The sequence below is a fragment of the uncultured Mobiluncus sp. genome, from assembly GCF_963511525.1.
Lineage (GTDB): Bacteria > Actinomycetota > Actinomycetes > Actinomycetales > Actinomycetaceae > Mobiluncus.
On record NZ_CAUPIY010000013.1, the window covers coordinates 1 to 55222 of the forward strand.

The following is a 55222-nucleotide window of genomic DNA, read 5'->3' on the forward strand; positions in this document are numbered from 1 at the left end:
AAACTATATGAGGCACCACATCACCTACGCGCTCAAAATACATAAGGTACGCCGCCGGTTTGTGGGCAAGCCGGGTCGCTGATGGCTACCGAAGTGCTCAAATTGGTGTCCGGCTGGGGTGAACCCCTCATCGGTCGCCTGGTCATTGGGGACGCCCGAATGGGCAAATGGAACGTAGTGGATTATTCAGCCCGCGCCGCCGCACCCAAAACTCATCCTGTTACGAAAACCTGCACGGCAAGACTGGTGAACGCAAAGGAGAACAATCGTGAGTGAGACAGAAAAACTGCTTGATTACCAGGAATTTTTGGCGCGTCTCTTGGCGGAAATCACTCCGCTGACCCCGCGGGAGCTCCCGGTGGGCGACACTTTGGGATTGACCCTGGCCGAACCGGTCATTTCGCGCCTGTCGGTGCCGCCCTTTACAAACTCGGCGATGGACGGTTTTGCTTTCAATAGCGCGGGACTACCGGTTGGCGGTTCCGTAACGTTGCCGGTGGCGGGCGATATTCCGGCGGGTACAGAGCCGAGCGCCGAGTGCCAGCCGAGTCAGGCGTGGCGCATTATGACCGGCGCGAAAATGCCCAAGGGGGCGGACACCGTGGTGAAAGTGGAGGACACGGATCAAAAGCCCGGTCCCGTTGAGCTACCGGAAAAGGTCACCATTCGTCGTGTTCCCAGGCCCGGAGCGAACGTGCGCCGGGCGGGTGAGGACCTGCCGGTCGGCTCCGAAGTCTTGGCTGCCGGCGAGGTCATGAGTCCGGGGGCGATTGCTTCGGCAATTTCGGGGGGCTATGCGACAGTTACGGCGTTCCCGCGAGTCCGGGTGGGAATTATCGCCACCGGTTCCGAACTGGCGGGGGCGGGGGCGCCGCTGGAAGGGTCAATGATTCCGGATTCAAACTCGTCTCTGGCGGCGGCCTTGGCACGCGTGGCCCAGGTGGAGGTCAGTTTTGCGGGCCAATGCGGGGACGACGTGGCCCAGTTCCGAGAAACCTTGCGCCGGGTGGCGGACGTGAGCGACTTGGTCGTGACTTCGGGCGGGGTTTCGGCCGGCGCTTATGAGGTGGTGAAACAGGGCGTTAGCGACTGGGGATTCCATTTCGCACGAGTCGCCTTGCAGCCGGGTAAACCCCAAGGTTACGGTTTCGTTGCTGCCAGCGGGGGGCGCCGGGTGCCGGTGCTGACTCTGCCGGGGAACCCGGTTTCGGTTTTCGTTTCGTGGTACCTGTTTGCCCTGCCGGTGCTGGCGAAACTCGCCGGGCGCAATCCCGACCAGGCGCACGTCTGCCGAGAAGCGACCGTGGTGGAGGCGTGGACCTCTCCGCGAGGCAAAGTTCAGGTCGTGCCTGTCCGTTTGACCCCGGGACAGCCGGGAGAAACTCCCACGGTGCAGCGCACCCACCCCTTGGGATCGAAGTCGCACCTGGTGGCCTCGCTGCATAAAGCGAACGCTTTGATGCTGATTGACAGAGACGTCGAGTCCGTGGCCCCCTGGTCGATTGTGAAAGTCCTCGAAATCTGAGCCCGTGAGGCGTGGCACCGCGGGGGCTACGAATTTTTTCGAGACCGGCGCCAATCGTGAAGCGCCGCGATGCCGACCGCCAGGAAGTACAGTGCCAGCAGGGCGGAAGCCTGCAAAATGACGGGCCACGGGGTTGGCAGTGGGTTGGCGATAGCCGAAAAAATAAACGCCACCATCGTCGCCCAGCGCCAGCCTTTTAGCATGGTGCGGGCGCTGAGCACCCCCAGGAAGTTCAGCATGACCAAAATTTCGGGAATCAGGAAAGAAATTCCGAACGCCAACACTAGGCGAATATAGAACCTGATGTATGCATCGGCCTGCAGCAACATCGCTGAATCCGGGGGAGTAAAAGAGGACAGAATCGACACGGCTCGCGGTGCGGTCCAGTCGCCGAAAACCGCACCGGCAGCGAACAAAACGACTCCGGCCACGCCAAAAATCAGCATCCACAAACGTTCCCGTCGACGCAGACCGGGCCAGATGAAAGCCATAATCTGAAAAATCCACCACGGCGACGCAATCAGCACCCCCAGCCAGAGGGACACGCGAATTTTCAGATCAAAGGCCGCGCCGATAGTTTGGAAGTTCAGGTTAGCCCCGGCGATGTCTTTCATGGGGGCGGTGATGTGGGCCAGCGCGATTTCATAGAGAAACCAGCCGCCAATCGCCGCCGCAGTGATGCCCACAAATGACCAGATGATACGTTTCCGCAGCTCAGCTAGGTGAGCAGTCACCGTCATGACACCTTCAGAGCGGGCATCACGATTCTGGTCAGAGGGCTTCTCAGTGGGCACGCGAGCAGTTACTTAGCGGCATCATTGCCTGGGGCCGGGTCAGTTTTCGGGTAATCGCCGGTAGCGTCGTCCTTGCCTTCGATAACTTTGCCGTCAGCCTTGGTGTCCTCGGTCAAATCGTTGAGCTCTTCCTTCAAAACTTTCGCAGATTTGCCCACGTTGCGAGCAATCTCCGGCAGTTTCGAAGCACCGAAAACCACGACCAAAATAATGATGACAGTAATCCACACTACGGGGCTTACGCTGAACAACATCACGTGTGCCGGAACCATTATGCTCTCCTTTTTTAGGGCTAAAACACCACAAGTTTATCAGTTTATGCGGGCTTTTCTTGACGGGGAGTGGTTGGAGGAGCATCCGGAGCCTCGGCCTGAGGGGTAGCGGGGGAATCGTCAGGCTTAGGGTCGGCCGACGGTTTGGGGTTGTCCGGGGTTTTTCCCGGCACAAGGCCCTGGGTGGCAGCTTTCTCGATGCTGGTGGCTTGCTCCATCCACAACTGCATTTCTTCGGCGACCGCGTCTTTAATCATTTTGCGCGGGTCGTATTCGCGCGGGTCAAAGTTTCTTAAATCAACGTTCAAGCCGGACTTGGTGAAATTCGCCTCTTCACGCAGCCGGGCGGACCACTCTCGCAGCCACTCGATGACTCCTTTGAACCACAGCAGAGCTTGGGCGGCGTGCTTTGGGCCGATGACGATGACGCCCACGACCAAAATGAGCAGCAGCTCCGAACCGCTGATTCCAAAAAATTCCACTTGACAATTCTAGTAAGGGAAACGCTTTCCTGCATATATTAAAAGGGTCAGATGAGGAAACTTGCCCCGAAACGGGGACGTCCCCGGGGAGACTTGTGATGGAAAATACCCTACCCATGAACCACCTGAACGAACGCGGCGAAGCCCGCATGGTGGATGTGTCAGCGAAAAGTGAGACGTTACGCGAAGCGCGGGCGCAAGCCACAGTCAGCGTATCACCCCAGGTAGCCGCCGCTTTACGGGATAGTCGCGTCCCGAAAGGAGATGCCCTGGCAGTGGCGCGCATCGCCGGGATTCAGGCGGTGAAACGCACCCCGGAACTGCTCCCGCTGGCCCACCCCTTGGGAATCGACTACGTAGCCCTAGACATCACCCAGGAGGGCAACGAGGTTATTTTGCGTTCCACGGTGAAATGCGTGGAACGTACCGGGGTAGAGATGGAGGCGTTGACCGCGGTGACGGTGGGGGCATTAGCGCTGGTAGACATGTTGAAAGGGGTGGACCGCCAGATTACCTTGCGCGAGGCTTTCGTGACCTATAAATCCGGAGGCCGTTCGGGGACGTGGGAGCGGGAATCATGAGCCACGCCGTACAAGCTTTGCCGCCACAGACACCGGCTTGCGTCATCACAGTTTCGGATTCCGTTTCAGCTGGCGTGAACCCGGATCGCTCCGGTCCGTTGGCGGTGGAATTGCTGGCGGAACTGGGATTTGTGGTGACTGGACCGGTGGTGGTCCCCGATGGGGTGGACTCCGTTCACCAGGCCGTGTCGGCGGCGTGTCGCAGTGGCGCACGGCTGGTTTTTACGACCGGAGGGACGGGGGTTAGTCCCCGTGACCTCACTCCCGAAGCTGTTGAGGGCCTGGTGGCAGCCCGTTTGAGCGGAGTGGAGGCCGCGTTGCTGGAGCGTAATCGGCAGGCTGGACCCCTGGGTATGTTGTCTCGTCCCGTGGTGGGGATTTCTACGCGGGCAGCGGGAGCCACCCTCGTGGTGTGTTCCCCCGGTTCTCCGGGCGCGGTACGTGATACAGTAGAAGTTCTCACTCCGGTACTGGGCCATGTCCTGGCAGTTTTAGACCGCAACACTCTCGCGTCGGCAGAGTGAAATTTTCAGTAATTCTTCAGCCAGGTCAGGGCATATTCTTGGATACTTCGGCTAGTGTTAATCCTGTTAAAAATTGGAGGGGCATCCTAAAGCGGGGAGGTAATTAGCTGAAATGAAATCCGCGATGAAGTTGGTTGCCGCAGTGTGTGCGGCCGCGGTAGCAGTGACGGTTTCGTCTTGTACATTAGCGGGAAAATCGGGAGCAATGCAGTCTTACGATTTTGATTCCATCAAGCCTGATCCGGTTATCGCCGCGATGGTGCCGCAGGCAAACCGGGATTCTTTGCGGGTTGCTATGGAACTGCACTATTCGCCGGCGGAATTCCTCGATGATGCTAATCAGCCAGTGGGCTATGAGGTCGATGTGATCAAAGCTCTCGCTAAGCTAATGGGTATCAAAGAAGTGCAATTTGTCGACGAAGATTTTGACTCCATCATTCCAAAAGTTAACGAGGGCACCGACGATTTGGGCATGGCCGCTTTGACGTTGAATAAAGAGCGGATGCGCCAAGGCAATATGGTGTCCTATGTTGAGGCAGGTTACAGCTATGCAACCCAGCGAGATAACCCGAAGAATTTTGATGCGGTTTCACCCTGCGGATTTACCGTAGCGGTGCAGTCTGACACCACACAGGCTGAAACCTTGCAGGCTGCCAGCGATGAGTGTGTGTCAATAGGTAAGTCGCCGGTCACCATCATCGCTGAGGCGGATCAAGACAAATTGATTTCTCAGGTTGCGCAGGGAAGCATTGATGCCATCATTGGTGAAACTCCCATACTGGCCTATAATCAGGAGAAATACAAAAATTTTTGCGATGGTTGGGGAAGCCTTTGAGACGGCTCCCCAGGGTCCTTTCATTGCGAAAAACAATTTGGAGTTGGCTAAAGCTGTGCGCGCTGGTCTGCAAAAAATGATGGACACGGGAATGCTTGCAGATGTGCTGTCTCCCTGGGGCGAAGAGCCTATTGCATTACATTACGCCACTCTAAACCCGCCGATTGCCTGAAATACCTTTCGATTTTCTCGCTCTGGGATACCATGGAATGGTGAAGTTGTAGGCGATTCCCCTTTTCCGAGGGGAGGAGAGCAGAGGCAATGAAGCTCGTACTGAAAAAAATCTCGGCAGCAACAGGTGCCGCTCTGTTGGCAGCAACGCTGGCCTCCTGTTCCGGCTCGAACAGTTCAGCAGGGGTGAAATCCTATAACTTCGATTCCATCAAACCGGATGCTGAAATCGTGGCGATGGTACCGCAGGCGAACCGGGATACCCTGCGGGTGGCGATGGATATTCCTTATTCTCCCGCCGAGTTCTTTGATAGTAACAATCAGCCCATCGGCTACGAAGTTGACGTCTTAAAAGCCCTGTCAAAGCTGATGGGCGTGTCGGAACTTAAAATTAGCGACGAGGATTTCGACGCGATTATTCCCAAGGTTAACGATGGAACCTATGACATAGGCATGGCGTCCATGACTCTCAACAAGACCCGGATGGACCAGACCAATATGGTTGCCTACATTCAGGCGGGTTACATCTATGGCACCCAGGCGGGCAACTCCAAAAACTTCGATCCCGCCAATCCTTGCGGACTGAAAGTCGCCGCCCAGGCAGACACCACCCAAGCAGAAACTTTGCAGGCTTCCAGTGAATCATGCGTGAAAGCCGGAAAACCGGCAATCCAGATTGTCGCCGACGCTGACCAAGATAAGTTGGTGGAACAGGTCGCAGCCGGAACCTTAGATGCCATAATCGGAGAGAGCCCGATTCTGGCTTACGCCGAGTCGAGGAATCCGAAGTTCGCCACCATCGGTGAGGCTTTCCAAGTAGCCCCCCAGGGTCCGGCTACCGCGAAAGACAATCCTGAGCTGGCCAAAGCCATCCAAGCCGGTCTGCAAAAGATGATGGATACGGGAATGCTCAAGGATGTGCTCGCACCGTGGGGCGAGGAATTCATCGCGCTAGACTACGCCACCATGAATCCGCCGATTGCCTAGGGAAGGAAACAAAAATGCGTTTTTCATCAATGATTAAAATCACCATGACCGTGGTGCTGGTGCTGGTGGTTTTCGGTCTGGCTGCCCAGGTTGGCACCATTGTCACGACGGGTCAGGTCAATCAGGCTCAAGAAGAATCCAACCAGCGCAATAACGGGATTACCTACCTCAAGAATGCCCGGACCAACCTGGCTGACAACGCGCGGGTTTTTGTGGTTTCCGGCCTGGAAGAGGCCATGCTGGATTACTTCAACCAGGTCTATGTGAATCGCGATTCTGAGTACGGAGCCAGCCTCATCGCCGACAACGGCGGTACGCAAGACCAAGATAAGCTGGTGCAGCAGTCTTTGGAAGCCGCGAAAGTTACTCAAAAAACCGAAATGCACGCCATGGCTTTGGCGGCTTTGGGCCGGGGAAGTGACTTCAGCGCTCTGCCAGCAGATTTGGAACACTTCCAGTTCTCGCCAGAGGAACTGGCTATGGATTCCGCGACCCAGCTGCAGACAGCCTCGGATTTGGTGTTTGGAGAAACTTACTCCAATTCTTACAAGTCCGTGATGTCGCCTTTAAATATGTTGAATCAGCTGGAAACTGGGTTCGCCAACGCTGCCGATACCCAAATGGGCCGGGCCGCCTCCCTGCAAAAGATCACCATCTATATTTTGATTGGGATATTTATCGTTTTGGCGGTAGCGGTGCTGCTGTTCCTGATTGCAGCGCTGCGTACCGTACGCCTGCCCCTCTCTCGGCATACTGTGGCTTTGCAGAATCATGATCAGTATGATTTGGGTTTTCGGTTGCGTGATGATACTGGGGTGCCGGAGATTCGGGATTTGGCTAAGGCTTTTAATGGGCAGAATGATCAGGTTAATGAGTTGATTGGGGAAGTCAGTGGGACTTCTCAGGGTTTGCATGAGCATGCTGGTAATTTGGCGGATACGGCTGCTGAGTTGGATCAGTCTGCTCAGGATACTCGGTCTCGGGCGGCGGGGGCGGCTGAGCAGGCGCAGTTGTTGGCTACGAATATGGATACTTTGAGTGCGGCGATGGAAGAAATGCAGGCGGCAATTCGCCAGATTTCTGAGTCGGCAACCTCCGCTTCGCGGATTTCTGAGGAGGCGGTGGAGTCTGTGGGTTCGGCGACGGAGGTTATTGATACGTTGGGTGAGTCTTCGCAGTCTATTGGGGAGATTACGAATTCGATTACTTCGATTGCAGAACAGACGAATCTTTTGGCGCTCAATGCGACGATTGAGGCAGCTCGTGCGGGCGACGCTGGTAAGGGTTTTGCGGTTGTGGCTGGTGAGGTCAAGGATTTGGCTGCGCAGACGGCTGCGGCTACGGCGGATATTTCTGAGCGGGTGAGTTCTATTCAGGAGGACTCTTCTAAGGCGGCTGAGGCTATTTCTCAGATTAGTGAGATTATTGCGCGGATTAATGATTCTCAGCAGACGATTGCTTCGGCGGTTGAGGAGCAGACGGCGACGACGAATGAGATGTTTGGGGTGGTTCGTGGGGCTGCGCAGACGACTCAGGATATTGTGGGTTCGATTGAGACGGTTTCGGCTACGGCCGAGAAGTCTGCGGACGGTGCGCGTACGACTCTGGAGGCTGGCCAGGCGGTTGCTGATTCCTCCAGCCAGCTGAGCAAACTCGTCTCCCGCTACCACTAGCGGAACCCGAATACTCTCCCGGAGTAGCTCCTGAATATTTAAGTGGAATTAACTTTCAATTCCACTATATTCAGGTTGGATAGTTGTTATTGTTTGTTTATTCAGACAATTTGGTGTCCGAGATCAAGGGAGATGCGTATGCCAGCCCGCTGGAAGATTATGTCCGTTTGTGCTCTTGCTTGTTTGAGTCTTTTAGTTACGGGTTGCGGTAGTGGTCCGGAACCGGATTCTGCCGGGGTCAAATCCTACGACATCTCCAAGATTAAAGCTGATTCTAAACTTCACGAGATGTTGCCGCCGGATAAGCGCGATTCGTGGACAGCCGGCGCGTTCATGCCGTATTCGCCCGCTGAGTTTTTTGATGACAACAATGAACCCATCGGCTACGAGGTCGATACCTTGAAAGCTTTGGGCAAGCTGATGGGCGTGAAGGACGTCCAGTTCAAAAAAGAGGAGTTTAACTCGCTGCTGGATCGGGTCAATGATGGTACCTACGACCTGATTATGTCCACTCTCACCCTTAGGAAATCACGGATGCGTCAAGTCAACATGGTTTCTTTTGTAAACGTGGGAGTTATTTACGCCGTAGGACCAAACTCAAAATTCGACTACACGAACCCTTGTGGATTCAAAGTGGGTGCGCGTACTGACACCACCATGATGGAAGCCTTGAAAGCAGCCTCGGATACTTGCGTTGCCGAAGGCAAGGAACCCATCAAGATCGCTGAGGACCAGGACCAAGAGGTGCTTAATTCGCAAGCGGCCGAGGGGACTTTGGATGCGGTGTTGGGTGAAGAGCCCAGTATGCTCTACGGCCAGATTAAGTTCAAGGGTTTCAACACGGTGGGGCAAAACTCGGATGTAGCGCCGCAAGGCCCAGTGTTCGCCAAGAATGACGAAGCCTTTGCGAAGGCCGTGCAGGCGGGTCTGCAAGAGATGATGGACACGGGTCTTTTGGTTGATGTGTTAAAACCCTGGGGTGTGGAGTCGCTGGCTTTGAACTACGCCACCCTGAATCCCCCGCTGATGTAAGGAATTTATGATGAATTTTCGGTTTTCGTCAATGGTAAAAGTTGCTTCCATTCTGGTGGTTCTATTCTGCGTCCTGGGTTTGGTGGGCGACATCATGGCTGTAATCTCTACCCAGCAAGTGCAAACTGCTCAACGGCAAGCTTCGTCTCGCTCCGCGGGGGTTAACCTGCTGACCGCGGCGAACAGCGACTTGACTAACTTGTCGCGGGCCTACGTGGTGGGCGGGCTTACAGCGGATCTGGCTGATTACACCAATCAGCTCTATATCAAGCGCGACCGTGAGTATGGGGTGCGGCTGTTGAAAGAGAACGGCGGCACCAAGGAGCAGCTTGACCTGCTGGAAGAAGCCTTGGCAGCCAGCAAGATCCGAGATGACATTGAGCTACACGCCATCGCTCTGTCAACGCTGGCTCGCGGCGAGGATATGGAGGCCATGCCCGCCACGGTGGAGAGCTATTCCATTCCGGCTGAGGAGAAGGCTCTACCTGCCGAACAGCAGCTCGCTCTAGCTTCGGAGCTAGTTTTTGGCCGTGACTATTCGTTGGCGTCGGCTTCCGTAATCGAACCGGTACGAAAGATTGGACATCTGGAAGCCGGTTCTCTGCAAGCGGCAGGTTCCGCGATGCAGCGTGCTAACGTGGGTCAGACTATCTCTCTGTCCGCGCTGATGGTGGTGTTTTTCCTGCTCGGCGCGGTCGTGTTGACCTTCCTGATTCTCCTGGTTCGCCGGGTGCGTCGGCCTTTGTCTCGGCATACTGTGGCTTTGCAGAATCATGATCAGTATGATTTGGGTTTTCGGTTGCGTGATGATACTGGGGTGCCGGAGATTCGGGATTTGGCTAAGGCTTTTAATGGGCAGAATGATCAGGTTAATGAGTTGATTGGGGAAGTCAGTGGGACTTCTCAGGGTTTGCATGAGCATGCTGGTAATTTGGCGGATACGGCTGCTGAGTTGGATCAGTCTGCTCAGGATACTCGGTCTCGGGCGGCGGGGGCGGCTGAGCAGGCGCAGTTGTTGGCTACGAATATGGATACTTTGAGTGCGGCGATGGAAGAAATGCAGGCGGCAATTCGCCAGATTTCTGAGTCGGCAACCTCCGCTTCGCGGATTTCTGAGGAGGCGGTGGAGTCTGTGGGTTCGGCGACGGAGGTTATTGATACGTTGGGTGAGTCTTCGCAGTCTATTGGGGAGATTACGAATTCGATTACTTCGATTGCAGAACAGACGAATCTTTTGGCGCTCAATGCGACGATTGAGGCAGCTCGTGCGGGCGACGCTGGTAAGGGTTTTGCGGTTGTGGCTGGTGAGGTCAAGGATTTGGCTGCGCAGACGGCTGCGGCTACGGCGGATATTTCTGAGCGGGTGAGTTCTATTCAGGAGGACTCTTCTAAGGCGGCTGAGGCTATTTCTCAGATTAGTGAGATTATTGCGCGGATTAATGATTCTCAGCAGACGATTGCTTCGGCGGTTGAGGAGCAGACGGCGACGACGAATGAGATGTTTGGGGTGGTTCGTGGGGCTGCGCAGACGACTCAGGATATTGTGGGTTCGATTGAGACGGTTTCGGCTACGGCCGAGAAGTCTGCGGACGGTGCGCGTACGACTCTGGAGGCTGGCCAGGCGGTTGCTGATTCCTCCAGCCAACTAAGCAAACTCGTCTCCCGCTACCACCAGTAAGGGCGGGTCTGCAGCGGTCTAAAGCATCCCGACAAACGTTCCGCACAGAATCTTGGTAATCATTGCTACGGGATAAGCCATGGCGTAGCCCAGGGAAACCCGAGGGTCGGTGTTGGTTTGGTCGTTAGCGAATCCCAACACCGCCGGCTGGGTTTGGGCGCCGCCCATGAAGCCGGAGAGCTTCGTGCCTCCCATTTTGGCTACCAGACGCATCAGGATGAACAAGGTGAGTCCAAACACATTGGTGACAATGAAGCCGAGAAGCAAAATTCTCCACCAATCCCCGCCGGTGAAAGCGGTTTGAATGGAGCCTCCGGCATTCGTTCCGGCCTGGGCCAGGAACAGCAGCAGACCGATTTCACCCAAGACCTGACCCGTGGTGTAGGGCAGAGTCGTGACAAATGGGCCGATGCGCCCCACGCGGCCCATAATCAATCCCATAATGATGATTCCGGCGGCATACCCGATGTTGAAGTATCCGCCTCCGGGGTTGGGGATGGGAATCTCACCAATGAGGAACCCTAGGGTCATCCCAATGCCCAGCGCTACCGGGTTGAGTGAGGTGAGTCCGCGGGTGGAATCGCCCAGGTATTTGGTGATGACCGAGATGCTTGATTTCGGCGCCACCACGCGCAGTCGGTCGCCCAGCTGCAACGTAAAGTCCGGGTAAGCCACCATGTCTACGTCTCCGCGTCGAACTCGTGACACCGTGGCACCAAAGCGGTCACCCATGTTTAGCTCTGCGATAGTCTTGCCGGCTTTGGTGGCGTCGGAAAGGGTAATGCGCCGATAGTCCAGGTAGCTGCGGTCGGTCTGTAGTGAATGGGAGGACGAATGACCCAATTCTTCGATAATGGTGTGAACGGCAGAGGCCTCGCCCACAATCGTAATCAAATCGCCGGGGTTGAGCGTATCAGACATATTGGGGCGGGTGATTGGCCCCTGTTCGCCACGGCGCAGACGTGAAAAAGCTAATTTTTCGTTGAATCTCTCATAAATTTCGCCTAAGCGGGGCTGGGTGTCGATCTCCACCCGAATCGTTTTGGACACGACAGGACTGGGGGCGTCCCGGTCATTTTTGCCCTTTTTCAGTGCCAGGGAGGCGAAAAATAGCATTCCAAGGACACCGTAGAGGTAAGCAATAGAATAGCCGACCGTGGCGGTGGCGATATCCCCGGATGTTTCCCCTCCCGCCTCGAGCATCGGAGTGTTCGTCAGTGCCCCGGAGAGGGTCCCCACAATTTGGCTGATTGGCATTCCCAGCAAGGTGCCGATTCCCACCGCGACAGCACTGACTCCCACATAGGCTCCGACCAACAGGAGGATTGATTTCCAGGCAGTTTGTAGGGTCGCAAAAAAGTTCGGACCAGAGTTTGAACCAATACAAAATGCGAACAAAGAGAGTCCCAGTACGGCGATTTCTTTCGGAATCATGAGCTTTATGCCCGAAGCACTGGCCCAGGCGGAGACGCCGATAGCGAGGAACAACACCGCGGCTGCGCCCAGAGAAACACCTTTGACTTTGATGTGCCCAAAGGCCATGCCTATTCCCAATAAAGCAGCTAAAAGGACAATTGGGTGGGTTGCGAAAAATTCGAACAAAATGTCCTCCAGAGACGTAGTGATAAATCAACCTTGTGGTCGGGAAAACCAACAAAGTCAGTCTATCAGCGCATACTGAAAGAATCGTCAGCGTCGGCATTAAGAACGGGGTGGGTGTCGACAATTTCCTTGTCTTGCAGCCAATTTCGATCCGTGAGCATCCGGGCTGTGGAAAGGCCGATGCCAATGGCCAAAATGACCACGGACACTTCGCTAAGGGAGGCGATAGCTCCTATCGTATTTCCTTCGTTGAGGTGTACTAAGGCTGAATAGAGAGGAACGCCGGGAACCATCAGCACTGCTGCCGGAACGGACAACGAGACTCGTGAATAGTTAAAGTTCGACAGACGGGAAATAACGTCAGCAAGCAGACCGATTGCCAGCGCCTCCAGCCCTACCGAAAATTGCCAATTGAATCCCGATTCCACAACAAAAAAACGCAACGGATTAACCAGAGCGCATATCAACCCGGCATAGACGCACAGTCGCCGGGTCGAATTGAACAGCATGGCAAACCCGGCAGAGGCCACAAATGAACAGAATGTTCGGGCGAAGTACAGCCAATGCCCCTCCAGAGGCGGGTTCACCGCGGGGTCTACCGCCCAGTGGAAGGTTAGGGACACAATCCACACGCTCGCTCCGGCTGAAATAATCAACATCAAGGTATAAACCAGGCGCGGTATCCCAGCGGAAAGATCCAGGCGTACCAAATCGAGCATCGAGGTAATGAGCGGGAAACCGGGAACCAAAAACAGTACCGCGGAGACAATTCCCACCCGGAATCCGAGAGGATCAGCTGTTATCCAAGGCGGTATAGTCGCCAGAACCGCTGGTGAATAGGCGCGCTGCAGCATCGTTTCCAGTAGCACGGCGCAACCGATGTAGACCAGTGAGGCAGCAAAACCGGCGGTCATCCAGACCGCAAAATGATTAGTTTTCTTTGCCATCATTATCCGGCGCACGCTTTGCCCGAATCCCGCCGCTACACCAGCCAGAACGCACTCGATGAGCCCGCCGCGGTTCAGGAAACAGAAACAGGCACAGGCAAATCCTGCTGCCAAAGTGTTAGCAATCTTATTGAATTCAGGTTTGTAGGACTCAATGCGATCCATGAGCCGGTTTGCCTCGCTGACGGGCGTATCCGGTTTAATGTTTTGGATAAACAGGCGCAGTCGATCAAGTTTGGCCGCGTTGGTGCCAAAGTCCCTCTGTTCCGAGATCTCGGTCCGGGAAAAAGGGCGCAGATAGACGGTAGAACTGATTTCGCCAAAGGTGACTTGGACGTGGTGTTCATCGGCTCCCAACGCGGTAGCCAGGCGTGCCATAGAAATCTTAATCCGGTACGCAGAAGCCCCGCAGGACTGCAGCATATGGCCTAAACGCATAGTTGTGCGGGAGACTTCCGTGAGCTGGATACGAATTTTTTCGTACTCAACCATGCTCTGGGTATTGACTTCAATAGGCTCGTCAGCAGCTTTTTTCTTGGGGGTAAAGGCGTGGTCGCGCTCGCCACGCAGTCGTTCCAAGTGCTTTGACAGAAACATTGCGGTCTGCTCTTTCACGCGTCGGGGAAAATTTAGATTCAATGACACAAACAGATTTAACCATCTGGTGGACGCCATTAATCAGGACTAAGGGCACAGCCAGCGGAAATGATGAGGCTACCCTAAGTTTGAGAGCGCCAGCTACCACTGCTTCCGGCTTTCTGGCGGGGGTATAGCCCTGTAAGGAAGTGTCTCATTATTCGGTTCGAAATCCACATAGTGAGATTTTCCCCTTGCGGGTTTCCATCCTTTTAGCCCCAGAGTTACAGTTGGGTGCATGAGCGAACCAGAAACGAAATCCATGGGAGCCTATGGCCCCGAGGAGACCCCCAATGAAATTGATCCCGCCGCTCGCGGGGAAGTCATGACCGGTGCGAAAGCTGTCATTCGTACTCTGGAGGAACTGGGCGTAACCGATATTTTCGGGATTCCCGGCGGGGCCATTCTTTCCACGTTCGATCCGCTGTACGACTCAAAGAAACTGAACTTCGTGCTGGCTCGCCATGAACAGGGCGCCGCCCACGCTGCCGAGGGCTACGCGAAATCCACCGGGAAAACCGGGGTAGCGCTGGTGACCTCAGGACCGGCCGCCACGAACCTTCTGACCGGCCTGGCCGACGCCATGATGGATTCGGTCCCGATGGTCGCGATAACCGGCCAGGTCGGAGCGGAATCAATCGGCACCGATGCCTTCCAAGAATCCGACATCGTGGGCGCGTCTATGCCCCTGACAAAACACAGTTTCCTGGTGACGCGCCCCCAGGACATTCCCTCGCGCCTGGCGGAGGCCTTCTTCATCGCTTCTTCCGGGCGTCCCGGACCGGTTTTGGTGGACATCACGAAAACCGCCCAGAACAAAAAGATGGCTTTCACCTGGCCACCACCGATGGAACTACCCGGATACAAACTGCCCGGCAAGCCTTCCAAACAGCAAGTCGCGGCGGCGGCCACCGAAATCGCGGCGGCGCATCGTCCGGTACTCTACATCGGCGGCGGGATTATCGCTGCTGATGCGACCGCAGAGCTGAAAGAATTGGCTGATGCTACCGGGGCTCCCGTAGTCACCACCCTGACCGCGCGCGGAGCCTTCCCGGATGATTCCCCGCAACATATGGGAATGCCGGGGATGCACGGCTGCGTGTCCGCGGTGCTGGCGATGCAGCAAGCGGACCTGCTGATTGCGCTAGGTACGCGTTTTGATGATCGGGTCACCGGGGACCTGAAATCCTTTGCACCGCACGCCAAGGTCATCCACGTTGATATCGACGCTGCTGAAATCTCAAAGATTCGTCAAGCCGATGTTCCTATCGTGGGGGATTTGAAAGAGGTTGTCGCGGCGCTGCTGCGGGCACTGCCCCAAGCCTACAAACAGTATGGCCGGCCGGACTTGACCCCGTGGATGAAGTCCTTGACCAAACTCAAAGACAAGTACCCCGCGTACTTCGACGACACATTGGACGGCCTGGTCAGCCCGCAAAAGGCTATCAAGGTGCTGGACGAGGTCAGCGATGACGACGCGATTGTGGTCACCGGGGTCGGCCAGCATCAGATGTGGGCGTCCCAGTTCATGACCTACCGTTACCCGCGCACCTACATTTCGTCGTGCGGCTTGGGAACAATGGGATTCGGTGTCCCCGCCGCGATGGGCGCAAAAGTCGCCAATCCGGATCGGGAAGTTTGGCTCATTGACGGTGACGGCTCGTTCCAGATGACGAACCAGGAACTGGCCACCTGCACCCAAATGCATATCCCGATAAAGGTGCTGCTCATCAACAACTCCTCGCTGGGGATGGTGCGCCAATGGCAGACCCTGTTCTATAACGAACGCTATTCTCAGACCGACCTGCATGACGGAGCTCGTAACCTCGACGAGGCTAACCGGGTGGGAATCCCCGATTTCATGCTCTTGGCGAAAGCCTATGGAGCTGAGGGAATCCGGGTAACTGACCCGAAAGACTTGCGAAAAGCCTTAGAGAAAGCTCACCAGATTGACGACCGTCCGGTCGTGGTCGAGGTGCTGGTCAGCCCCGATGCCATGGTGTTCCCGATGGTTCCCGCCGGGCAGACCAACGACAAAGTCATTTACGCCCCTGACAAGACTGTGACCTGGGAGGACTAAACATGAATATGACGCATACCCTGTCGGTGCTTGTCGAAAACAAGCCTGGCGTTTTGACCCGCGTGGCGGCGCTGTTTGCCCGCCGTGCCTTTAACATTCAATCCCTCGCGGTGGGAGAAACTGAGAAACCGGAGATTTCGCGCATCACCATCGTGGTCGATGTTTCCGAGGTGTCCCTGGAACAGGTCACGAAACAGCTGAACAAGCTGGTGAACGTGCTGAAAATCGTGGAGTTAGAGCCCGAACGAGCCGTCGAGAGAGAACTCATGCTCATCAAAGTTTCGGCTGACGACACGAATCGAACCGCGGTACTCCAGATTGTGGACCTGTTCCGGGCTCACGTCGTGGACGTGTCGCGAGGCACCCTGGTCATCGAATCCATTGGTTCCCCAGCGAAACACGCGGCTTTGTTGCGCGAGTTGGAGCCGTACGGAGTTCGGGAAATCGTCCAATCGGGCAACGTCGCGATTGGACGCGGCTCGAAGTCCATCACCGATCAAATTTAGGGGCTAATTAACCGGATTTTGCCTACTCTTTGCACGGAAAAACACCCCATATCTTTTTCAATGAAACACCTCTACAATTACTAAGGAGAAAAAATCATGGCAGAAATTTATTACGAAGACGATGCTGACCTGTCGCTCATTCAGTCTCAGAAGGTGGCCGTAATTGGTTACGGCTCTCAGGGTCATGCCCACGCGCTGAACCTGCGCGATTCTGGGGTCGACGTGGTCGTGGGCTTGCGCGAAAGCTCTTCCTCCCGGGCGAAAGCCGAGGAACAGGGCTTGACGGTGAAAACCGTGGCAGATGCCGTGAAAGAAGCCGACGTAGTCATGATTCTGTTGCCCGACCAGGTGCAGAGCAAGGTCTATGCCGCCGAAATCGAGCCGAACCTGAAGCTGAACGCCGCTCTGTTCTTTGCCCACGGGTTCAACATCCGTTTCGGATACATCAAGCCCGGTCCCGGCCACGACGTGTGCATGGTGGCTCCCAAGGGTCCGGGGCACGTGGTGCGCCGTACTTTCGTTGCCGGTCAGGGCGTTCCCGACGTTATCGCGGTGGAATGTGACGCATCCGGACGCGCTTGGGAACTGACAAAGTCCTACGCGAAAGGCATCGGCGGGACCCGCGCCGGCGTCATCAAGACGACCTTCACCGAAGAAACGGAAACCGACCTCTTCGGCGAACAGAACGTGCTGTGTGGCGGTCTGTCCAAACTGATTCAGTACGGTTTCGAAACCCTGGTTGAGGCCGGATATCAGCCCGAAATCGCCTATTTCGAGGTGTGCCACGAGATGAAGTTGATTGTGGACCTCATCAATGAAGGCGGTCTGTCCAAGATGCGCTGGTCGATTTCCGACACCGCTGAATACGGCGACTACGTCTCCGGGCCGCGCGTCATCACCCCCGACGTGAAGGAACACATGAAGGGCGTCCTGGCGGACATTCAAAACGGCAGCTTCGCCAAGCGCTTCATGGACGACCAGAACTCCGGTGCCGTCGAGTTCAAGCGCCTGCGCGCCGAGGGCGAAGGCCACCAAATCGAGAAGGTCGGCCTGGAGCTGCGCAAGATGTTTACCTGGAACACCAACAACGACACCGATTATGTGGAGGGCCACGCCGCTCGCTAATCACCTAGTACAGATAAGGACATCATGATGAAAAAGTTAATCCCCATTTTAGCGTTGGCTTCAGTTTGCGCTGCGTGGGGGTCAACTTTTTTCATGATAAAGGATCATGTTCTGGATGAAGTTCCGGCTTCTGACTTCCTGACCGTGCGCTTTTTTCTCGCGGCTCTGATTGCTTGCGCGTTGTGGTTTCGGGAACTGCGCACGGCGGGATGGAAGACGCTAGCTCTCGGCTTCGGGGCTGGAATCCTCTACGGTTTGGGTCAACTGGCGCAAACGTGGGGATTAAACCTGACCTCTCCGGCTACCTCGGGATTCATCACCGCCATGTCCATAGTCTTTGTGCCTTTCGTGGCGTTGATTCTGTTCCGGGAACGTTTCAAGCCAATTACCTGGCTGTGGATGCTACTGGCCGCTCTCGGCTTGGCAGCACTGTCCCTGCAAGGGTGGTCCTTTGGTTTTGGTGAGTTGATAACCCTGTTGGGGGCGTTATTCTTTGCCATCCAGGTGGCCTCTCTCGGCGTAATCGCGCCGGGACGTCCCGCGGGAGCGCTAGCTGCGATGCAGATGGTGGGGACCGCGTCGGTGAACGTTGTTCCGGCGCTTTCGGATGGGGAACTCACCCTGCCGCCCAACGGTGCTGTCTGGGCCAGCCTCCTCTATATGGTTGTGGTTTGTGCCGTGGGCGCTCTGTTCATCCAGACTTGGGCACAAGCGCGGATGTCCTCCACCGAGGCGGCCTTGATTATGGCCTGTGAACCGCTCTTTGCCACCCTTTTCTCGGTGGTGTTCAGCGGGGAAGCCCTGACGTGGCGGCTCCTGGTGGGCGGTGCCCTCATCATGGTGGCGATTGTGGCGGCGCAACTGGTCGGGGTTCATCCCGACGATGAGAAGCCAGTCCCGGTCGAAAGGCGCGAAACTGTCCCTTTAGCTGAGAACCAGACCCGGAAAACTGCCGATTTTAGACATAAAAAGAAAGTAGGAGTTACGTTATGACGAGCATTGATTTGGCCTTGATTCCCGGGGATGGCATCGGTCACGAGGTCGTTCCCGAGGCCGTGAAGGTCCTCAAAAAGGTCTTGGAGGGGGCGGGCGTTGGCTTGAAAACCACCCTCTACGATTTGGGGGCGGCTCGTTACCATCGCGATGGGGTGATTTTGGATGAAGCCACGGAACAAGCCTTGCGTGGCCACGACGCGATTTTGCTGGGGGCTGTAGGCGATCCCTCGGTGCAGTCTGGGGTGTTGGAACGCGGGCTACTGTTGAAACTGCGATTTGACTTTGACCACTACGTGAATCTGCGTCCTTCCAAGTACTATCCGGGTGTGCCGACCCCGCTGGCGAATCCGGGCAACATCGATTTTGTGGTGGTGCGCGAAGGCACGGAAGGCCTGTACTGCGGTAACGGCGGGGTGTTGCGTCAGGGCACACCGCACGAGATTGCCACCGAAGTGTCCGTGAACACGCGTCTCGGGGTGGAGCGGGTCGTGCGTTACGCTTTTGCGCAGGCTCAGGCGCGCCGTCGGCATCTGACTTACGTGCACAAGCACAATGTGCTGGTCAACGCCGGGCACCTGTGGCGCCGCTGCGTGGAGGAAGTCGGGGCGGAATTCCCGGAAGTGGAAGTCGACTACCTACACGTCGATGCGGCCACGATTTTCCTGGTTACGAACCCGGCCCGGTTTGACGTAATCGTGACCGACAACCTGTTTGGCGACATCTTGACCGATGAAGCTGGGGCAATCACCGGCGGTATCGGCTTGGCGGCGTCGGGAAACATCAATCCGGAAAAAACCTTCCCGTCCATGTTTGAACCCGTCCACGGTTCCGCCCCGGACATCGCTGGCCAGGGCAAAGCCGACCCGACTGCCACTATTGCGAGTCTGGTGCTGATGCTCAACCACTTGGACTATCCCCAGTTGGCGGCGAACATCCAACGCGCTATTGATGCGGATATGGCTAACCGCGCCGCCGCGTCTGCGGCCGGGACACCCCTGGTGCGTACCACCAGCGAAATCGGCGACGCGATAGCCGCCTCTCTCTAGGGCTGGTGACCACGAATCCCCAAAAAACCCGTAAATCCTCGGCACCGCGTGCCTTGAACCACTTTTACCTATGAAAAACCCAATGAAAGAAGAAGAACAACATGAGTAATCTCGAAGAACTCGCGAAACAGCCGCTGCCGAACGCCAATGAACTGGCGGGGCGATTCCCGCTCCAGCCTCATGACCACAGGGCCGACGAAGCCACCTACCGTGAGGTGATGGAAAAACTCGCTTTCGGTCAGGACTTTAGCGATTATATGGCACACGCCCTGTGGACCAAAGAGGGCGGCTGGCAGGAAAAGGATTTGCGTCCTTACGGGCAGCTGCCAGTATATCCGGGAACCTCGGTGCTGCATTACGGTCAGGAGGTTTTTGAAGGGTTAAAGGCGTACCGCCGGGCCGACAACACGATTTGGCTGTTCCGTCCCGCTTTCAACGCAAACCGGTTCAATCAGTCTGCGCGCCGCATGGCTTTACCGGAAATCCCGGTAGAGGACTTTGTGGGGTCTTGCGTGGATTTGGTGCGTGCCGATGCCCGCTGGGTGCCCGTCAAAGATGGCGCCACCCTGTATCTGCGCCCCTTCATGTATGCCTCGGAGTCTTTCCTGGGGGTGCATCCGGCTCACGAGGTGACCTACCTCAATATCGGTTCGCCGTCTGGGCCCTACTTCGACAACGGTTTTTCGCCCGTTTCGATTTATGTGTCTGAGGATTACCACCGCGCCGGACCGGGCGGTACCGGTGAAGCCAAGACTTCCGGTAACTACGCGGCGTCTTTGCAGCCCCAAGAGATTGCGGCGGAAAAGGGCTACGCGCAGGTGTGCTTCCTGGATGGGGAAACGAATACCTATATCGACGAGCTGGGTGGCATGAACGTCTTTGTGGTGTACCGCGACGGTAAAGTGGCGACCCCGCAGCTAACCGGGTGCATCTTGGAGGGCGGCACCCGCGGTGCGATTATTCAGGTTCTGGCTGATGAAGGTATTACCGTCAGCGAGGAACGTATCGCCCTGCACCAGCTGTTGGACGACATTCGCTCCGGCAAGGTCGCCGAGTTCCTGGCTTGTGGGACGGCCGCGGTCGTGACCCCGATTGGCAAACTCGGCGGGAAAGACTTTGAGCTGGAGGTTCCCACCGGCCCGATGACCAAGCACATCCACGACGTCATCACCGGCATTCAGTGGGGACGCCGCGAGGATCCCCACGGCTGGTGCTACCGGGTGCTGTAGCTTGGACAGTTAAACGCTTTATTGACTGGCTTATGGGATTGTCACTAAGACAATCCCATAAGTTGTCGCGGCCACTAGAAAAATGCTTTCTAAATCCGAGAAATAGTGCCTAATAATTCAGCATCTTAGGCATGGTCGTTTGGTATTTCCTAATGGAACGACTGCTATCGAAACCGCAAAGTTAGCAATCAACTCAGAATGGGCAGCTGGAAGGGGTAGACGTAGACCTGCTGGTTGGCGGCGGCCATGGCACCGCGGATGCTGTGCCACAAGGTCAGAGCGAACACCGCCAGCCACAGAACCAGAGCCAGCGGAATTAACAGGATGGTAAAGAAAGCAATCCACCCGGCGATACCAGCGATCCACATGGCGACGTTAAAGTTAAACGCTCCAGCCGCAGCGACGCGTACTGCCGGGGAACTGTCCTTTTTCACCAACCAGACGATGAGCGGTCCCAGGAATGACAGCCAGCCGGCGGAAACAGCCATAGCGATGAGTACAGAAAGATGAGCGAACATCGCCCACAAACGTTCATTTTCATTCACTCGGATATTTTTTCATGTCGTGGACACAGCCGCAACTGGAAACACGATTCCCCAATTTGGAACCTTTCCCTTTCCCTACCTACACCTTAAAAATAATTCAGAGGTGGGGCCTAAGCTCCAGGAAAAATCCGCTAGTGGTGAGACCTGAGCCTATTGGGGAGGCATCCCCGTCACGACACGCTGTTTCGGGGCGAGCCGTTTCTTGGGTAGCAGCGGAGCTTTGTCCCCTTCCAAGGTCAGCGGCCAGGCGTTGACCACGGCTTGGGCGAAACGACGGGAACGTTCCGAGTTTCCAATCGTGTTGCAGTGTACCCCGTCGCCGGTGATGAACCATTCCGGACGCATATCCTTGTCCCACGGATAGACCCACATGTTCGGGTAGCGTTTCTGCTGGTGGTAGAGCTCCGCGTTCCAAGCGTCCATGACCTCTTTGGTGTACCACCTGGGTGATCCGTTCGGGTTCACCACGGTCGTAATCCACAGCACCGGGTACTTCGGGCCAATAATGTCCATAGTGGCGCGAATGTGGGTGTCATAGTCGGTGCCGCCATAGACATTCATGTTCGCGGCATCGTTCGTTCCCAGGGCAATCACAAAGCACGAGTCCTTATCAATTCCACCGGAGAGGATTTCGCGGATGGAGTCGTTTCCGGAGGGGAAATCTTTATAGCCTTGATTGGTGGCGCGAGCCCCGAAACTTGAGTTGGTAACTTTCTTGGCGCCGGTGGCCGTGTAGGTCTTGGTGGCATTGTCTGCCGGATTGAGCACCCCGGCATCGGTAAACATCGCTAGGGAGGTGGAATCTCCCACATGGATGATTTGGTGGCATCGGGTGTGGCTCGCCGCGAGGGCGCGTGCCTGAGCCGCTTTGCGCTCCCGTTCCGCTTGAGCCTTCGCCAGGGCGGCCTTTTTTGCTTCGAGTTGGTCGTGATAGCTCGTGGCAGCTTCAGTTGGCACTCCGACCAGGGCAAAGATGAGAAAGAAAGCGAGGGGGAAAGACAACAGGGCGTGAGGTAGGGAGCCTCTGCGAGTCAACCACCGCCACAGCGGGACGAAGAATCCATTGCGGCGAATGGGATCTTCGACCAGGATCCAAGATAATGCGGCCAAACCAATGGTAGTCCCAATGATGATCAGGGCCCTGACAATAACCGGCACCACCTGCAGAGGAGTGTAAAGGAAAGCGATGAGCGGCATATGCCACAAATACATGGCATAAGACCTCTCGCCTATCCACGCGAAGGGGCGTAGAGCAAAAAGCTTATATATCCGCGTGTAGCGGTTCGAGATGGCAAAGAGCAGCGCCGCGGTCGCCAGCGAGAGAACCACCAGTAAGCCGTTAAATAAAGCTGGTGAAGAATCAGGAATAAAGATATAAATGGCCAGCACAGCGCCCAGACCAAGCCATCCCAATACTTCAGCCAGGTAGCGATCCTGTCGAAAGATTACCCTGCCGACGAGGGGGCGTGTCGTGTTCGGGTCGGTGGGCCTGATCATGATGATGGCGAGAATGGCACCCACGAGCAGGCCGCCCGCGCGAGTATCGGTGCCCTCGTAGAGGCGGGTGGCGTCCATGCCGAGTGAATATCCGTAGGCTAGCCACACGAAAGAAGCCGCGGCGAGTATTGAGGTGAGGATCACCAGCGGCAGGCGGCGACCGCGGCTGATGACCAGTAGTAATAGCAACACTAGCGGCCAGAACAGATAGAACTGCTCCTCAACAGACAGCGACCACATGTGTTCAAAGGGGCTCTGGGAGAACTGGTCAAAATAGGAATCACCCCAAAAAATGGTGGCCCAGTTATTGACGTAGAAAATGGCGGTGAGCCCGCCGAGACGATAGTCCGGCCAGTTTTCGGCTTTAAAGAAAGGCGTGAGTGCCCAGATGACCAGCACCGTGAGGATGACTGCGGGCATCAAGCGGCGCAGACGGCGTAGCCAGAAGGTTTTTAGCCCCAGATTGCCTTGGCGGTACCAGGAACGCATGAGGTTACCGGTGATCAGGAAACCCGAGATGGTAAAGAATACGCCAACACCAGCCAAACCGCCCGGCATCCATCTGAAGCCAAGGTGGTAGCAAATGACGCCGAGTACAGCGAGGGTTCTCAAACCGTCGATGCCCGGATTGTAGCGTGACTCGTTACCTATAGGCTTTGGCATAGTGGTTGCTATGATACCCTTCCCCAGCAGCACAATTTAAACCAGGCGGTTAGCCTGTGAATTTGGGGCTCATTTAATCTCTGGCGGGGGACTTTTGTAACATGGGGGCATGGAACAGACGACTGAGCCGATAGAGATATACGACACCACTTTGCGTGACGGCGCCCAGATGGAGGGCATTTCACTGTCCGTAGCGGACAAGCTCAATATTGCTCAAGCTCTTGATGACCTGGGGGTTAGCTTTATCGAAGGCGGTTGGCCCGGCGCGATTCCGAAAGACACCGAGTTCTTTGCGCTGGCGTTGTCGAAACTGGAGCTGCGCCACGCGACCCTGGCCGCTTTTGGCGCCACCCGCAAGGTGGGGACCAAAGCCAGCGAGGATCCGCAGGTGCTGGCCTTGTTGGATTCTGGGGCGCCGGTCATTACCCTGGTGGCGAAGTCGGATTTGCGCCACGTCACGGATGCCTTGAAAACCACCGGCCAAGAGAATTTGGCGATGGTGCGCGACACCGTGCAGTTCCTGGTCAAGGCAGGTCGGCGGGTGTTTCTGGATGCCGAACATTACTTTGACGGCTTGACTCACGATGCCCAATACGGGCTGAAAGTGCTGAAAGCGGCCGGAGAAGCAGGGGCAGAAACGGTCGTACTGTGCGACACCAACGGAGGCAACCTGCCTTCGACCATCGGCACTAAAGTCGCTGAAGCCCGCGACTACCTGGACAAACACGGCCTAGAGCAGGTAAAAATCGGGATTCACACCCACAATGACACGGGGTGTGCCGTCGCGAACGCCATGGCCGCCATCGAGGCTGGGGCAGTGCAGGTCCAGGGCTGCGTGAACGGCTACGGGGAGCGCACCGGCAACGCCGACATCCTTACCCTTATCGGCAACATTGAAATCAAAATGGGCCGATCCGCCCTTCTGAATGAAAACGGCCTGGCCGAGCTGACCCGCACCTCACACCGAGTGGCAGAAATCACGAATCTGCGGCCTTCCAAACGTCTGCCTTACGTGGGGGATTCCTCGTTTGCGCACAAGGCGGGTCTGCACGCTTCGGCTATTCGCGTCAATCCCGATTTGTATCAGCACATTGACCCCGCTACGGTCGGCAACGATATGCGGATGCTGGTTTCTGAGATGGCCGGGCGGGCTTCGGTTCAGTTGAAGGCCAAAGAGATGGGCATTGACCTGTCTGGGACGCCTTACCTGACCGGCCGGGTGGTGGAAGCGGTGAAAGAAAAGGAGTCCCACGGTTACGTTTTCGATGCGGCTGACGCGTCCTTTGAGCTGCTGGTGCGGGCACAAGGCGGGGACTTGCCGACCTATTTCGAGGTTGAGACCTGGCGGACTTTGGTTCAAGCCGGTCGGGCGTCCCTCAGCGAGAACGGTGAAGCGGAGGCCGAAGCCACTGTCAAGCTGCGGACTCGTGACGGCCGCAAAGTCGTCACCGGGGAAGGCAACGGTCCGGTGAACGCGCTGGACCATGCGCTGCGCCAGGCGCTGTCCGAAACGTATCCGGCTATCACCGATTTTGAACTCATCGATTACAAAGTGCGGATTTTAGATACGACCTTTGGCACGGACGCGACCGTGCGCGTGCTGATTACCACCACGAACGGAGAGGCGCAGTGGACTACAGTCGGGGTGGGCGAGGACGTGATTGAAGCATCCTGGGAAGCCCTGGTTGAGTCTGTGACCTGGGGGTTGATGCACCTCGGGGTGCGTCCCAAAGTCTAGTTTGGTAGGTTCATGCCGTATTTTTCACAAGTTTCCTCGACTGAGTTTGCCAGTCGGGGAAACGTCATTTTTGGCGAATTATGTTGTGACAGCACCAAAAAAGGCCGGAAAAAGCCTAAAATGTTAGCGGTGAACAGCGATGATGTTCCATGTCATAGGAAAATTCGATTTACCTGACACGGAAAAATTTTCAAGGAAGGCGGCGTTCTTAGATGTCTAAGAAAAAGGCGGCACCAGTACAAACCGGCGCTACCGTGCAAGTTGGCGAGAGCCTGAAGACTGATGGTAAAAAATTCCCCTTAGGGAAAAAGATGTTCTTGGTCAATATGACTGCAGCTCTAGCAGCGATTTTGCTGTTGGCAGTGGAGTGGGTGGGGATTGGCATAGAGAACGTAGACGTTTCCCATAAGGCCTCCAGCTCTGCGACTTCGCAGGAAATTACCAAATTGGCTGAGGAATGGCGTTCCGCGGAATTTCTGTGGTCGCAGGGTATCTATACCGCTCTGCGCAACGATCCGAACGCGCTACAGATTTTTGGGGAATATCTTAAGGATTTGGATGCCTTTAGCCAGCACGTGTCGAGTTTCCCTACGAAACAGCTCAGAGCTAGTAATCAGGCCACGTTTGAGGCTATCAAATCCGACAGCGCGTCTTTGAGCTCCATGTTGGCGCAGGTCAGCGGGTCTGTGACTTCTTTGGATAGTCTGCGTGGCGCAGTGGTAGCCGAAGCGGAAAATATCCGGAACGTCTCGAGCTCAATCAGCGATAACATCGGAAAGCTGAGTGAGGATTTGAACGTCCAGAACCAGGCCACCAGCGCCAGGATAAAATTTATTCAGCCCCTGACCATTGCGGCAGTCATCGTGACCGGTGTGGTGATGCTGCTCATCATGCTGTTATTGAACCTCAAGATGTCGCGCGGCTTCGTGAAATCAGCTCAGGAAAGTTCCGCTGCCTTGAATCAACTTTCCCGCAAAGACCTGACCATTCATCCGGTCAAGCACACCAATGACGAAATTGGGCGTCTGGCCGATAAGCTCGATATCGCCGCTGAAAAGCTGCGTAACATTTTTGGTCAGACCGTGACTACTGCCGAGGAAGTGCAGGTCACTACGCAAAAGATGGTCGATGACGGTCACGATCTCATCGGCACGATTGAGCAGGCCAGCAGTGTGGTTACTTCCGTTGCGGCAGCAGCCGAGCAAGTCTCGACGAGCATTGCGACGGTGGCGGCAGCAGCGGAAGAAATGAGCGCTTCTATTCGCGAGATTTCTTCGAACGCCAACGAGGCAGCCAAGGTTGCGATGGAAGCTACCGAAGTCGCAGCTAAGACGAATGAAACCGTAACCAAGCTGGGTGAATCCAGTCAAGAGATCGGTGAGGTAATTGAGACGATTACGGCGGTGGCGGAACAGACTAACCTGCTGGCGCTCAACGCCACTATTGAGGCCGCTCGGGCTGGAGATGCGGGACGCGGGTTCGCGGTCGTGGCCAGCGAGGTGAAGGATTTGGCGGCGGAGACCACGACGGCCACTGCCGACGTGGCTTCACGTATCGAACAGATTCAGGTCGACACCGGTCATGCGGTAGATGCCATCAGCCAAATCAGCGACATTATCGCCCAAATCAATGATTTCCAGGCCACGATTGCGGCGGCGGTCGAGGAACAAACTGCCACCACCAATGAGATGACCAAATCTATTACAGAAGCGTCCTCCGGTTCGACTGAGATTGCGGCAATTATTAACGAGATAGCTGAGGCGACTAACAACAGTGCCGATAACCTGCGTGATTCTGTTGGCAGAGCGGAAGGCGTGGTGAACCAGACCCAGGGATTGAACCAGCAGCTAGGCGAATTCACCTACCGGGAAGGACAGTGAGAAACATGACTCAGACGAATCCGGTCAACCAGCTAGGGGAGCAGGACATGAAGAACCAACCGAATAACACGACAAAACCGGAAAAGGCCTACAGGCGGACTTCCTTGATGAAGCGCCTGTTTAGAGGGGCTTTGCCGGGGTTTGTGGGGGTAATCATTTTGGGGATGGCTGTCCTAATAACCATGGTTCAGACCAACCACAGCACTACAGAGTACTTGGATGCCTCGACCAACGCGGAGACTCTATCTCTGATGGAGGCCGAGATTTTTGAGATTGGCCAGCACCAAAACGCTTATGCGCGTTCCGTCTTGGAGGGCCAGCCCGACGATGCGCAAGCTCAGCAGCTGGAAGCGGCCCAGGGCGCTTTGGAACAAAATATCCAAACAATTATCGACACCACGAACTCCGACAAGGTTCTGGCTGCGGCCCAAGGATTACAGAAATCTGCCGCCAACTTGCGTGAGGTCATCGCGCGATCAACTTCCGAATTGCAAGCCAGTCAGGGACAGAATTCCGAAACTTTGAACACGGTCCTCGCTCAGACCATTAGCGATATGGTCGCCCAGCAAGACCAGCTCACACCATTGCTGAAACAAGAAGTCGCCCAGTCGCAAAAGGATATGAGTGACGTGCGTCTCCGGGGACTGATTTTCCAGATAATAACCGTGGTTGCCTTGGTGATCGTGGCCGTGATTATTATGGGCAAAGTGCGCCGCGCTGTTACTCATTCTGTGGAATCCGTGGAAACTGTGGTGAAAGGTTTGGCTCAAGGCGATTTGACGCGCAGAGCGGTCATCAATTCCAACGATGAGCTGGCGGATATGTCGCGGGCAGTGAACCTTTCCAATTCGGCCCTGCAAGAGGCGTTTGGGTCGGCGGCTCGCACTTCCGAGGCGGTTCGTTCCGAGTCAGAGACCGTGGCTGATCTGACCACTCAGACCGCGCAGGCTGCCGCCGATTCGGCGGCGCAGGCTGACGCGGTGGCGGGCGCAGCGGAACAGGTTTCCATTAACGTGCAGACCGTCGCTGCGGGCGCAGAAGAGATGGGTTCGGCTATCCGGGAGATTTCGTCTAACGCCAACGAGGCGGCGCGAGTCGCCCAGGAGGCTACCGAAGCGGCCGCGGCGACCACCGAGACTGTGGAGAAACTGGGCAAATCATCGAAAGAGATTGACGATGTAATCCACACCATTACCGCTATTGCGGAGCAGACCAACCTGCTGGCGCTCAACGCCACCATTGAGGCGGCGAGAGCTGGCGAAGCGGGCAAGGGCTTCGCGGTAGTTGCTGGTGAGGTGAAGGATTTGGCGGCGGAAACGGCTAAAGCCACCGATGACATCACCGGACGGATTGCCAAGATTCAGGATGACACGGATTCCGCGGTGACGGCTATCCGGCGTATCTCCGAGATTATTTCCCAAATCAACGACTTCCAAACCACGATTGCCGCCGCGGTCGAGGAACAGACTGCCACCACGAATGAGATGGCGCGTTCTGTGACGGAGGCAGCCTCCGGTTCTTCCACGATTGCGACGAATATCGGCCAGTTTGCCGGGGCTGCTAGCCAAGCGGTGGAACCGTTGAACTCCCTGGCTGCGACCGCTTCGGATTTGCAGTCCAAAGCCGCGGATTTGCGTGCGGAGCTGGGCAAATTCAAGTATGAATGAGCACGGTCGGACTGTCTGACCGACTCGCGAAACAACTCAATAGTGAGGTGAAACCTCACGCTGGTGCCCTCCTATGGCTTAAACTTTAGTTATAATCACCCTTGCAGCCAAAGGAGGGCATCAACGTGATTGGTTCGGTCCAGGAGTTCGCTCGCCTGTGCACTTCGGAAAACGAAGAGGACTTCATGCGGGCGATGACGGACGTGGCGCCGACTTTTATTTGGGAGGAAGTCATTCGTACCCGCCCGGAGCTGGCTGAATACGTGGCGCAAGCACAGAATTTGCCCGATACTGTCTTTGAAACCATCGCGCTGTTTGCCCCGTGGCGGGCGCGCTACCTAGTCGCGATGCAGGAGCGCACCCCCGCCTATGTGCTCGCTAAACTCGCCAAAGACGGCGATAGTCGGGTGCAAAAGGCGGCGGTGGCTAATGAACTGACTCCGTTGAAAGTTATCGCCGAGCTGCGTGAGGATGCCAATGAGGAAATCGCCCAGTTGGCGCGCCTGACGTGGACTGAGCGGGCGGAGAAACGTGCGGGTAAGCATTCCGGGCGGCCCGAAGCCACGTGGGATGTGCCCCAGCCGCCGGGCAATGCCGAGTCTGAGGGCGGCGAGGCCTCCCGTTACAAGTCGTATTTTGACGAGCTTTGTGCTCAGCGCGGCCTGACGGAGGCTGAGGTAGTGCGAGGGTTTGACCCTCGTGATCCCCAACTTCCGCTGGCTCCCGAAGGGCCGTGGGTGGTTGCTCCCTGGGGCGACGAGGGGTATGTGGTAGGCTCACAGCGCGGTGCCGAGTTCGCTGCCTACGAAGTGTTGCCTGACCTGGAATCGGCGGTTTCCCTGGTCGCCCGATTGGTACGGGAAAAGCCCGAAACCGGCGAGTTGCCAGCCAACGCTGTCGAGCGCGGTCACCGCACCGCCATCGGGATTGACGCCCGCACGATTTCCCGTGGCGGGAAACCCGGATCCAACGAGCTGCGTCCCGGCGACCTGCTGGATTGCTTTGACGATGATAAAGCCCAATTCTTGTTTGCGCTGGGCACACCTCTGGCACAGCGGGGAATCAGCTTGAAAAATGAAAAGCCCTACCGGGTTTTTGAGGTCATGGCGCCCCTGCCACTGGCAGTTTTGGAGGGTCTTACCGCAAAAACTTCGCGTAATCCAGGGGGTGGAGCGATTGTGGTTTTGGACAAGCCCCTGCGGTGGTATCTGGACCACAACTTCCTGCGTGAACTGCGTTAATTTCTCATACTGAGACAACAATTTCGTAAAGTGAAACCCGTGGTACCATGGGACTGTGTCGCAAACATTGCTGCTGTTGCCTAACCGCGTAGGGCTCTGAATCAGCCAGGCCCCCTGCGCGGAGTTATCCGCTTTGCCTGGCAACTAAGATAAAAGCAACATCAGCAAAGGATTTTTAATATGCGTACCTCTGGATTCACCAATCGTCAGCAAACGTCCGGAATGCCTTACGGCAAATATCGCCCGTTCCTCGAGACGAACCCCATCTCGCTTCCCGAACGAACCTGGCCTAACAATCGGATTACGAAAGCGCCGCGCTGGTTGTCCACCGACCTGCGTGACGGCAACCAAGCCCTCATTGAGCCGATGGACTCCGAGCGGAAACGCGAAATGTTTGACCTCCTGGTGCGCCTGGGGTTCAAAGAAATCGAAATCGGTTTTCCCGCCGCTTCCCAAACAGACTTTGACTTCGTGCGTTCCCTGGTCGAGGACGATGCCATTCCCGAGGACGTGACCTGCTCAGTCCTGTCGCAATCCCGCCCGGAGCTCCTGGAACGCACCCTGCAAGCGATTAAGGGATACCATCGCGCCACCGTACACCTTTACAACGCGACCGCCCCGGTTTTTCGCCAAGTCGTGTTTCACAACGACAAGGCGCAGACCATCGAGATGGCGGTGTCCGGCACTCGTGAGGTCATCGCCGGAGCCGAAAAAATCCTCGGGGACGACACGATTTTCGGTTACGAATACTCCCCGGAGATTTTCGTAGACACCGAAATCGACTTTGCCCTGGAAGTTTGCGAAGCGGTCATGGAAGTGTGGCAGCCCGACAGCGAGCGGGAAATCATCCTGAACCTGCCTACCACGGTGGAACGCTGCACGCCCAATGTTTACGCTGACCAAATCGAGTACTTCTGCCGCCACATCTCGCACCGTGAACACGTCTGTATTTCCGCCCACAACCACAATGACCGCGGCACTGGCATCGCGACCGCCGAACTGGCTCAGATGGCCGGCGCTGACCGGGTCGAAGGATGCTTGCTGGGCCAAGGCGAACGAACCGGCAACGTTGACTTGGTCACCTTGGCGATGAACCTCTTTAGTCAAGGCATCGACCCGCAGCTGGACCTGTCCAACCTCGATGAAGTCCGCCGAATTGTCGAGGGCTGCACCCGTATGTCCACCCCGCCGCGGCTGCCCTACGTGGGGGACCTGGTCTATACGTCCTTCTCCGGTTCCCACCAGGACGCCATTAAGAAAGGCTTTGCCGCGCGCGAACAGAAGGTCCGGGACGCCGGCGGAGATGAAAACCAAGTCATCTGGGAACTGCCCTACCTGCCTATTGACCCTCACGATGTGGGGCGCAACTACGAAGCTATCGTCCGGGTAAACTCGCAATCCGGCAAGGGCGGTATCGCTTACATAATGAAGGAAAAGCATCACCTCGACCTGCCGCGCCGCCTGCAAATCGAGTTCTCGAAAATCGTGCAGCGCACGACCGATCGTTTCGGCGGTGAACTCGGGGCGAACGACCTGTGGCAGATTTTTGCCGATGAATACTTGCCGGCGTCAGAAGCGGGGATTGACTCGCGTCACTGGGGACGTTTCTTCCTCGACGGGGCGCACGTTTCTTCCGTTCCCTCGGCTTCTGGCGGGGACACGGAAGTCTCCATTACGCTGAACGACCGCGGCGCGAAGCTCCAGCTGGAATCGTTCGGCAACGGTCCGATTGACGCTTTCGTCCATGCCTTTGAACAGATGGGCATGGAAGTGCGGATTCTGGATTACGTGGAGCACGCGTTGAGCGCCGGGCGTGACGCCACCGCCGCGGCCTATGTCGAGGCCGTAGTGGATGGCGAGGTGCTGTGGGGGGTCGGCATTGATTCCTCGACTATCCGTGCCGCCTACAAGGCCGTAATCTCAGCGATTAACCGGGCGCAGCGCCAATCCCAAGTCACGGATAGCTCCGTTCCGTTTCCCTGAAAGTCGAACCGCCAGAGTTTATCGGGAAAGCTCTGACCTGGAAGGCTCGCGTTCAGGAAACCAACCTGCAAGTTCAGGGTATCGGGTGGCTCTTGATAAGGTAGGCCGGGACTAAGGAGTAAATCATGTTCGTGCCCAATGTCACCGCGGTCGGAGGGCTGCTGTGGCTCAGTGCCATCGTGGCTCTGCTCCCGGTAGGGGTGTTCTTTGTGCTGGTCGGAGCCGTGCGGATGCGTTCTCACTGGGCGGGTGCTATCGCCCTGGGGGTTGGGTTGCTCGTGGCGATAGCGGGGTTTCGGATGCCGGTCGACATGGCTGTGGCGGCGGCTCTACTTGGGGCGGAAAATGGCTTGATACCCATCGTGATTATCGTGATTGCGGCCGTGTGGCTGCACCGTCTGATGGAGGCGACCGGTCGGGAAGCTGATTTGCGCAAGGTTTTTTCGGCTGTCGGTCAAGGGGATTTACGTATCCAAGCCATGCTGATTGCGCTGTGTTTCGGGGGCCTGCTAGAGGGGCTCTCCGGTTTCGGGGTCCCCGTGGCGGTGGTGACCGCGCTGCTGCTGGGTCTGGGATTCAAACCGATGAAAGCGGCCGTGATTGCCTTGGTGGCGAATACTTCCCCAGTGGCCTACGCGGCGTTCGGTGTACCGATAACGACCGCGGCGGCCCTTCTGAGCGGGCATGACCCCATTCAAAACGCTGCTGACATCACGTTTTATGTGTCCTGCACCGAACCGGCAATTGCTTTCGTCATGCCGTTCGCGCTGAGCCTGTTGATTGATAAGGATCACTTCCGCCATATGTTCCCCCTGGCTTTCGTGATGGGCCTGGTGGAAGGTATCGGGCAGTTCCTGACCTTGCGTTTCGTGTCCTTTGAGTTGGGCGGGGTACTGCCGCCCATCGTGACATTCCTGGTAGTGGCGTTGATGGTGTTGGTTTATCGTCCCCCGGTTCCTCCCGAGTTTGTCACGGAAAAGCCCACTGACCTGCGCGTGGGGAGGGTGGCGTTGGCTGTGATGCCCTATGGCTTGGTCATCGTGATTCTTTCTGTGGGGCGAATGGTGCCCCAGGTATCTAAAGTTTTGACCGCAACGGATCTGCACGTCGCCTGGCCCGCTTTGGCGGGTCGGGTGGCCAGTCCGGACAAACCGAACGTAGCGGGAAACATCGGCAACATCACTATCCCGATACTGTCCCAACCGGGAGTATTGATTGCGATGGCGGCACTGGTAACCGGGTTGGTGTTTACCCTGGTTAGCGAAGGCGGGAAGTATCCGCTTGGCTTCAAACAGGTCGGTGCCAAACTGTGGTCAGCGATTTATTCCATGCGGTATTCCGCGGCCACCATCCTAGAAGTGATGGCGTTGGCTTACTTGATGAACATTTCCGGCATGGTTTTGACCATCGGGACCCTGCTGGCGGGAACCGGAACATTCTTCCTGTTGCTTTCCCCCATGATTGGCTACCTCGGTACGGCGATTTCCGGCTCCACGACCTCGGCAAACGCCCTGTTTGCCTCCCTGCAAGAGACGACGGCCCTCCAGATTGGCCTGCCCGGTGCTTTCGCCGTGGCGGCCAACACTGCAGGCGGGGTCATCGGCAAGCTCATTGCCCCCCAGTCCCTAGCGATTGCTGCCGCCGCAATGGGCGAACCCGAAAAAGAGACCGATTTGCTCCACGAAGTACTCGGCTGGTCTTTCTACCTGCTGCTGTTTGCGGTGTTCATCTGTTTCGTCTGGGGCCTGGTGCTCCTGCAATAGACCCCGCTGGTTCCATCTCGGGGTTAGTGTATAACTGGGGCACCACCAGCAAGCCGCGGTAAATGAGCTAAAATGCCAAAAACCGATAAAATCTGGGCCAAAGTTTGTGTGTTGGCCTCGAATAGGGTTTCCCAATTCGAGGCCAACATTTAACTCATTCGCAGGATTCTATTGTTCGGTTTCATGAGTGACTGAGACATAATTCAGTCTAATAAACTATTCAGATGAAGAATTCGATAATACGAGAGCCACCATCACTGAAAGTATGGCTACCAGAGCTGACATAGACGCCAGTTTCGGGACCGCTCCACCACCGACTTCCGGCACAAAGATTGACGATGCTCCGAGTATCAGGCCTAACGCTCCGAAAACTATTGTTACGCAAAGCAATATTTTAACCTGGGTATCAAGGTTCTTCTTAGGCATTTATCTAATCTTTCTACTGTGGAAAACACAAAGGAATCGCGTTTATCGGATTTACCATGAATTTTATACCGCGATGATTCCAGTTACAGAGACTCAGTCCAGTACCGTACAATCCCAATGCTGCAGCAATAACTCCAGCTACCGCTCCGCCAGCTCCAGTGGCAGCCATGATTGCTGCTGCAAGTGTTGTTGCGCTTGCTCCGGCCGATACCAATAAAGCTATTCTGTCAGCAACGCAACTGTCTAAATAAACAGTTGGCCAAAAAGTGCGGAATCCATTTTTTCCAGGGCAAGCTGCTCTTAAAGAGACAATCTGATGAGTTGCGTCTATGATAGTTGATTCGTGCTCTATCATTTCTTTGGTAGTTTCAGGCATTTTTACTTCTCCACCGATTGCCAACACACCTTCAGCTGCTTGATTAAGGAATTCCTCGTCCAGCTGGGGGTTCTGCAAAGCTGAGTTATAATCTAGAACATCTTCCTGCAAGTATTGACCTAATTCTGTGTAGCGTGAATCAACATTCAAGTCTTTTACTTGATTAACATTGATTTCTACTTCTGCGTCTCGGGGCGTAGCGTTAGCTAAACTTCCTCCTGCTATTGCTAAGGATAGCCCAGCTATGGTTGCTGTGAGTACACGTAATATGCGCATATTTATCCTCCTTAGGAAAGGGTTTGAGAGACCTTCTCAATGAAATCCTCCCAAGCGAAGGAATGTATAAACACCATCAAAAGTTGGTATTTTTCTACCGTAATTAGTCAGCATTTCAGTCAAGAATGCCGGATTTGATAGCACTGAGTGAAAGTTCGCCTCTGGTGGCACAGTTTGTGTGCGTCAGGATGTCAGATACGTAAGATTTTACGGTTGATTCAGAAAGAGAAAGGGTCTTAGCGATCTCCTTATTTGGTAGGGCTTGTGCGACCAGCCTTAGCACGGGTTTCAAGTGTTCCGGGAGTGTTTCTGTTCGCTCGATGAAGTCTCGATATTGCAGCTGGCTTTGGTGGTTACGTAGGTAGGTTTGCGTCAGAATCTCGGTAGGCTTGCCACTGACCACCTGCTTGCCCTGATGGGCCTGCTGAATGAGCATGACTAGCTGCTCTACCGGGGTGTCTTTAGTGAGAAATCCTGAAACGTTTTTTTCCAAGGAACGTGCTAGATATTCTTCATGCTCAAAAGCCGTGAGAACGAGCACTGTTACACTCGGATTGGTTTTCTCTATGGCTCCCGCGGTTGCTATACCATCCAGAACAGGCATATCGACATCCAACAGTGCCACATCGACTAGATGTTTTGCTAGTTCACTGATAGCCTGCGCACCGTTGGCAGCAGTAGCTACCACTCTGATACCATCCGCATCGTTGAGCAACAGCGCCAGATTTTCCCTATAAATATCGTCATCGTCTGCGAGTAACACTCGTATCTCTTCTTTTTCTTCTTCTTTAATCATGGCCTCTCCTTAGCCGCCGGTATTACCGCCGTAATAATCCAGCCCTGGGAATTTCTGCCGAAAAGCAGTTCGCCGCCCTCGTCGTTGAGTCTCGACTCTAAATTGCGCAAACCGAATCCGCCTGTCATTCCATGATATTCTGAAAGTTCAGAAACCGGATTACTCATCATAATGGTAAGTATGCGTTCTTCATCAAGGCTCATCTCTAATTCGATATACGCCCCTGCAGGAGCATATTTCAAAGCATTAGTAGCGGCTTCACGAACCACCAGGGAGGCCAGCAGTCGCTGTTGCCTCGTCAAAAGGGAATCCAGCTCAGCATTAGCATCTCTTTCCAGAACCATTTCCCGAGCACGTAACATACTGCGAACATCATCTAGTATGTCGGTCAGGCTCGCCGAGACTCGAGTAGTATCGAGATTTAAAATGACGGGACGAATTCTGCTGGAGGCTGTCTTGGCTATATCGGATACCAGCTTTAAATCTTGAGGCTTGGCTTCATCTGGGTGTTTAGCAATCCGATCCGCTAGAATTGCCAGACGAACCAAATCTTTCGCGATAGTATCGTGCAATTCAGCAGCAAGCTCACGACGAATCCTTTCCCCGGAACGCTCAGCTTCCTCTTTTGCTTGTTGCGATTCCATGGTCATCCGCTCCATGCGCTGATGCTGCCAACGCAAGAAAAAGCCTAATGAAAGTGTTGCCAAAGTATCTAAAATAAAGCTCAGGACTTGAGCTGTGAGAGGATTCGCAACCAACAGGCTAAAAATTTCCGCAGAGAAAAAAATTGCTAATCCTGGAATAATCCAAGAACGCGCAATCCAGCTAATTGAAATAGCGCAAATTCCCCAAATGGCAAAGGAAAAATCGTCGCTAAGAGGTGACAGCAGCAAGCAATCAAAGAAAACTGTATATGCAATGTCGCTCCAGGGAGAAAACCATGCACAGGATGCCAAAAGTATAACTAGGATGGCAAGAGCCCACATACTTGGGTAATTTGCCACTCTCACGAGTAATCCTGTAACTTCTAAGAGGCCAAGTACCAAAGCTAAAGACACGAAAATAATCCGCTGGGACAGTCCAGGCTCGGAATAGCGAGGAAAAAGCTTAGGAACTAGGCTCTTGAGAGGCATAGTGATTACTTTTTTCTTTCGCAAATCGGCAGGTGTGGCATCAAGGAGCATAGCCAAGGCGCGTATAGCTGTTTGTCATGTCCTGATCCAAAATTTGAAACATAGTCTTTCCCGGGTGCAACTCCCTCAGCAGGAACCATACCTAAAAGCGCCAACGAAAGACTAAGGCTCATAGCTGCAATTTTACTCGAATTCATCGCTTATGTTCTCCATTGAAAAAGTCAGAACGTGTGGTCAGCTCTCGCAAGCGGGCTAGAACCAACCGTAAAACCCAAATGTGATCTGTGTAACCTCCAAATGAAGGTACTTTCTTACCTTCAAAAGTTGGTACTCGGGAGTTCCTGAAATCGTACACACAAATCTTTTGGGTGGCAGTCCCTCTGGCTCTACGCCCGCGAGTTACCAGGTACTCCCCGAAGGCTGGCGTAGAGCCTCACCTAGAAAGCCAGACATGGCATATTGGTTCTTGATGAGAACTTTTCGAGATGCGGCCGTTGTTCTGCGTACCCAGAACCTGGGGGGAAGCTGACCGTATCGTCCCCCGGTTCCTCCCGAGTTTGTCACGGAAAAGCCCGCTGACCTGCGCGTGGGACGGGTGGCGCTGGCTGTGATGCCCTATGGCTTGGTCATTGTGATTCTTTCTGTGGGGCGAATGGTGCCCCAGGTCGCCAAAGTTTTGACCGCGACGGATCTGCAGGTCGCCTGGCCCGCTTTGGCAGGACGGGTGGCCAGTCCGGACAAACCGAACGTAGCGGGAAACATCGGCAACATCACCATTCCGATACTGTCCCAACCGGGAGTATTGATTGCGATGGCGGCGCTGGTAACCGGATTGGTGTTTACCCTAGTTAGCAGCGCCGCCGCGATGGGCGAACCCGAGAAAGAGACTGATCTGCTTCACGAAGTGCTCGGCTGGTCTTTCTACCTGCTGCTTTTCGCGGTGTTCATCTGTTTTGTCTGGGGCCTGATTTTCCTGGGCTAGCCGCTAGCTTTCGCATTCTTGCCAATTCTAGAATCCAGTACTGCTAGTATTTACCGCAAAGGATTCGCAAAACCGGGGGTGTACAGATGCATGAATGGCAAATCGTCTTCTATCTGGTGTTGTCTGTTTATGCTTTCTATGTCCTGTTTTTTCGAGGAGGGACTTTAGTCGTTGCTTTCGCAATCCTGTTGATTTATTCACTGGTTCGGGACCTTCCGAAAAAAGACCCTCGGAACGATTCACGACCCCCGTTCTTCCGCAAGGACAACAATGACAGGCTCTAATCTGTCCTCGATGATGGAATGGTGGAGCGGAACCAGACTCGGAGGACGGAATGAGTCAGGGGAATCGGGTTACGAAAGAGTGGGAACGGGATTCTTCCGCTTGCTCATGGAATAATGGTCCGTGATGAGAACGTTTCGAGATGCGGCCGTTATTCTGCGCACCCAGGACCTGGGGGAAGCTGACCGTATCGTAACCCTGCTGACCGAAAACCACGGGCTTTTGCGCTGCGTGGGGCGGGGAGTACGAAAGACCATGTCGCGCCTGGGAGCGCGACTGGAACCTTTTGGAGCAGTCGACATTCAGATTCGCTGGGGCAAGTCCGGCCTGCACCATATCGAACAAGTGGAAATCCTGGCTCCTTATGGCCGCAGCCTCGCTAACGATTATTCCCGCTACACCGCCGCCAACCTGATGGTAGAAACCTTGGAACGTCTCACCGAGGATTCTTGGACTAATGAGAGGTACTATCACCTGACCGTCGGGGCTTTACACGCTTTGGCGATGGGGCGCCACGAGCCGTCTTTGATTCTGGATTCCTACCTTCTGCGTCTCATGTCGTTGGCGGGCTGGGCGGCAAGCTGCTGGGATTGTGCGTCTTGTGGGGCCAGGGGTCCACACGTGTACTTTAATCCCAGCGGCGGCGGCGCGATGTGTGTAAACTGCAAGCCTACCGGGGCGCGACCGGTTGATTCTGAGACGATGCGTCTGTTGGCGGCTTTGGCTGTCGGGGATTGGCAAACTGCCCAAGACAGCGAATGGATGGCTCGGGCTGATGCCCACGCCTTAGTCTCGGCTTTCGTGCAGTGGCACGTGGAGCGCCGTCTAAAATCCTTGTCCTTGCTGGAACTCGCCTAGGTTATTGCGTGGAAAAATCCTGGGTTCGTCGTATCACCCCGCCGCGGGAGAATCCTGAGTTACCGGCGGGATTGGCGCGCGCGGCTGCTGCGCACGTGGCAATCATCATGGATGGGAATGGGCGCTGGGCGAACGCGCGGGGTTTGAATCGTACCGCCGGTCACGAGGCGGGGGAGTACACCCTGATGGACACCATTGCGGGAGCTGTCGAGGCCGGGGTGAAATTCTTGAGTGTGTATGCGTTTTCCACCGAAAACTGGAAACGCAGCCCGGCAGAGGTGAAGTTCCTGATGGGGTATTCACGCCGGGTGCTGCGGAATCGACGCGATGAACTGAACGCCTGGGGAGTCCGCGTACGGTGGAGTGGGCGGGAAGGCCGCTTGTGGAAATCGGTCCTCACCGAACTGCGGGCGGCAGAGGCCTTGACCAGGGACAACACCGGCACCCAGCTAATTATGTGCCTCAATTATGGGGGGCGAGCGGAACTCGCTGACGCGGCTCGGAAACTTGCCCAGCGAGTCGCGGCCGGAACGCTAACACCCGAGCGCATCACCGAGGCTGCTTTCGCTCGGGAACTGTATCTGCCGGATGTGCCGGATGTTGACCTGCTCATTCGCACTTCCGGGGAGCAGCGCACTTCCAATTTTTTGCCGTGGCAGGCGGCTTATGCGGAGCTCATTTTCGCCCCCGAGCCGTGGCCTGAGTACGGGCGGGCGGCTCTGTGGCGGGATTTATTGGCCTACCAGCACCGCGACCGCCGTTTCGGCGGCGCGATTGACAGGCCGCAGTGACGATTAATCCAAGCGCAGCGGGTGGCCTTTGCACGAACGACCGTTTTCAACGCGAAATTTAAGCGCGAACCATTCTCAAAATCCCTCAACCTGCGGTAATAAATTCCAGCCGAACCCCGAATCCGGGAAACCGCACTCGAAATCGGTCGTTCGTGCACAGCCTGACCCAGGCTGAACCCGGTTTTCCCTAACCTCAACACGAGCACCCATAGAAACAACTCCATCATTCATACCAACAATCTATTTTCGCTTTCAAAATACATTAAGGTACGCCGAAGCCTTGAACAATCCGGAATATTTCTGTATCATAGAAGCAGTGTTGGTGTCAAATTTAAAGGAGGGTGTTATGAAACGGGTGTTTTTAGTGCCGGTAGTGGTGGCAACTGCATTGGCTCTTGGTGTCTTGGGAGTAAGCTCGCAGGCTTTTTCAAAAGAACTGGAACCTGGTATCGACGATTCCCTTCCAGGATCATCTTTCACGCAGAGCGTATTGGGGTTCAAAGTTGACGGGGACTTGAGGATTTCTGTAGCTGACGGGGAAATCTATAGCGATTCCGCTTCTGCATCTGACCCCAAGCCCGGAATATTTCAAGTCGTATATGACGTGGAACTGGGGCACACAATTGCTTCCATAACTAGGGATTCTCCACTGCTGTCAGCGCGGAATGCCTCGGAAAATTTTGAGAGAACGGGGATTCATCCGCGCAACGTTCCACTTCGGGAAGTTCAGACGGAGTTGCGGGTATCGCGTTACACTTCAGCCCAGATTGAGCAATCCTTAGCGTCTGTTGAATCATGGTTAATGCATTTTCCCACTGATTCCGCATGGGAATATGCTCCTCTAACTGACAGAATCAAGGTTTATGCTGATTTGCGAGCCTTGGATAAGGAATTAGTTGAAACTTCAGTTCCAATCACTTTGGTAGATTGCGAAGTGGGACCAGCTGGGACTTTGAGGGATTCAGATGCCTCTGATTCATCCTCACTGCCACAGAATCGATGGAGTGCTCCTGCGTCACAGGTATACAACTATTACAAGGATGTACCTACCGATGAAATATATGCAGTGCAATATGACGTTAATTCAGGGCGAACTATGGCGGTTATTCCTGCTGATTCTAAGTTGTTGGAGGCAAAACAGAGTATTGAAGCATTGAGCGAATCTGGATTTCATATTCAAAAGGGTTCTGTACCACCTGAATCTATTGAGATGCGAATTTCTAAGTATTCTTTTGACCAAATAAGCCACACAAACAAAATAATTTGGGAATATGTCGAGGAGAATAATATCTCTGCTGCTTTTGAGTATGATGTTTGGAATGATGCGTTCCTTATTACAACAGATGTCTCAAAAATTAATCTGGGGCAGCTGCCACGAACCCCTCTACCGTTAATTTTAGAGGACGGTGAGGTCTCTCCGGCTTATTTTAAGGAAGGTGCTACAGCTCCTTTCAATGGAGGCACAACAATTTATAATCCCTCAAACTCGCGTTGCACTAGCGGTATCCCCGCGCGTAATTCTGCTGGAACACCTGGTCTTTTTACTGCGGGGCATTGCTTTTCTGGTGGCGAATCGGTATGGACTTCAAAGCGCCATGACAGTACACGCAGACTCGGCCGGGTTTCCCACACATTTGGGTATCCCACTGTCGATGCGCAATTTATCAGTACGGGCGCAAGCTACTCGTCGAGTATCACTTCGTGGAGTGGAAGAAATTATCCTGTAGTGGGTGTTTATGATCCTCCTGTTGGACAACGGATTTGTTATACGGGATCCTCCAGTGGCGTGCAATGTGGCAACTATGTGGTGAGTAAAAACGCGACGTACTATTTCAGTAATCCGTACGTATCATTCTCAGGTGCCATAAGAATTGAAGGAGGAAAAACTGTACAACACGGTGATTCGGGTGGTCCTACCTACGGAACTTTTGGGCAGGATGCAAAAGTGACGGGTTTGGTTTCTGGATTTGCCGGTTCTTCAAGCTACATTCAGCCCTGGACACGGGTCGCCAGCATCTATAACGCCAGCTTGTTTTGAATAAAGAGGTGTTTTGTTTTCTTTCTTATCCCAGTTTATGTAGGCAAATGGTATCGTACTGATGCTAGGCGGTAGCTTTGTATCAGACTAAACTGATTGCATTACACATCTATACTGTGTGCTGTTCTAATAATTATTTTTAGCTATTAATGGATGAGTTTTCGGTCAGTGAGGTTGACTTTAGAACAATGCAATAGGTGGATGGGGATGAATCGGATTTTTCTCTTTTGGGTTCTCGCTAGAACTATGTTCCCAAGTTAATCTTGGTTGGATTTCGCTTTCTTGTGCTTCTTTTCCCCTAGATAAACAGCGAGGGATCGATGTTCATATCGGGACTGACCGGTTTCTTGGGATTGCGCAGTTTTGCCGGCACTCCCAGGGCGATACGTCCAGGCGGAACATCCTTAACGACCACGGCATTGGCACCGATTTTGGCGCCGTCTCCGATGTTGATGGCGCCCAGGACTTTTGCGCCGGCCCCCACCATGACCTCATTGCCCAAGGTCGGGTGGCGTTTGCCCTTGTTCATGGACTGCCCGCCCAGGGTCACCCCGTGAAAAATCAAGCAGTCCTCGCCAACCACCGCGGTTTCCCCAATGACCACCCCGGTGGCGTGGTCGATAAAGAGTCGGCGTCCAATGGTCGCGGCCGGGTGGATGTCCACACCCGTGATGAGGCGCGCGAATTCCTGAATCAGGCGCGCAATCATTTTAAAACCATTGACCCAGAACCGATTGGACAGCCGGTGTGCCCACAGGGCGTGAACCCCCGGGTAAGTCAGCGCGACTTCCAAGCGTCCGCGCGCGGCAGGGTCGCGTTTCAAGGCCGTGTCCAAGTCCTCCAACAGCAAATCCCGCACACCGAGTTTATATGCGGGCAGGTGCCGTGGTGGGGTGGTGCGTTTCACGAAAGTCATCAGGACGGGTACTTCCTCTGGTTGTTTGAGCGACCGGACGCTAACTATTCTAGGCTATCGTTCCCGAGGTTCGTTTCGGGCGTGTCGTTTTGAGCCAGTTCTAGCGGCTCTGTTTGAGCCAGTCCGGGCCAGCCTGGGCGAGTTTTGGTGGGTCGGGTCGTTCCGTTTATCTCGTCAAAACTGCACAAGGCCGGTGGGTTCGATTTGCCTGACTGCCGCGGTTCCTCAGTCGCCCAAGTGCGCAAACAGTACGGTGGACAGGTAGCGTTCGCCGGTGTCGGGAAGCAGTGTTACCACGGTTTTACCAGCAAACTCAGGTCGCGCGGCCAGTTCAGCAGCGGCCGCCAAATTCGCCCCGGAGGAGATTCCGACCAATAAACCTTCCTGTGTAGCAGCTTTCCGCGCCATCTCAATAGCATCGTCCGAGTTCACCGTCATGACTTCGTCAACTGTTGCACTATCGTAGTTATCCGGCACAAAGTTGGCGCCAATCCCCTGAATCTTGTGGGCGCCTGCCTGGCCGGTGGACAGCAATGCCGATTCTGCCGGCTCTACTGCCACTACCCACACTTCTGGGTTCTGTTCCTTGAGAAACTTCCCAACCCCGGAAACCGTGCCGCCGGAACCCACCCCAGCCACAAACGCGTCAACGTGTCCCTCGGTCTGTTCCCAAATTTCGGGACCGGTGGTGCGATAGTGAATCTCAGGATTGGCCGGATTATCGAACTGACCGGCGAACACCGCTTCGGGGTGGTTCGCCAAGTAGTCCTTGGCAGCTTCAACCGCGGCGGCCATGCCCCCCGCCGGGTCGGTCAGCAGCAGCTCCGCCCCGTAAGCCTTCATGAGTTGCCGACGCTCCACACTCATGGAGGACGGCATCGAGATGACGACTCGATACCCCAGCGCAGCCCCCACCATGCACAGGGCCACCCCGGTGTTACCGCTGGTAGCCTCCACGATAGTGCCGCCTGGCTGCAACTCTCCCGAGGCTTCGGCAGCGCGAATGATCGCCAAGCCGGGTCGGTCTTTTACCGAACCACCGGGGTTCATGAACTCCATTTTTGCCAGCACGTTTGCGCCGATCCCCGCGGGCAGCATCCGATTAATTTTCACCAGAGGAGTGTGGCCGATTGCTGCCGTGACATCGTTCGCATAAGTCATAGTTAATCCCTTAGATTCCTTTTCTCAGTATTCTGTTCGTTTCCCTGACGGGAGCCGTCTATTACAACCGTGAGCGCACCACTTTTATTCCCGAGTCGCCAAAAGTTACCGGCGCGCCGAGCTGGGCGGCGAGAGCGGCGGCGAGTTCGTCCTGGGTGCCGCCTTCCACCGCCAGTTCAAATGTGACCCGGTTTGACCAGGTCACGCTTAGGGGCTTGCAGTTTCGCGAGTGCAGCCAAGACTCCAGGGCAGCAGCTCGGTTCGCGGCGACATCGAAGGACACCACGGGAACGGACTTGACTTCCACCCTTCCCGCAGCCGCGATCGCCCCCTGCGCCGCCTCGCTGTAGGCTCGCACCAAACCGCCCGTTCCCAGCTTTATCCCGCCAAAATACCGCGTCACCACCACACAAGCGTTTTGCAATCCGCTGCCCAGCAGCACATCGAGCATGGGACGCCCGGCAGTACCGCTGGGCTCGCCGTCGTCGCTGGAATGTTGGACCGGCTGGACTCCGTTTTCCCAGCCCTCGGGCAAATAGGTAAAAGCGGAGCAATGATGGCGCGCGTCGGGATACTGTTTCCGCTCAGCTTCTATCACTTCACGGGCTGCGACTTCATCTGCAGCGCTTCGTGCCACTCCCAGGAAACGCGACCGTTTGATTTCCAGCTCGAAATATCCCGGTGCGTCCTCAGCTATGGTCACGTAGCGTTGCGTCATACTTTTACCTCACGATGGTTCAGTTTGATAAAATCATCGAATTGTTGCTAACATTGTATGTCTTGTGAACAATCACTAATTGAAAGGAGCGCAGGGCAATGGCAGTACCCAAGCGCAAAATGTCCCGCGCCAACACTCGTACACGTCGTTCTGCTTGGACGGCTAAGTTGACGCAGCTTGATAACGTTAAAGTTCAGGGTCAGGAAGTCGCGGTTCCGCGTCGCCTGGTGAAGGCTTACCAGACTGGCCGTTTGACCGTCGAAGACTAACGAGGTCGATATTCGCGACGCCCGGCCCTGGTGCTGGGCGTTACGTATTTAATTATTTCATAAGTCTTTTCGGGCAGTTTTCCGGGTATGCTCGAGGATGGAGGCAGCATCGTGGTGGACTTGAGCAGGGTCGAAGTCGTTTTGCTGGATATGGACGGCACCCTGACAGATTCTGTGTCACGTATTACCGAGTATTTTGCGGCTTTGGATCTGGAGCTGCACGGCCGGATGCTTCCGCCTGACGCTTACAAGAAATATGTCGGTCCGCCTCTCGCTGATGCCATGCGGGATATGGAACCGGATGCTGATGAGCAGCGGGTGGCTTTCATGGTTGCGCGATACCGCGAAATGTATTGGCCCAACGCCATTGACGTGCCGCTTTATCCCGGTATTCGGGAAATGTTGGAAAAGCTGCGGGCGAGGGGATACCGTCTGGGAGTGGCGACTACTAAGAACCAACAGATGTCATTGGAGATTCTCGAGCATCTGGGGATTGAAGATTTCTTTGAAGTCGTTTCGGGGGTGATACCTGGTACTTCCCGGGTGGACAAACCCGCGGTCATTGCTGCATCTTTGGAGCAGTTCGGGTTGAGTGAGCCGCAGGATAAGCGGCGTGTCGTGATGGTGGGGGATCGGTTCTATGACATCGAGGGCGCCCAGATTAATGGGATTCCGGCAATCCTGACTACCTGGGGTGATACGGCTCAGCCCGGCGAGGAGCGCGGGGCCGTACAGGTCGTCTCGACGCCTGCCGAACTGCTGAGCGCTTTGGGTGTCCATCCGGGAAAGAAATAGGCAGCCTTGAAAGCTACGCAGATGTCTACAATCTCCTGGAATACCGAGGGACCAAACCTGGTGGTGGCGGGTGATAACCTGCCGGTGTTGCGGGGGCTGCCGGACCAGTCATTTCAACTTATTTATATAGATCCTCCGTTCAACACGGGGAAAGTGCAGTCGCGTCAGTCCCTGAAAACGGTGCGTACCGATGCGCCGGTTACCGGTTCTCGAGTGGGGTTTCAAGGCCAGACCTATGAAACCGTGTGTGGGAAAGTCACCGCCTATAACGATAGTTTTACCGATTATTGGGGTTTCTTAGAGCCTCGCTTAGAGGAGGCGTGGCGTTTGCTGGCCCCCACCGGGACGTTATACCTGCATCTGGACTATCGTGAGGTTCACTATGCAAAAGTGTTGTTGGATGCGCTGTTTGGGCGGGATTGTTTCCTGAATGAAATCATTTGGGCGTATGACTACGGCGGGCGTTCCAAACGGAAATGGCCAGCCAAGCATGACAATATCCTCGTCTACGTTAAAGACCAAAAAAGGTATTATTTTGATTCTGAGTCTGTGGACCGCGAGCCGTATATGGCTCCTGGCTTGGTGACTCCGGAGAAAGCCGCGCGGGGTAAGCTCCCGACTGACGTGTGGTGGCACACTATTGTTTCTCCCACAGGCAAGGAAAAGACGGGATACGCTACGCAAAAGCCCGAAGGGATTTTGCGGCGTATCGTCCAGGCTTCGAGCCGTCCGGGGGATTGGGTCTTGGATTTTTTCGCAGGTTCCGGCACGACCGGGGCGGTCGCGGGCCAGCTGGAGCGTCGCTTCGTGCTGATAGATGAAAACCCGGAAGCGATTGCGGTTATGCGCCACCGGTTCAACCGGGCGAACATTTCAGTGGAGTTTCTATCGGAGTAAAGGCTCGGCTCGTGAACTTGGAATTACCGAAAATTACCCGACGGCGCAGTCCCGAAGTGCTGGCGCCGGCGGGAAACTTGCGGGTGCTGAAAACTGCGGTGGATTTCGGAACTGACGCGGTGTACTGCGGCGGGGCAGAGTTTGGGATGCGAGCCGCTCCGAAAAACTTTACGTTAGAGGATTTTGAACAGGGCGTTCGCTATGCTCATGCCCGCGATGTCCGGGTGTATGCCACCGTGAATATCATTCCCGGTAACTCTGAGGTGGCAGGAATGAATGCTTACCTGGGGGCGCTGGCGGAAATCGGGGTGGATGCGCTCATTGTCACGGACATCGGGATCCTCATGGCAGCGCGCCAAATTGCCCCGCACACGGAGATACATATTTCTACTCAAGCAGGGGTGATGAATTATCAGGCTGCCGCCGCTTTGTATGAACTGGGAGCAAAACGCGTCGTTTTGGCCCGCGAGATGAGCCTGCCGGAAATTCGAGAAATGCGCGCCAAGATTCCCGCTGACCTTGAGATTGAGGCTTTCGTGCACGGTTCCATGTGCATGGCATTTTCGGGGCGCTGTCTCATTTCCAAATACACCACGGGACGGGATGCCAATCACGGGGACTGCGCCCAAAGCTGTCGATGGAAATACCATGTGGTTGAGGAAAAACGCCCCGGCGAGTTTTTCCCCGTTGAAGTGACCGAGGGCGGCACCTACCTGTTTAATTCTCAGGATTTGAACATGCTGGCACACGTTGATGAGGTCATTGCCGCCGGGGTTACCAGTCTTAAAATCGAAGGTCGTGCTAAGGGCGAGTATTACGTCGCGGCTCTCACCAATGCTTATAAAACTGCGGTCACTACCTACCTGAACGGAAGGGAAAACGTGACCGAACCGGCTTGTGACGGCGCTTTTGCCCTGCCCGAATGGGTCTTGCAGGAACCGTATAAAGTAACCCACCGAGAATACGGCACCGGCTTTTTCTACCCCGAAACACCTGCGACAGAAAGTGTTACCCGAGGAGGGTATATTAGTGATTGGCTTTGGTTAGGAACCGCAGTTGATTACGATGCCGCCGCGCAGCGCCTGACTGTGCTGTCTCGCAACAAGATTGTGCCCGGACAGCAGGTAGAGTTCTTGATTCCGGGAACCGAGCCGATTCTATTCGAGATTCCCCCCGCGGGGATACGCGACGAAGCGGGAGAAACGGTGAGTGAAATCAATCACCCGGCCCACGAGTTTTCCTTCCCCTGCGAGCGGGCGATTCCTCCCGGTGCCATGCTGCGCGGAAAAGCTCGCTAATGCGGCTGCGCCGAGTGCTTGGGGGATAAGGCCGCGTGTAGTTTTGGAAATAGAGTTCAATCTGGGCTTGGGCTAGGGTGTAAGGGTGCACATTGAGTATCAAAATGATTTGAAACCCGGTCAAGCCGAAATCTTGGTTCGCGAGCTGCTGGAAGTCTCTTTCGGACCCGAAGAACTGGGGAATCCCGGTGATTTGATTCAGCAGCTAACAGGTGGGGAACTTCAGGTATTCTCCGCGTGGGACGGTTCGCGGCCTTTGGGCGCGGCTATCGGTTGGTTCGCCACCGCAGAAATCACGATGCTCAGTTGGTTGGCAGTCAGTCCCTTGACTCGTGGACGCGGCGTAGGCTCTGAGCTGTTTCAACAGGCTATTTCGCAGTGGGAATCGCGCCACAACCCTCTCTTGATTCTGGGAGAAGTGGAAAATCCTCACCAGCATGTAGCCTCTGAACAGTACGGCGACCCGCGTCGGCGGTGGGCGTTTTATCAACGATTGGGCGCTAAACACCTGGACTTTCCTTTTGAGATGCCCCGACTCAGCCCGGACGTACCGGTGGGCGAAGACATGTGGCTGGTGAGTTTTGCCGGCCGGGCGCACAGCGCTATTGACCCGAAAACTGGCGAGCTTTCCGGTCTGGGGGTGGGCAGTGCCCTGCGGGAATTCCTGGATACCTACCTGAAAGACAGCGCCGAGACATGCGACGCGAACAGCAACTACCGTCCGCCGGTGGAGCGGATGTTGGACGCAGCCGCGCAACTCGACTAGTTTTAGGCCCGCGGTAGCATCGACAACTACGATAGTTGCCAGGATTTTCGTATGTAACGCGGCCTAAAGCGTGGGATCGGCGGTGAGAATTTCCGCGACCTCGGCACGTGTGGGGGAGTAGGCTCCGACCTTGCTGACCGTGAGTCCCGAAGTGATGGTGGCGCGGTGCAAAGCCGCCTGTACGTCACTCAGCCGGGCTTGCCGCAGGCGCTGTTTGGCTGGCGCCGAGCCGAGCAGTCCATCGTCCAGTAACCCCGAAATCAGCCCCGCCATGAAAGAATCCCCGGCACCCACGGTGTCAGCGACCTCGATATTGAGCGGATCAACCACCAACATATCCCGGTCATTGGCGCAAAGTGCATAGGAACCCCACGGTCCGCGGGTAGCGACAATCAGACCCGGCCCCATCTCTTTCCATTTGTGCAGTACGGACTCGAGGGTAACGTCATCACCGTAGAGCCAGGCAACGTCCTCATCGCTGGCTTTCACCACATCGGCCAGGCTGATGATTTCCTCGATTTGAGGACGCACTTGCTCGGGGCTGCCCATCAGCGAAGGTCTAATATTCGGGTCATAGCTGACGGTTCCCCGGATTGCCATGGACTTAACCGCGCTCATTACGGCAGAAGCGCCGGGCGCGAGCGTAGCTGCGAAACTGCCGGTATGCAGGTGGCTAAGCTGAGTTGCGTCCGGCAGCGGCGGCACTTGCCAATCCAGCTCGAAGTCGTAGGTCGCCCGACCGGCGGAGTCAATATGGGCGTTAGCAATCGGCGTTTTCTCGGCGTTAGCGCTGCCCGCGACAATGTCTACCCCGGCGGAGTGCAGATGCTTTTCGAGGCTGTGACCGCGGGCGTCATTTCCCCACCAGGAAGCGAGTGTGGTGGGGTGTCCCAAACTGGCCAAACCGCACGCCACATTGAAGGGGCTACCGCCGACTTTTTCTTCAACCTCGCCGGCGCGCTCAATGACGTCAATGAGTGCTTCGCCCAAGCACAGTATCGGCAAACACGTTGAGTTCGTTTCTGTCATGATTATTACTCCACACTTAGTAGATTGGACATTTCTGCCAGCAGAATGTCCTTCGTTTCCGGCATAACTTTCAGCACCCACAGCAATTGAGCGCACATACCAATCAAGAATACTAGGAATGACCAGCCGCCGCCGAGGAACGCAATATTCCTGGGCGGCACGTGGGTAAGTGTTCCCTAGGTTATTTCGATTTTTAGATTCGGTCTGGGTTGATATTTGTTCCAAAATAGCGGCCAGTGGCGCACCAGTCCTTCGCTGAGCTTTTCGGGTCGTTCTCGCTATGTGTCTTAGATGATTGGCTCCTTTTCAATCCTTAGTGGTGTAGGCCTCCCGGTGGGCGTAATGGAAGACCGCCCACCGGGAGATACCGATTCAGAAAGGAAAAAAGGAATCGGTGGCCTACAAACTTGTGAATAGTTGGTCCGGGGCGGATTGGTGTGCGTATTCTCGGGCGATCATTGCTTTCGGGATTAGGCGGAGTAGTAGTCCGGTGTCGTTGTAGTCGTTGTCTGTCCCATCTATGTCTTCGATGTATTCGGGAACCAGGTCTAGGCCGTATACTGGTAGGGGGTCGTCGTTGGTCATGAGTGATAGTCCCATGCAGGCTCCGGTGAGGAAACCGAGTTCCATGGGTGCGCCGTGGCACAGAATGGCTCGGTTTAGGGCTTCCGCGTAGGAGATTTCGTCGCGTAGTGCGCATAGGGCGTACCAGGAGGCGACTTGGGCGGCCTGGGCGGCGGAGGTGACCTGTAAATCATCGAGTTCGGAGGGATTCAGTTCGGTTGAGGCTTCGTCTAGGGCGCTGTCTGATTCGGATTCGCCATAGATTACGCTGTGTACCCGGTAGGCCCATTCCAGTGCGGCCTCAAGGTCTTGGGGTGCTGAGGAAAAACTCTCGATGACTTGTTCCACTTCCGTGCGCAGCTCGCTCCATTCAGAGAAAATCGGAGCCAAAGCTCCCGCTATCACTAAGGCGCCCGCCCCTTTCCCGGGGGGTTCCATGGTGGCGGGGAGAAACCGAAACACCATATTGGCGGGATTGTCGGGAACATGGATATAGCAGCGGTAGAGTCCTTCCAGTTCCTGTACCAGGTCTCCCCAGTAAGGACTGTAGTAGTCTGGGTCGGTTTCGTATGGTAGCCAGGTCCATTCTTCAGGGGTAAGGGGTCGGGGTGTCATGTCGGGGGGAAAGTATTTGTCCGCGACCAGTTCACCGAATGCCCCGTGCATCAGATAGCCCTGGGCACGATCTAGAGTCAAGATGTCCATGATGATTACTCCTGTTCTGTCGAATCCGCTTCTACATCTGGGATTTGGTCAATCGAAATGTCTGCATCGCAATATTCCAGGGGGCACGATGTCCATGAATCATGAAAAAATCGGATTATCTGGACACCTTCGGGTAGCAAGTAACGGGCTTTGACCGTCCCCGCGACGTAGCGGGCGCACAGCGCTAGATGGTTCATGAAAATGTCACAAACCAGTTCGTAGCCCAGATTTTTCATCAAGATTTTGGCGATCTGTTTATGAGTGATGTAGTCCGCATCGCCGATTTCATATTTCACCTGGTTGAAAGCGTAATCCGAACTCATCGGTCCGCATATATGTTCACCAGGACTGGCGGTTATCGGAATCAAGGGAAGAGCCGAACCTTCATCGGGAACAGTCGGTTCCACGGCCGGTGGTAATTCAACCGGTGCTGGAGCCGTTTTCGTATCCAAAGTCGCTAACATCACGATCTACCTCCTCACACTGCCGCCGGGATTTCCGGCGACGATTCAATAGTACGAGTGACCCCGAACGCGAAAAATCAAGAGTTTCATTTGCTGAAATACCAACAAAAAAGTCAATCTACAAACATTTGCCGCGAACCTCACAAAAGCAACAAACACCTCGGGTGGGCACGCTGAAGCGTGCCGGGTTTTGTTTCTGCTTGTTTTTGAGAAAATTTGGAACATGTCATAGAGGCATTCATAGGTTTTAAGGGTTGCGTGGTTCAGATGGCTGTTGACCGTTTGTGCCAGGATGGCTCGTATTCACGCCGAGAAGTATTCCGCATATGGGGTGCGTAAAATTTGGCACGCGATGCGTCGGGTTGGTGTTTTGGCCGTTGCAAACCGTCAGACTAATGCGCCTAACCGGTGTGAAAAGTGTGATTAGGGAGCGCAAACTCCTAACTATAAGGCTCGCTAAAATAATTGATAACCGCCCTGATTTAGTCAATCGTAATTTTCAGCGCGGCAGAACCTAACCAGCTATGGGTAGCCGACATCACAGCAAAGACAGCCAAACATGCGGCCGTGACTACAGCCCTCGACGATCTCACGGGCGAACCTGTGAGCGAGTTCCGCCCCTCACAGTGGAGCGCACTCATCGACACGCCATCGTAGGCGAGGATACGATCCGGTTCGTATTCCACACCGGTGAACAGGTGAGCATAGTCCTGCAAGGGTGATGCTCGTATCGGTTTACGTGCACGGCTAGGCACACCTCCCAGAAATTTGATAAGGTTAGCCTTGCCTAAGAAGGATGGTGTTTACGTGAACGATAGTGTAACGGATCAGGTTGTTGAAGGTGAGTATGGGTCCGCGAAGGAAAAATCTGTCGCTGGCCAGAACGCGATTCGTCAGCTATCGCAGCCGGTGAAAGGCAAGCTGTTCGTCGCGCAGGTTTTGGCTTTTCTCTCTGGTGTGTTGGCTATTGCCCCGTATGTGGCTCTGGTGGAGCTTGGCAGAGAACTTATGCAAGACCAGGTGGACCCGGCGCGGGTGAACTGGATCGTGATGCTCCTCGTCAGCGCATACATGACCCGGTTGACCTTATATTTTGTTGCATTGGGCGTGACGCATTTTATTGACCTGTCGTTGCGTAATCAGATGCGTCGGCAAATTGCCGCCCGAATGTCGACTGCTCCGCTGTCGTGGTTTACCCGCGAGGGTGAGGGGAAGATTCGCAAGACCATTCAGGATGATACGGCCACGGTGCACACAGTAATCGCGCACGGGCCGATAGAGAAACTGAACGCGATCGTATCCCCGCTCGCCTTGTTGATGTATGCGTTTGTGGTGGATTGGCGACTCGCGTTGCTGTCGATTGCGACGATCCCGCTTTATGTGGGCATGTATGGTACGTCGATGCGTGGGATGAATGAGAAGACCGCGCAAATGGACACCAAGCTCGCTCAGGTTTCGGCAACGATGGCCGAGTTCGTTGCCGGTATCTCAGTGGTGAAAGCGTTCGGCAAGGTCGGCCAAGCACATAAAGCCTATTTAGATGCAGCTAACGAGTTTTCTAAGTTCTACCGGGCTTGGTGTATGCCGCTGGTGTCGATGTCGGTCGCCTCATTTTCGTGGGTGTCAATCCCGGTGTTGTTGATCGTGAACCTTGGCGGTGGCGCGTTGATGATGAACGCCGGTTGGGTGAGCATCTACGAGGTGATAACGACCACGTTGATCGCCTTGGTGCTGCCGGGAGCGTTGATGGCAGTCGCAACCATCGCCTGGTCGTACCAGCTCGCAGGGTCTGCGGCAGTGAGGCTGGTGAACGTCATGGAGCTACCGGCATTGCCTCAGCCCAATGCGCCGCAGACACCACACGGTCATGATATCGAGATTCGGGGTGTGTCGTATGCCTATGACGACACCCAGGCATTAGACGAGGTAAGCCTGAGCATTCCGGCAGGCACAGTGACCGCGCTGGTTGGCCCGTCGGGTGCGGGCAAATCGACGTTGGCAAGTCTAATGGCCCGCTTCGATGACCCGGACGCTGGCATGATCACTATCGGCGGGGTTGATCTAAAGAACATTTCCCAGGATGTGTTGTATTCGACGGTTGCATTCGTTCTGCAAGATGCACAGCTTATTCGTGACACCATCCACAACAACATTTCCCTGGGCGCGCCAGACGCAACCTTGGATCAGGTGCGGCAGGCGGCGCGGGCAGCGCAGATCGACGAGTTCATCATGAGCCTGCCAGATGGTTACGACACCGTGTTGGGGGAGGACACCCACGTTTCGGGCGGGCAGGCAGCCCGTATCGCGATCGCCCGGGCGCTCATGGTTGATGCCCCAGTGTTGGTGCTGGACGAGGCGACGGCGATGGCGGACCCGGAATCGGAATCGAAAATCCAACAAGCTCTCTCGACTCTTGCCAAAGGCAGAACCGTGATTGTGATCGCCCACCGACTGGCCTCGATCAGAGGGGCAGACCAAATCGTCGTCATGGAACGCGGGCGCATTGCTGTGGTCGGTAAACACGACGAGCTGTTGGGTAATGCGCACTATCAGGCACTTCTTGCCCAAGGTGCATGCGAGGAGATGACACGATGAATCAACTATTGCTACCACGCTTTAAGCGTTTGATGGAACCCCCCTCGTGGCGAGACCTCTCGGTCGGTCAAGCGTGGGGTGCGGTCTCAGGACTGTGTCACGGCTTTGCCCTGCTGACTCTGCTTCCCGCAGCAAGTGCCCTAGCAACCGGAATGCCGGTGTGGGGGCTGTCGTTTTCGGGCTGGCTCATCGCCTTGGTGGTAATCGCGATGCTGGGCGTGGGCACGGAGTTTTATGGCATGCGCACCGGCTATATCGGCGCGCTCGGATTCATTCACGACGTCCACCAAGCGGTCGGCAACAAGGTAGCCCGCCTACCGTTGGGAGTGTTCGATTCGGGTAGCTCTGGACGGCTGTCGCGCATGGTCACCCAGGAAATGATGAACCTGGGCGAGTCGGCGGCACATTTCATTTTCTCCCTCGTCCAAAAACTCTCAGCCGTGCTCGTAGTCACTGTGGGAACCTGGTTCTGGGATTGGCGGCTGGGACTGACCTTGACGATCGCCTTCCCAATCATGCTCGCCTTCCTCCATATCTCCCGCGTGCTTCTTGATAAAGGTAAGAAGGTTTCCGAACCAGCCGAGTCAGAGTTGGCGGCTCGCATGGTCGAATTCGCCACCTGCCAAGGCGCGCTGCGCTCCTGCCATGTCGCCGACGACTACCCGGCCCTTGATCGGGCATTCAAACAGGCTGACCGCAAAAGCCGCAAAGCATTGTGGATCGAAACATTAGCGAACCTGATAAACGGAATGTTCGTCCAAGCCCTTGTCGTGGTAATGATTTGGCTGACCGCCCAACTCGCCCTCGGCGGGCAGATGAATGCGTTGAACGCTGTGGTCACCATCGGCATGTGCCTGCGGTTCACCACCATGCTCCAAGACATCGGTGGCTGCATGACCGGGCTGGAAGAACGCCGTCAGCAGATGAATCACGTCGACAAGGTCATGGACGCTCCCGAACTGTCCGAACCCGATGTCTCCACACCGGTGAGCGCTCCTGGTGATGTTCGTTTCGAGGACGTCACCTTCGGCTACGATCCGGACACCCCGGTTCTCCGTGATATTTCCTTCCATGTCCCGCAAGGCGGCATGTGTGCCCTGGTTGGTCCATCTGGGTGCGGGAAGACGACGATCGCCCGGTTGGTTGCACGTTTCTGGGATGTGCAGTCCGGCAGCGTGCGCGTTGGCGGGGTTGATGTGCGCGAGCAAACCATCGAAGACCTGATGCGCCAGGTGTCTCTCGTCTTCCAAGACGTCTACTTATTCAATGACACGCTCGAGGCCAATATTCGCCTTGGTAACCCAGAAGCTACCGATGAAGAGATTCGATGGGCGGCTGACCTGTCGGGCGTGACGGAAATCGTCAACCGCCTCCCAGACGGCTGGAATT

Annotated in this window: 51 protein-coding genes; 34 read left to right on the top strand and 17 right to left on the bottom strand. The window is 55.4% G+C overall.

The window, feature by feature from the left end; translation table 11 throughout:
• Nucleotides 1-81: 81 nt before the first annotated feature.
• A complete protein-coding gene (locus tag RQ935_RS08690) occupies nt 82-276 on the top strand; it encodes a hypothetical protein (RefSeq protein WP_311498028.1) in 195 nt (64 codons plus the stop codon).
• Nucleotides 269-1525: a gephyrin-like molybdotransferase Glp gene (gene glp, locus RQ935_RS08695; RefSeq protein WP_311498029.1), complete on the top strand. Its 1257-nt coding sequence runs from the start codon at nt 269-271 to the stop codon at nt 1523-1525. The genes RQ935_RS08690 and glp overlap by 8 nt, the downstream gene beginning before the upstream one ends.
• Before the next feature lie 26 nt (nt 1526-1551).
• Here glp and tatC read toward each other — a convergent pair whose 3' ends face one another.
• From tatC to RQ935_RS08710, 3 genes are read right to left on the bottom strand one after another with little or no spacing between them, the layout of a single operon-like run.
• Nucleotides 1552-2319 (bottom strand): twin-arginine translocase subunit TatC, encoded by a 768-nt coding sequence (gene tatC / locus RQ935_RS08700; protein ID WP_311498030.1) that lies wholly within the window; start codon nt 2317-2319, stop codon nt 1552-1554.
• Between the two features lie 8 nt (nt 2320-2327).
• Complete coding sequence (locus RQ935_RS08705) at nt 2328-2591, bottom strand: twin-arginine translocase TatA/TatE family subunit (RefSeq protein ID WP_311498031.1); 264 nt, start codon at nt 2589-2591, stop codon at nt 2328-2330.
• A gap of 44 nt (nt 2592-2635) precedes the next feature.
• Nucleotides 2636-3073: a translocase gene (locus RQ935_RS08710; RefSeq protein ID WP_311498032.1), complete on the bottom strand. Its 438-nt coding sequence runs from the start codon at nt 3071-3073 to the stop codon at nt 2636-2638.
• 98 nt (nt 3074-3171) lie between these two features.
• Here RQ935_RS08710 and moaC point away from each other — a divergent pair, with 98 nt between their 5' ends.
• The 8 genes from moaC to RQ935_RS08750 all read left to right on the top strand — a co-directional run bounded on the left by moaC (nt 3172) and on the right by RQ935_RS08750 (nt 10554).
• Entirely contained in the window at nt 3172-3654 is a 483-nt protein-coding gene (gene moaC / locus RQ935_RS08715) for a cyclic pyranopterin monophosphate synthase MoaC (protein ID WP_311498033.1), read from the top strand.
• Nucleotides 3651-4178, top strand: a complete 528-nt coding sequence (locus RQ935_RS08720; protein ID WP_311498034.1) for a MogA/MoaB family molybdenum cofactor biosynthesis protein — start codon at nt 3651-3653, stop codon at nt 4176-4178. Before moaC ends, RQ935_RS08720 begins: the two co-directional genes overlap by 4 nt.
• Nucleotides 4179-4302: 124 nt before the next feature.
• Complete coding sequence (locus tag RQ935_RS08725; RefSeq protein WP_311498035.1) at nt 4303-5013, top strand: transporter substrate-binding domain-containing protein; 711 nt, start codon at nt 4303-4305, stop codon at nt 5011-5013.
• A complete protein-coding gene (locus RQ935_RS08730; RefSeq protein ID WP_311498036.1) occupies nt 4994-5185 on the top strand; it encodes a hypothetical protein in 192 nt (63 codons plus the stop codon). Before RQ935_RS08725 ends, RQ935_RS08730 begins: the two co-directional genes overlap by 20 nt.
• Before the next feature lie 89 nt (nt 5186-5274).
• On the top strand, nt 5275-6171 hold the full coding sequence (locus tag RQ935_RS08735) for a transporter substrate-binding domain-containing protein (protein WP_311498037.1): 897 nt from the start codon (nt 5275-5277) through the stop codon (nt 6169-6171).
• A 14-nt stretch (nt 6172-6185) separates the two neighbouring features.
• Nucleotides 6186-7844, top strand: a complete 1659-nt coding sequence (locus RQ935_RS08740) for a methyl-accepting chemotaxis protein (protein ID WP_399532346.1) — start codon at nt 6186-6188, stop codon at nt 7842-7844.
• A gap of 138 nt (nt 7845-7982) precedes the next feature.
• The gene (locus tag RQ935_RS08745) at nt 7983-8876 is read left to right on the top strand and encodes a transporter substrate-binding domain-containing protein (protein ID WP_311498038.1); all 894 of its coding nucleotides are present in this window, start codon (nt 7983-7985) and stop codon (nt 8874-8876) included.
• 10 nt (nt 8877-8886) lie between these two features.
• On the top strand, nt 8887-10554 hold the full coding sequence (locus RQ935_RS08750) for a methyl-accepting chemotaxis protein (RefSeq protein ID WP_311498039.1): 1668 nt from the start codon (nt 8887-8889) through the stop codon (nt 10552-10554).
• An 18-nt stretch (nt 10555-10572) separates the two neighbouring features.
• On the opposite strand, the gene RQ935_RS08755 is transcribed toward RQ935_RS08750, so the two are convergent.
• Together RQ935_RS08755 and RQ935_RS08760 are read right to left on the bottom strand one after the other, a co-directional pair.
• Nucleotides 10573-12156 (bottom strand): TrkA C-terminal domain-containing protein, encoded by a 1584-nt coding sequence (locus tag RQ935_RS08755; RefSeq protein ID WP_311498040.1) that lies wholly within the window; start codon nt 12154-12156, stop codon nt 10573-10575.
• Nucleotides 12157-12221: 65 nt separating this feature from the next.
• Entirely contained in the window at nt 12222-13700 is a 1479-nt protein-coding gene (locus tag RQ935_RS08760) for a threonine/serine exporter family protein (protein WP_311498041.1), read from the bottom strand.
• 277 nt (nt 13701-13977) lie between these two features.
• Between RQ935_RS08760 and RQ935_RS08765 the strand changes: the two genes are divergently transcribed.
• From RQ935_RS08765 to RQ935_RS08790, 6 genes are all read left to right on the top strand, one after another.
• Nucleotides 13978-15819: an acetolactate synthase large subunit gene (locus RQ935_RS08765; protein WP_311498042.1), complete on the top strand. Its 1842-nt coding sequence runs from the start codon at nt 13978-13980 to the stop codon at nt 15817-15819.
• 2 nt (nt 15820-15821) lie between these two features.
• Nucleotides 15822-16325 (top strand): acetolactate synthase small subunit, encoded by a 504-nt coding sequence (ilvN, locus tag RQ935_RS08770; RefSeq protein WP_298635632.1) that lies wholly within the window; start codon nt 15822-15824, stop codon nt 16323-16325.
• A gap of 96 nt (nt 16326-16421) precedes the next feature.
• Entirely contained in the window at nt 16422-17450 is a 1029-nt protein-coding gene (gene ilvC, locus RQ935_RS08775) for a ketol-acid reductoisomerase (RefSeq protein ID WP_311498043.1), read from the top strand.
• Nucleotides 17451-17477: 27 nt separating this feature from the next.
• Nucleotides 17478-18443, top strand: a complete 966-nt coding sequence (locus RQ935_RS08780) for a DMT family transporter (protein ID WP_311498044.1) — start codon at nt 17478-17480, stop codon at nt 18441-18443.
• Complete coding sequence (locus tag RQ935_RS08785) at nt 18440-19492, top strand: 3-isopropylmalate dehydrogenase (RefSeq protein WP_311498045.1); 1053 nt, start codon at nt 18440-18442, stop codon at nt 19490-19492. The genes RQ935_RS08780 and RQ935_RS08785 overlap by 4 nt, the downstream gene beginning before the upstream one ends.
• Before the next feature lie 101 nt (nt 19493-19593).
• On the top strand, nt 19594-20721 hold the full coding sequence (locus RQ935_RS08790; protein WP_311498046.1) for a branched-chain amino acid aminotransferase: 1128 nt from the start codon (nt 19594-19596) through the stop codon (nt 20719-20721).
• A 188-nt stretch (nt 20722-20909) separates the two neighbouring features.
• Here RQ935_RS08790 and RQ935_RS08795 read toward each other — a convergent pair whose 3' ends face one another.
• On the bottom strand, nt 20910-21266 hold the full coding sequence (locus RQ935_RS08795; RefSeq protein WP_311498047.1) for a DUF4870 domain-containing protein: 357 nt from the start codon (nt 21264-21266) through the stop codon (nt 20910-20912).
• Nucleotides 21267-21416: 150 nt separating this feature from the next.
• Complete coding sequence (locus RQ935_RS08800; protein ID WP_311498048.1) at nt 21417-23426, bottom strand: acyltransferase family protein; 2010 nt, start codon at nt 23424-23426, stop codon at nt 21417-21419.
• Nucleotides 23427-23535: 109 nt separating this feature from the next.
• Between RQ935_RS08800 and cimA the strand changes: the two genes are divergently transcribed.
• From cimA to RQ935_RS08830, 6 genes are all read left to right on the top strand, one after another.
• The gene (cimA, locus tag RQ935_RS08805; protein WP_311498049.1) at nt 23536-25164 is read left to right on the top strand and encodes a citramalate synthase; all 1629 of its coding nucleotides are present in this window, start codon (nt 23536-23538) and stop codon (nt 25162-25164) included.
• A 212-nt stretch (nt 25165-25376) separates the two neighbouring features.
• Entirely contained in the window at nt 25377-27044 is a 1668-nt protein-coding gene (locus tag RQ935_RS08810) for a methyl-accepting chemotaxis protein (protein WP_311498050.1), read from the top strand.
• A 5-nt stretch (nt 27045-27049) separates the two neighbouring features.
• Nucleotides 27050-28711 (top strand): methyl-accepting chemotaxis protein, encoded by a 1662-nt coding sequence (locus RQ935_RS08815; RefSeq protein ID WP_311498051.1) that lies wholly within the window; start codon nt 27050-27052, stop codon nt 28709-28711.
• 101 nt (nt 28712-28812) lie between these two features.
• A complete protein-coding gene (locus tag RQ935_RS08820; RefSeq protein WP_311498052.1) occupies nt 28813-29952 on the top strand; it encodes a TNT domain-containing protein in 1140 nt (379 codons plus the stop codon).
• A 180-nt stretch (nt 29953-30132) separates the two neighbouring features.
• Nucleotides 30133-31935 carry a 2-isopropylmalate synthase gene (gene leuA, locus RQ935_RS08825; RefSeq protein ID WP_311498053.1) on the top strand — a complete coding sequence of 601 codons (1803 nt, stop codon included), beginning with the start codon at nt 30133-30135 and terminating at the stop codon, nt 31933-31935.
• 125 nt (nt 31936-32060) lie between these two features.
• The gene (locus tag RQ935_RS08830) at nt 32061-33698 is read left to right on the top strand and encodes an L-lactate permease (RefSeq protein ID WP_311498054.1); all 1638 of its coding nucleotides are present in this window, start codon (nt 32061-32063) and stop codon (nt 33696-33698) included.
• 439 nt (nt 33699-34137) lie between these two features.
• Here RQ935_RS08830 and RQ935_RS08835 read toward each other — a convergent pair whose 3' ends face one another.
• The 3 genes from RQ935_RS08835 to RQ935_RS08845 form a co-directional block, all read right to left on the bottom strand.
• Complete coding sequence (locus tag RQ935_RS08835) at nt 34138-34776, bottom strand: hypothetical protein (protein WP_311498055.1); 639 nt, start codon at nt 34774-34776, stop codon at nt 34138-34140.
• 115 nt (nt 34777-34891) lie between these two features.
• Nucleotides 34892-35572, bottom strand: coding sequence for a response regulator transcription factor (locus RQ935_RS08840; protein ID WP_311498056.1), 681 nt, complete (start codon nt 35570-35572; stop codon nt 34892-34894).
• Nucleotides 35569-36762: a sensor histidine kinase gene (locus RQ935_RS08845; protein WP_399532356.1), complete on the bottom strand. Its 1194-nt coding sequence runs from the start codon at nt 36760-36762 to the stop codon at nt 35569-35571. The genes RQ935_RS08840 and RQ935_RS08845 overlap by 4 nt, the downstream gene beginning before the upstream one ends.
• A gap of 529 nt (nt 36763-37291) precedes the next feature.
• Between RQ935_RS08845 and RQ935_RS08850 the strand changes: the two genes are divergently transcribed.
• The 5 genes from RQ935_RS08850 to RQ935_RS08870 all read left to right on the top strand — a co-directional run bounded on the left by RQ935_RS08850 (nt 37292) and on the right by RQ935_RS08870 (nt 41656).
• Entirely contained in the window at nt 37292-37687 is a 396-nt protein-coding gene (locus RQ935_RS08850) for a hypothetical protein (RefSeq protein ID WP_311498057.1), read from the top strand.
• A 270-nt stretch (nt 37688-37957) separates the two neighbouring features.
• Nucleotides 37958-38086, top strand: a complete 129-nt coding sequence (locus tag RQ935_RS08855) for a hypothetical protein (RefSeq protein ID WP_311498058.1) — start codon at nt 37958-37960, stop codon at nt 38084-38086.
• A gap of 9 nt (nt 38087-38095) precedes the next feature.
• Entirely contained in the window at nt 38096-38827 is a 732-nt protein-coding gene (recO, locus tag RQ935_RS08860) for a DNA repair protein RecO (protein WP_282921409.1), read from the top strand.
• Between the two features lie 8 nt (nt 38828-38835).
• Nucleotides 38836-39618, top strand: coding sequence for a polyprenyl diphosphate synthase (gene uppS / locus RQ935_RS08865; protein WP_311498059.1), 783 nt, complete (start codon nt 38836-38838; stop codon nt 39616-39618).
• Between the two features lie 280 nt (nt 39619-39898).
• The gene (locus RQ935_RS08870) at nt 39899-41656 is read left to right on the top strand and encodes a S1 family peptidase (protein WP_311498060.1); all 1758 of its coding nucleotides are present in this window, start codon (nt 39899-39901) and stop codon (nt 41654-41656) included.
• Nucleotides 41657-41954: 298 nt separating this feature from the next.
• Here RQ935_RS08870 and cysE read toward each other — a convergent pair whose 3' ends face one another.
• From cysE to RQ935_RS08885, 3 genes are all read right to left on the bottom strand, one after another.
• Nucleotides 41955-42572, bottom strand: a complete 618-nt coding sequence (gene cysE / locus RQ935_RS08875) for a serine O-acetyltransferase (protein WP_311498061.1) — start codon at nt 42570-42572, stop codon at nt 41955-41957.
• Between the two features lie 225 nt (nt 42573-42797).
• Complete coding sequence (gene cysK, locus RQ935_RS08880; protein WP_295027489.1) at nt 42798-43733, bottom strand: cysteine synthase A; 936 nt, start codon at nt 43731-43733, stop codon at nt 42798-42800.
• 61 nt (nt 43734-43794) lie between these two features.
• The gene (locus RQ935_RS08885; protein ID WP_295027488.1) at nt 43795-44451 is read right to left on the bottom strand and encodes a YigZ family protein; all 657 of its coding nucleotides are present in this window, start codon (nt 44449-44451) and stop codon (nt 43795-43797) included.
• 98 nt (nt 44452-44549) lie between these two features.
• On the opposite strand from RQ935_RS08885, the gene rpmF reads away from it, so the two are divergent.
• The 5 genes from rpmF (at nt 44550) to RQ935_RS08910 (ending at nt 48476) form a co-directional block, all read left to right on the top strand.
• The gene (gene rpmF / locus RQ935_RS08890) at nt 44550-44720 is read left to right on the top strand and encodes a 50S ribosomal protein L32 (RefSeq protein WP_282921415.1); all 171 of its coding nucleotides are present in this window, start codon (nt 44550-44552) and stop codon (nt 44718-44720) included.
• A gap of 87 nt (nt 44721-44807) precedes the next feature.
• Nucleotides 44808-45515 (top strand): HAD family hydrolase, encoded by a 708-nt coding sequence (locus RQ935_RS08895; RefSeq protein ID WP_295027487.1) that lies wholly within the window; start codon nt 44808-44810, stop codon nt 45513-45515.
• A gap of 21 nt (nt 45516-45536) precedes the next feature.
• A complete protein-coding gene (locus RQ935_RS08900; protein WP_295027486.1) occupies nt 45537-46412 on the top strand; it encodes a site-specific DNA-methyltransferase in 876 nt (291 codons plus the stop codon).
• 11 nt (nt 46413-46423) lie between these two features.
• Entirely contained in the window at nt 46424-47710 is a 1287-nt protein-coding gene (locus RQ935_RS08905) for a U32 family peptidase (protein WP_295027485.1), read from the top strand.
• 85 nt (nt 47711-47795) lie between these two features.
• Nucleotides 47796-48476: a GNAT family N-acetyltransferase gene (locus tag RQ935_RS08910; RefSeq protein ID WP_295027484.1), complete on the top strand. Its 681-nt coding sequence runs from the start codon at nt 47796-47798 to the stop codon at nt 48474-48476.
• A 63-nt stretch (nt 48477-48539) separates the two neighbouring features.
• Here RQ935_RS08910 and RQ935_RS08915 read toward each other — a convergent pair whose 3' ends face one another.
• From RQ935_RS08915 to RQ935_RS08930, 4 genes are all read right to left on the bottom strand, one after another.
• Complete coding sequence (locus RQ935_RS08915) at nt 48540-49505, bottom strand: carbohydrate kinase (RefSeq protein WP_311498062.1); 966 nt, start codon at nt 49503-49505, stop codon at nt 48540-48542.
• 5 nt (nt 49506-49510) lie between these two features.
• Nucleotides 49511-49666, bottom strand: a complete 156-nt coding sequence (locus RQ935_RS08920; RefSeq protein WP_311498063.1) for a hypothetical protein — start codon at nt 49664-49666, stop codon at nt 49511-49513.
• Nucleotides 49667-49904: 238 nt separating this feature from the next.
• Nucleotides 49905-50774 (bottom strand): hypothetical protein, encoded by an 870-nt coding sequence (locus tag RQ935_RS08925; RefSeq protein ID WP_311498064.1) that lies wholly within the window; start codon nt 50772-50774, stop codon nt 49905-49907.
• Nucleotides 50775-50779: 5 nt separating this feature from the next.
• Nucleotides 50780-51241 carry a hypothetical protein gene (locus RQ935_RS08930; protein WP_311498065.1) on the bottom strand — a complete coding sequence of 154 codons (462 nt, stop codon included), beginning with the start codon at nt 51239-51241 and terminating at the stop codon, nt 50780-50782.
• Between the two features lie 804 nt (nt 51242-52045).
• Here RQ935_RS08930 and RQ935_RS08935 point away from each other — a divergent pair.
• Together RQ935_RS08935 and RQ935_RS08940 are read left to right on the top strand one after the other, a co-directional pair.
• Entirely contained in the window at nt 52046-53833 is a 1788-nt protein-coding gene (locus RQ935_RS08935; RefSeq protein ID WP_311498068.1) for an ABC transporter ATP-binding protein, read from the top strand.
• 8 nt (nt 53834-53841) lie between these two features.
• Nucleotides 53842-55222, top strand: a 1381-nt coding sequence (locus RQ935_RS08940; RefSeq protein ID WP_311498073.1) for an ABC transporter ATP-binding protein, incomplete at its 3' end; no start/stop codon positions are given.

Excerpts from the sequence above, each read along its gene's own strand:
- RQ935_RS08690 (WP_311498028.1), top strand. The coding sequence starts at position 82 with ATGGCTACCGAAGTGCTCAAATTGGTGTCCGGCTGGGGTGAACCCCTC.
- RQ935_RS08705 (WP_311498031.1), bottom strand. The coding sequence starts at position 2,591 with ATGGTTCCGGCACACGTGATGTTGTTCAGCGTAAGCCCCGTAGTGTGG.
- moaC (WP_311498033.1), top strand. The coding sequence starts at position 3,172 with ATGGAAAATACCCTACCCATGAACCACCTGAACGAACGCGGCGAAGCC.
- RQ935_RS08720 (WP_311498034.1), top strand. The coding sequence starts at position 3,651 with ATGAGCCACGCCGTACAAGCTTTGCCGCCACAGACACCGGCTTGCGTC.
- RQ935_RS08725 (WP_311498035.1), top strand. The coding sequence starts at position 4,303 with ATGAAGTTGGTTGCCGCAGTGTGTGCGGCCGCGGTAGCAGTGACGGTT.
- RQ935_RS08730 (WP_311498036.1), top strand. The coding sequence starts at position 4,994 with ATGGTTGGGGAAGCCTTTGAGACGGCTCCCCAGGGTCCTTTCATTGCG.
- RQ935_RS08735 (WP_311498037.1), top strand. The coding sequence starts at position 5,275 with ATGAAGCTCGTACTGAAAAAAATCTCGGCAGCAACAGGTGCCGCTCTG.
- RQ935_RS08740 (WP_399532346.1), top strand. The coding sequence starts at position 6,186 with ATGCGTTTTTCATCAATGATTAAAATCACCATGACCGTGGTGCTGGTG.
- RQ935_RS08745 (WP_311498038.1), top strand. The coding sequence starts at position 7,983 with ATGCCAGCCCGCTGGAAGATTATGTCCGTTTGTGCTCTTGCTTGTTTG.
- RQ935_RS08750 (WP_311498039.1), top strand. The coding sequence starts at position 8,887 with ATGAATTTTCGGTTTTCGTCAATGGTAAAAGTTGCTTCCATTCTGGTG.
- RQ935_RS08760 (WP_311498041.1), bottom strand. The coding sequence starts at position 13,700 with ATGTTTCTGTCAAAGCACTTGGAACGACTGCGTGGCGAGCGCGACCAC.
- RQ935_RS08765 (WP_311498042.1), top strand. The coding sequence starts at position 13,978 with ATGAGCGAACCAGAAACGAAATCCATGGGAGCCTATGGCCCCGAGGAG.
- ilvN (WP_298635632.1), top strand. The coding sequence starts at position 15,822 with ATGAATATGACGCATACCCTGTCGGTGCTTGTCGAAAACAAGCCTGGC.
- ilvC (WP_311498043.1), top strand. The coding sequence starts at position 16,422 with ATGGCAGAAATTTATTACGAAGACGATGCTGACCTGTCGCTCATTCAG.
- RQ935_RS08780 (WP_311498044.1), top strand. The coding sequence starts at position 17,478 with ATGAAAAAGTTAATCCCCATTTTAGCGTTGGCTTCAGTTTGCGCTGCG.
- RQ935_RS08785 (WP_311498045.1), top strand. The coding sequence starts at position 18,440 with ATGACGAGCATTGATTTGGCCTTGATTCCCGGGGATGGCATCGGTCAC.
- RQ935_RS08790 (WP_311498046.1), top strand. The coding sequence starts at position 19,594 with ATGAGTAATCTCGAAGAACTCGCGAAACAGCCGCTGCCGAACGCCAAT.
- RQ935_RS08800 (WP_311498048.1), bottom strand. The coding sequence starts at position 23,426 with ATGCCAAAGCCTATAGGTAACGAGTCACGCTACAATCCGGGCATCGAC.
- cimA (WP_311498049.1), top strand. The coding sequence starts at position 23,536 with ATGGAACAGACGACTGAGCCGATAGAGATATACGACACCACTTTGCGT.
- RQ935_RS08810 (WP_311498050.1), top strand. The coding sequence starts at position 25,377 with ATGTCTAAGAAAAAGGCGGCACCAGTACAAACCGGCGCTACCGTGCAA.
- RQ935_RS08815 (WP_311498051.1), top strand. The coding sequence starts at position 27,050 with ATGACTCAGACGAATCCGGTCAACCAGCTAGGGGAGCAGGACATGAAG.
- leuA (WP_311498053.1), top strand. The coding sequence starts at position 30,133 with ATGCGTACCTCTGGATTCACCAATCGTCAGCAAACGTCCGGAATGCCT.
- RQ935_RS08830 (WP_311498054.1), top strand. The coding sequence starts at position 32,061 with ATGTTCGTGCCCAATGTCACCGCGGTCGGAGGGCTGCTGTGGCTCAGT.
- RQ935_RS08835 (WP_311498055.1), bottom strand. The coding sequence starts at position 34,776 with ATGCGCATATTACGTGTACTCACAGCAACCATAGCTGGGCTATCCTTA.
- RQ935_RS08840 (WP_311498056.1), bottom strand. The coding sequence starts at position 35,572 with ATGATTAAAGAAGAAGAAAAAGAAGAGATACGAGTGTTACTCGCAGAC.
- RQ935_RS08855 (WP_311498058.1), top strand. The coding sequence starts at position 37,958 with ATGACAGGCTCTAATCTGTCCTCGATGATGGAATGGTGGAGCGGAACC.
- recO (WP_282921409.1), top strand. The coding sequence starts at position 38,096 with ATGAGAACGTTTCGAGATGCGGCCGTTATTCTGCGCACCCAGGACCTG.
- cysE (WP_311498061.1), bottom strand. The coding sequence starts at position 42,572 with ATGACTTTCGTGAAACGCACCACCCCACCACGGCACCTGCCCGCATAT.
- cysK (WP_295027489.1), bottom strand. The coding sequence starts at position 43,733 with ATGACTTATGCGAACGATGTCACGGCAGCAATCGGCCACACTCCTCTG.
- RQ935_RS08885 (WP_295027488.1), bottom strand. The coding sequence starts at position 44,451 with ATGACGCAACGCTACGTGACCATAGCTGAGGACGCACCGGGATATTTC.
- rpmF (WP_282921415.1), top strand. The coding sequence starts at position 44,550 with ATGGCAGTACCCAAGCGCAAAATGTCCCGCGCCAACACTCGTACACGT.
- RQ935_RS08895 (WP_295027487.1), top strand. The coding sequence starts at position 44,808 with ATGCTCGAGGATGGAGGCAGCATCGTGGTGGACTTGAGCAGGGTCGAA.
- RQ935_RS08900 (WP_295027486.1), top strand. The coding sequence starts at position 45,537 with ATGTCTACAATCTCCTGGAATACCGAGGGACCAAACCTGGTGGTGGCG.
- RQ935_RS08915 (WP_311498062.1), bottom strand. The coding sequence starts at position 49,505 with ATGACAGAAACGAACTCAACGTGTTTGCCGATACTGTGCTTGGGCGAA.
- RQ935_RS08925 (WP_311498064.1), bottom strand. The coding sequence starts at position 50,774 with ATGGACATCTTGACTCTAGATCGTGCCCAGGGCTATCTGATGCACGGG.